This window comes from Desulfomicrobium apsheronum (assembly GCF_900114115.1).
GTDB lineage: Bacteria > Desulfobacterota > Desulfovibrionia > Desulfovibrionales > Desulfomicrobiaceae > Desulfomicrobium > Desulfomicrobium apsheronum.
On the sequence record NZ_FORX01000028.1, the window covers coordinates 1 to 42,202 of the forward strand.

Below are 42,202 nucleotides of genomic sequence, written 5' to 3' on the forward strand. Positions count from 1 at the left end.
AAAACCACGACATAGGGAACGCCGACCTGACGAGCGAGCAGGATGTGCTCACGAGTCTGGGGCATGGGACCGTCGGTGGCGGCGACAACGATGATCGCGCCGTCCATCTGGGCCGCGCCGGTGATCATGTTCTTGATGTAGTCGGCGTGACCGGGGCAATCCACGTGAGCGTAGTGACGCTTGGAGGTCTCGTACTCGACGTGCGCGGTGGCAATGGTGATACCGCGTTCCTTTTCTTCGGGAGCCTTGTCGATCTCATCGAACGCTACAAAGGATCCACCGCCCTTGAGGCTCGCGATCTTGGTGATCGCGGCGGTCAACGTGGTCTTGCCATGGTCGATATGACCAATCGTACCAATATTGACGTGCGGCTTCTTTCTTTCAAATTTTTGCTTGGCCATACATTACCCCCTAATAAAATTACGAATTACTATATATGTATAAGTGAGTGCTTCTTCAGAAGAGATGAGGAAAAATGGAGGCGCAAGACTGGTGAGACGAGGAAATGGAGCGGGAAACGGGACTCGAACCCGCAACCCTCAGCTTGGAAGGCTGATGCTCTAGCCATTGAGCTACTCCCGCATTTCATCTCAGTAGTCAGGCGACAGCATGATCTCTGTCTCCTACTGGTTTTCACGGCTTCTTCTTGGTGGAGGGGGGAGGATTTGAACCTCCGAAGGCGTACGCCGACAGATTTACAGTCTGTTCCCTTTGGCCACTCGGGAACCCCTCCATCACCTGGAGCTGGCGATGGGACTTGAACCCGCAACCTGCTGATTACAAGTCAGCTACTCTACCAGTTGAGCTACGCCAGCCCGTGAGAACGAAGTCATTATGAGCATTCAATCTCAAAGGCAAGCATTATTTTTCAGGAAATTAAAAAAAGCGTCTTTCGACGCTTTTGACTCAGGCCCAGGCAGGTACCCCTACAGGCACGAGCACCGGGTCAGGGCATTTGGGACGGCTCGCAATGTCTTCAAGAGCAACAAAATCCAGAAATTCTGACTGATTATCAAAAAGATAACGCATGAATTTGTTATTGAAGTCATGCCCGGAACAGGAGACCTCAAAATGGCCCCAAATGCGATGACTGCCCACAGCGATATCACCCATGAAATCCAAAATCTTGTGGCGCACCATTTCGTCTGCGAAACGCAATCCTTCGGGGTTGACCACTCCGTAGTCGTCAAAGACAACGGCATTTTCAAGTGAACCGCCAAGAGCCAGGCCGTTTTTCTGCAACCACTCAACATCTTTCATGAACCCGAATGTTCTGGCCCGGGCGATGCGGTGGGAGAAAGTAAGCGGAGTCGACTCAAAACTAAAATTCTGCGTGCCAATCTGCGGATGCGGAAAGTTGATTCGATAGTCAATCTTCAAGCCATTGAAAGGCTTGGCCACAACGCGCTTTCCGTCCTGCTCGAAAACAAGGGTACGCTTGATCTTGGCAACCTCACGGGGACGATCGAGAACCCGGATCCCTGCGGAATTGATCAGGTACACGTATACGGAAGCGCTCCCGTCGAGAATAGGGATTTCCTCTCCATTAACTTCGACAAGAACGTTGTCTATTTCCAAACCGACCAGGGCGGCAAGGAGATGTTCCACCGTGGAAACCTTGGCCCCAGCGGTACCCAGCGTTGTGGCCAGCCCAGTGCCTACGACCTTTCCAGGCTCCGGCACCACGACCTGTCGCCCGCTCTTGGTCGACAACGAAAAAATGACCCCTGTATCGGCAGGCGCAGGCTTGAGAATCATCTCAACCTTCTGGCCGCTATGCAAACCGACACCGGAGCATCGAACTTCTTTTCGTAGTGTAGTCTGTTTCATGACCAGCCATTATCAAACTTCATGCCATAAACCATGCAATCGCAATACATTGAGATTAATCACTTTAAAGTGAACTGCGCACATCACCCTCGGCGACAGTTCCTTTCAGACAACATGATAAGTGCTAAAAAACAACAACCGCCACTCGGTCCAGCCCAGCATAATCCTTCACGATACGCACATTCCTGGTGATGTCTGAAAACAACTCGATCATGGCGTGTCCATGGGAGTGGTCAATTTCGCAAAGGAGCAAGGATCCGGCCTTCATGGCGCCGCGAAGCGACAGAGCCAGGGCACGATAACAATCCAGACCGTCAGGACCGGAAAAGAGCGCGATTTCCGGTTCATGACAAAGTACTTCCCGGCTAAGTGATTCTCTTGTGGACAAGGGTACGTAGGGAAGATTTGCGAGCACAACATCGAAAGCACCGGTGCGCAGAGATTTGAGCAGATCTCCTTGCAAGAAGAGAATCCGGTCCGTAACATTGTGAAGCCGCGCATTCTTGCGTGCGACCTTTAGCGCATCAAAGGAAATGTCAACCGCCACAATTCGACAGTCGGGAAAAAGCTTGGCGCACGATACGGCCAAGGCTCCACTTCCAGTACCGACATCGAGGACCTTCAGGCATGCATCCTTGCCCAACGATTCGAGCAAATGATCGATAATCAGCTCCGTTTCGGGCCTGGGAATAAGCACCTCGGGGCCGACGTGAAACGCAAATCCATAAAATTCCCTTTCCCCGACAATGTACGCCACAGGCTCTCCGTCCATCCGCCGGCTGCCGAGTTCTTCCATCCGCAAGCGACATGGCTCGTCCACCGGGGCGCCACTCTCAAGAAGCATGTCGAGCCGGGAAATGCCAAGGACATGCGCAAGCAGAACCTGCGCGGACAGGCGGGGGGAATCAACACCGCTTTGCAGCAGCAATTTCTCCCAGTGCTCCAGTATTGATTTGCGGGACTGCATGGATAAAAAAAAAGCCGAGTCTCCTCAGCTTTCTTTCATGGCTTCTGCTTGGTAATGCTGAACCAGACCATCAATGATGTCATCGATGTGACCCTCCATGGCCTGATCAAGATTGTAAAGCGTGAGGTTGATGCGGTGGTCGGTCACACGCCCCTGCGGATAATTGTAGGTGCGAATGCGCTCGGAACGATCTCCCGAGCCCACCTGTGACTTGCGATTGTCGTCATAGGCCTTCTTCGTCTCATCCTGGGCAGCCTGAAGAAGACGGGAACGCAGCACTTTGAGTGCCTTGGCCTTGTTCTTGTGCTGCGACTTCTCATCCTGACAAATGACGACCAGACCCGTGGCGAGATGAGTGATGCGAATGGCCGAGTCGGTCGTGTTGACCGACTGCCCGCCCGGACCGGAAGAACGGAACACATCCACCCGGATATCGGTCGGTTCGATCTTCACATCTACTTCTTCAGCTTCCGGCAGAATCGCGACTGTGATGGCGGACGTGTGAATACGGCCCTGACTTTCGGTTGCCGGGACACGCTGGACCCGATGTGCACCCGACTCAAACTTGAGCTTGCTGTAAACATTGGTCCCGGAAACGGACGCAATAAGTTCCTTGAAGCCGCCAGTCCCTGTGTCACTGCTGCTCAAGACTTCCACACGCCAGGAATGCAATTCGGCATAGCGCGAATACATCCTGAAGATATCGGCCACAAACAAAGCCGCCTCTTCCCCGCCGGTACCGGCACGGATCTCAAGGATGATGTTTTTCTCATCCAGGGGATCCTTGGGGGTCAAAAGCTGCTTGAGCAACCGCTCCTGCTCCCCGATCCTGGCTTTCAGAATGACAATTTCCGCCTGGGCCATCTCGCAAAGCTCGGGATCCGGATCCTTGGCAAGCTCCTGATTTTCAGCCATCTCGCGAAGCAATGTCTTGTAAAGCTCGAACGCCTTGACGATCTCGTCAAGCTCAGCATGCTTTTTGGCGATTTTTCGATAGCGCTCCTGATCCTGAAAAATCTCAGGAGTACTCATTTCGCGCTCAAGTTCGCGGTACTTTGCCGCAAGACTTTCTAATTTATCGACCATGTGTATGCTGCGCTCGACTTCGGCTAAATTTCAACAATTATTTTGCCAGGCTGGCGTATTTCTTTCTGAACCTGTCGATACGACCGGCAGAATCGATAAAACGCTGCTCACCCGTGAAAAAGGGATGGCAATGCGAACAAATTTCAACATTGAGTTCCGCGCCAACAGTGGACTTGGTGGTGAACTCGTATCCGCAGGCACAACGTACCGCAGTTTCATAAACCTTGGGATGCAAATCTTTCTTCATGGGAAACCTCCAGTTTCAAAAGAGAGAGGACAACTAAACCACTCGGAGACGAATGGCAAGTCGAAATTCACGCGACCTGAATTTGGGAAAAAGGGAGTTAGGAAAGGCCCTTGGCCTGATTTATGGAAATATTGAAGGCCACGGAAAAAATATGGTGCATGAAATCCACGTATTCAACGGCAACATTTTCCGGAACCGAAATTCTGGCCGGCGCGAAATTCACGATGCCCCGGACGCCCGCTTCAATCAGGTAATTGGCGGCACGCTGGGCTCGTTCGGGAGGAGTGGTGATGATTCCTATTTCAATCTCGAGTTCGCTGACTTTTTCTTTAAGCCTGCGCGAACAGACGACCTCCAGACCGGCGACTTCCTCGCCAATCTTGAAGGGATCGCAATCAAAGGCTCCCACGAGAATAAACCCGCGACGCCTGAAAATGCCGTGTCTGAGCAATGCCCGCCCCAGATTGCCGACGCCGACCAGCGCGACATTCCATGTCCGGTCGATGCCAAGAGACTGTTTGATGGCGGTCAGCAAATCCTGAACATAATATCCAACGCCTCGCACGCCGAATTCACCAAAATAAGCCAAATCTTTTCGAATCTGCGAAGGATTTACGCCGCAAGCACGGGCCAGGCCGTCGGAAGATATGACGGAATCGCCCTCTTGAAGGAGCGTCTCCAAAACTTGTACGTAGACAGCCAATCGCTGAATCGTGGCGCGAGGTATGTGGGCGCTTTTCAAAATGACTCCAAGCAATAACTTTGTGAGCTATTTCATTAAAATAGCAAAAAAAGGGGGGGGAGGCCGGGCCTCCCCCCCTTTTTTCGATCAGAGTTAGCCAACGAAGGGGTTGGCGAACAGCAGGATCAGGTTAACAACCAAGGCGTAGATGGCCAGGGATTCGATCAGAGCAAGACCGATCAGCATGGTCACGGTGATTTTGCCGGAAGCTTCGGGGTTGCGGGCGGTGCCTTCGCAAGCAGCCTTGACGGCAAGACCCTGTGCGATGCCACAACCAGCAGCGGCAATGGCCATTCCCAAAGAAGCGGCCCAAGCGATGGTGGAGATGACTTCAGGAGCAGCGTCAGCGGCGAAAGCGGAAGAAGCGACAGCTACCAGAGCGACAGTGGCCAGTACGGACAGAAAACCTTTACGCATGATTCAAAAACCTCCTAAAACGTATAATGATTAGTGGTCGAAAAGACCATTTCCCCCAAATTAGTGCGCTTCTTCGAATGCGCCCTTCAGATAGAGCATGGAAAGCATGAAGAAGACCAAAGCCTGGATGACTTTCAACAACATGAACAGGAAGTAAATCGGAACGGTGGATACGACCGGAGCCAGCATGAACAGCAGGACCAGCACGATTTCCTCACCCTTGATGTTTCCGAAAAGTCGCAAAGAGAGCGAAAGCATGCGTGCGAAATGCCCGATTACCTCGATGGGAAAGATAAGCGGAGCAAGCCACGGCACAGGTCCGGTGAAGTGATGGATGTAGTGAAATCCATGCAGCTTGAATCCCCAGTACTGGTAGTACACAAACACGAACACGGCCATGGCCAGAGTGGTGTTGATGTTCGCCGTAGGAGCGTCCAGGCCGGGCACCAGACCTTCGTAGTTGCTGAACAGGATGAAAATAAACAGGGTCGCAAGTACCGGGAAGACCTTTCGACCGTCTTCGCCCATGTTGGCAACGACAAAGTTCTCTAATGATTCGATGAGCAGCTCAAAAAAGTTCTGCAACCCTTTAGGAACAAGGGAGAGTTTTTTCGTGGCCAATATGCCAAGAGCGATGAGCACACCCATGACCACCCACGCGTGGAGGACTTGGCCCGGTATCAAGCTGTGACCATGAGCGTCCACGAGACCAATGGCTTTTACTACTTCCTCTACTAAGAAAATTGGATGTAAATCCCCTGCCATTTTTACGCCTCCTTAGAAGTTTTCCCCAAAAATTGTGACATTCCCCAAAGCAAAATATTGATCAGCACAGTGGAAAAACCCATCAGCAGCCAGACACCCGAGGATCCCAGATGAGCGATCAGCACATAAAAAGCCAATGCCGTTATCATCAGGCGTCCGTAAAAGCTGAAAATCTGAACAACCACCGCACTTTTTTGCAAATAGACCAATTCCTGAATCAACTTGGCCAGCGCCAGAAAGTTGAGGGTTCCAAGCAGCACACCGGTTGCCAGGTCCAGGCCTTTCCAGCCAAAAGCCAACGCCGGCAGGGCTCCAAGCAGAAAATAAACCTGGCGCAACGCCATCTTGCGCACTTCCGGGACGTGAAACCCCCGGGCGTAGAGAACGCGCTCAATCTTTTTCTGCATTGTTGCGAGCATCGGCTTCCGCTTCTTTCTTCTGGATGCGCTGCATTTCCCGAAACATGTTCCTGTATCCGGCGATGATGCCGAACACCAAAAAAATCAGCGTCAACCAAGGTTTTGTTCCGAAATATTTGTCGAGATAGTAGCCCATGGCAAAGCCCACTACCACCCCGGATACCAGCTGAAGCCCCATCACCGAAGCAATACCCAGCGACTCGAAATGTTTGGAATTTTTCCTGTTAAAGAGCATATGTTCGTCTCGATGGGTTTTTGCTGTCCCAGATCGTTCGTGCAATAAATCACAAATCGAAGTCGGGGCTACCACACCCCCCAACTTCGCGTCAACCAAAGTTTTTCGCCTGATGAATTTTAAACCCCCTCCACCCATGCCCTGCGCGCACATCCATAATTACAAAGCCCAATCCCGTCGAAAGTGGTCGGCTTGCCAGCAGGACCTATTCGCACTATGCCCGGACACGAAATCAACAACCCCGGCATAAAAGCCGGCAGCACGAGAATCAATGAAAAACATCCCTGAACTCAAAGCCCGTCAACTCAAGATCGAGCCGGACCCACGCAAGATCCTGCGCAGCAACGATATCCGCGACAACACAAACGCCGTTTGCCTGTTCCAGCCCAGAGCCCGCAAGGCCCTGGAAATGGGGCTCTCCATTCCGGGCATGGAATACAATGTCTATGTCGCCGGAGAACCGGGACTTGGACGGACATATCTTGTCGAGAACTTTCTTCTCCCCCGGGCCAAGGAAGGAACGACGCCTCCAGACCTCGTCTATCTGAACAACTTCGACAATCCCGACAAGCCGCTCCTGGTCAGCCTGACGCCCGGTCAGGGCAAGGTTCTCAAAGAGAATCTGCAGCGCGTCGTCAAACGTCTTCGCCGCGACCTGCCGCGCCATTTCGAACAGGCCAGCTACCTTCGGCTCCAGAACAAACTCTTCACCAAGCTGGCCCTGGTGCGGGACGATCTGATGGACAGGATGGATGAAGCCGCCCAGAAAAAAGGATTCAGCCTGAACATCGACGACACCGGAGCGGTTTCACTAACGCCGCTGGTGGACGGCAAGGTCCTCAGTTCGGAAGAATTCGAACGTCTTGAGTCCTCCCAGAAGAAAGTCATCAAGGACCAGAGCAGCGCCGTGCTGAACACCATCGCGGACCTGTCACGGTTGGTCAATAAAAGCGAGCAGGAATTCCGGGCCAAGGAAGTGCAGTTGGCGCAAGAGCATGCCGCAAGCCTCGTGGACCGGCTGCTTATGCCCATCCACAAGAAATTCGCTGAAAACAAGGCGCTCAAGAAATATTTCGATTCCTTCAAGGAAGACATTCTTGAAAACCTTCCCCACTATCAGGGTCGGCAGGAGCGCGAACCCCGCACCGGGCCGGAACAGCAGGGGGAAGGCCTGTCGGACTCCTTTTTCCAGCGCTACGACGTCAACCTCTTTGTGGACAATTCCGAAGTCACCGGCGCGCCCGTGGTCAAGGAAATCAACCCCGGCTTTTTCAATCTTCTCGGCTGCGTGGAGCGTGAAACGGAATGGGGCACCTACTACACCGACTTCTCCCTGATCAAGGCCGGAGCGGTGCATCGCGCCAATGGCGGATTCCTCATCCTGCGCGTGGACGACCTCCTGAACCACCCCGCCGCCTGGGAAGGCCTGCTGCGCTGCCTACGCACCAAGCAATCGAGTCTGGACGACCCCACGGACCATTATGACATGCTGCGCACCCGCACCATCAGTCCGGACCCGATCCCGCTTGCCCTCAAGGTTCTGCTCATCGGTGACGACGAGACATACGAACTGCTCTACATGCATGACGAGCGGTTCCGGAAGATATTCAAGCTCAAGGCGCATATTCAGGACACCGTCGAGCGCACCCCCGAGTCCATCACCGGATATGCCCAGGCCCTGGATCGCGCCGGACGCGAATCCGGCCTTCGCGGATTCACGAAAGACGCCTTCGCGGAACTGGTGAACTACTCCACCCGCATGGCTGAAGACCGGGAGCGCCTGTCCCTGCATTTTTCGCATTTGCGCGAAATCATGATCGAATCCAATGCCCTGGCTAACACCCAGGACAAACGGGTCATCGACGCCGTCATCGTGAAGCAGGCCCTGGAGGAACGCGAATACAGGACCAACCTGTACCAGGAGGAGTTCCTGCGCGAATACGATCGCAAATCCATCAAGGTGCGCACCCAAGGGCAGGGAGTCGGCGTGGCCAACGGCCTGTCCGTGACGCAGGTCGGGGATTACGTCATGGGCCTGCCGCATCAGATATCCTGCACGGTGGGCGTGGGCCACGGCGGCATCATGGATCTGGAACGCGAAGCCGAGCTCGGCGGTCCGATCCACACCAAGGGCATGATGATCCTCAAAAGCTACTTCGTGAACCTGTTTGCCCGCAACAAGCCGCTCGTCCTGACCGGCAGCCTGTGCTTCGAGCAAAGCTACGCCCAGGTCGACGGGGACTCGGCGTCGGGCGCGGAACTTGCCGCCCTTCTCTCCGCCCTTTCAAACGTGCCGATCCGCCTCGATCTGGCCTTCACAGGGGCCATCTCCCAGTCGGGAGCGATCATGGCCGTGGGCGGGGTCACGCACAAGGTGGAAGGCTTTTTCGAGGTCTGCAGGCGACGCGGCCTCACCGGTCAGCAGGGTGTTTTGCTGCCCAGGGACAACATCGTGCATCTGGTGCTTCGGGACAATGTGCTGCAGGCCATAAAGGACCGGCAGTTTCATATCCACCCTGTGAGCACCATCGAGGAGGCCATGGAGTTTCTGACAGGCAAGAGAGCTGGAGAACGGCTGAAAGACGGTCGTTTTTCGCAAAACTCCATCTATGCGGCCGTAGACGAGAGGCTGACCGAACTTGCGGTCCTTGCGGAAAAGAAATGCACCATGCCCAGGCGAAAAGGCATAAAGAAAGCCGGATCCTGAAAAGGACCCGGCTTTCTGTGGCTTTCATTCCGGATTCTCGAGCAGACCCGGCTTTTTCTCACTGCGCCAGCAGCTCCGGATTTCTCTGCCCCATTGCCCCATAAAGCTCGGCCACGGACCGCTCATAATCCGATAAGGCCTCGTGCAGACTGGCTTCGCTGAGCGTCTGCTTGGATTGGGCATCAAGGACATCCGTGTTGGTACCTACCTGGGCCTCGTATCTGGCCACGGCCATGCGGTAGCTCTCCTTGGCGGCGATCAGGCCCTGTCTTGCGGCAGCTATGCGTTTTTCGGCGGCTTGAATCTGCAAAAAGCTCTTCTTGACCTCAAACGAGGCGTCGTTCTCAAGATTCTGATACTCCTGACCCAGCCGGCTCACATTTTTTTCCGCCTGCTTTTCCCCGTAATAGGTCTTTCCCCATTCAAAAAAGGTCCACTTCATCCCGACCTGAGCATTCCACTGGCTGGGCGTATGGTAGTCTCCGCCGTGCACCAGGGGATCCTCCCCTTGGCGGATGTAATTGAAGTCGGCGGCCACCTGCGGATAATACGGCACAGCCGCCAGCACCTTGTCCTTTTCGGCCAGCATGACGGATTGGCGGGCAATGCGCAGATCCGGACGATGCCGCCCCGCACGCTCCAGGCATTCTTCCAGGGTCAGCGGCATGGGGAAATACCGCAACTCCCCGACATACGCCACATCCGCCTCCACGCTCTTGCCGAGCAACGTGTTCAGCTGGGCGTTTAACGTCGCCTCGTTGTTTTTTGCGGTCAGCAGCACCTGTTCGGCCGTGGCCACGTCCACCTCGGCCTGCAGCATGTCAAGCTTGGGACGCAGGCCCACCTCGTAGAAAGCGGTATTAACCTTAAGCTGCGACCGCAACCGGACAAGAGAATCCTCGGCGGAACGTACATTCTCCCGCGCCTGCAGCAAGCGCAGAAAAGCGTCCTGGATGGCGACGATGAGCCGCAGCTCCACATTGTCGATCTGCGACGCGACCTGCTCCTTCTGCAAGATGGCCTTTTCGTGCGTCGTCAGCAGGTTGAATCCGGTAAACAGCGGCTGGTGCACATTGAAGGTGAGTTCCCAGTTATCCAGCGTGCCGACGTTGACCCCGAAGGACTGCGGCCGCTCGTCGAGGCGGGTATAGCCGTATGCCGTGCCCAGGGATGGCCCAAAAGCCGCCTTGGCCGATTTGACGGCATAGTCCGAGGCCATAAGCGCCTCGCGCGCTGCCAGAACCGAAGGATTCGACTTCAGCCCGATCTCAACGGCTTCCCGCATGGTCAAGGTCTCCACGCCCCAGGCGGGCAAGGAAAAGAAACAGAAGAAAAACATGCACAAACCGCATTTCAATATTTTCATAAAACACTCCGGAACCGGTTGTTTGAAAAGTTTTCCCGGCAATCAGGGGCACATACTCTCCCCTGCCTCAAAACGCCACCCCGCAGCATGTCGCCCCCGACTTGTGAAGAAAAGCACTTGAAGTCACGAAGGATCTCGCCTATGTTTTCGGACTAGATCATAATCAAGAGGAGGCATCCCATGTTTTCTGGACTCATTCTTGCCTTGGGCCTTTGCTGCGTCGGTCTGATCGTCTATTCCCTGAACAAGGAACACGGCCCCGACAAGCATCACCATTAATCTCCAATTCCGCCCTTAGCTCAGCTGGATAGAGTAGCGGACTTCGAATCCGGGGGTCACATGTTCAAATCATGTAGGGCGGGCCAATTTTATCAAGGGGTTATGTGGAACAATCCGTAGCCCCTCCTTTATTGGGTGGGACTTTGGGTGGGACTTTTATGGCACAGCTTTTGCCCAAAAGCCTCCATCGCAAACCTCTCGCTGCCATCCATGCTGTGCAGATAAACCTCTGTCGTACTTCTATTTTCATGGCCAAGAATTTTTTGAATGCTCACGATTGGAACATTGAGACTTTCTAAAATAGAAGCCCCTGAATGCCGCAAAGCATGATATCTAAAATACTTGACGTTTGCCCTTTTGCACAGCGTGGTCATGATGCGCTTACGGTCTTTATAAGGCCCGACAACATAATTTCTTTGATTTCTATCGAAGTATCTATGCCAAAATACCCAAGGTCTGTCAGGCACCTTCTCGTGGAATCGACGATTAAGAATCTGAAACAATTCTTCAGTCATCGGCACTTTCCTTGGAGTCAAATGCCCTCCCCTCTTTTTGCGGGTATATAACGCAACAAAACGCTCTTCTAAATTAACATCATCCCAAGTCAGCCGATTAATTTCACTCATCCGAGCCATGGTAAACCTGATTACATTGAGATAGTCTTGCGTTTCTGGATCAGCTAAGGAAATAATAGCTTCTATATCTTCAGGACGAGGGACATACTTCAATTTTTTTTCCACGGGTAGAAAGGGCAAACCGTCAGTCGGATTATCCTTCAGCCATTTCCATTTTTTTGCATGATTGAAGAGTGCCCGTAAAAAGCGTATCTCCTTGTTTCCTACATGAGATGATTTTTTTGCTCGCTTCAGAATGAATTTCTGCACCATCTCCGGAGTGATTTCGTCCGCAGCCTTCTTCCCCCATTCGGCAACCCACCGTTTGGCCATGTACCTCAGGTCAGAATAATGGCGCTCAGAGTTGTAGGCTTGGACATAATCGAGCCTTCTATTCACTAGCTCCAAGAAGCCCATGTCGATTTTTTCGGGCGGTGGGTTCTTGAGCAGGGTTTTCACCTCCTTCCGTTTGTCCGCCTCCGCTTCTCTTGCTGCGGACTTGGTTTTGAACTGGCTGGCGTGATACCGAACTCGATTCATGACAAAGTCGTACCGCCATACCTTTCTCTTCTCGTCGAAATAAACGCTCATAAAGGTCCTCCTCACATGGAAAAAAGAGAGACCCTCCGAGCTTCACGCCGCCCAATTCTTGCCAATGCTTGTAGACCCAGCTACAGCTTTTGTGCACGAATTTGGCGACCTCCTCGGGCGTCATAATACGCCTTTCGGCCTGGCTTTCAAAGTCTCTCTTCATCCCAAAAATCCGGTTAGTGTTCACAATGAGGAGAGGACTAAAATAATATTTGGGGCTGGGACGGTCGTAGCCTACCAGATTTTAGCGGGCCTGAATTTCAACAAGTTGCCTCTGGAGGATGGAGTGGTGGAGCGAAATCAAGGGGATTTTGGGAACATCTCTGTAGACGAGATTCGAGAGTTGCTAAGTGAATATCAAGATGTAGTTAATGAGTACGCAAAAAAGGTTGAATATTTTTCTCTTAAGAAAGTATTTTTCAAATATATTGAGTCTGATGATGGTGAATTTTTTGATTACCTAAGGAATTTAAAAGAGACAAAAAAAAAGAAACAACACATAATTTATACTGAAAGTAAAGCGCTTGAAATATCTCAAAGTTCAAAAAACAATGAATATGTTGTTTATGATGAAAATGACGAAAAATATCTAGAATTTATTGATGAACGTAATAGAAAGTTAGTTATGGATAGAGATGTACCTATATTAATAAATTACCGTTCATTGATTCATACGTTAGATTTTGAAGAGATTGATTCTGATGAAAAAGTAGAGAGCGTTCAGTATTTGACGCACAAATTGAAAGAATCAGGTGTGTTGAAAAATGATTTTGATTTAATGATTAGCATTAAGGTTGAGTGTGCTAGAGCATGTATTGATTTTATAAATACATCTCTTCATGATTCAGAATTTGACAGTGAAGCAGTTGATGCTTTTTTTAGACTTGGAAGAATTGTAGGCATACTTGAGATACTTTCAAATCTAAATAATGAAGATATGCTGGTTAAGCTGTTAAAAATTTTAGCTTCGAAGGCGCATGATGATAGATATGAAGCTAAAAGAAAAAATTATACAAAAGCCATAAATATGGCTATTGATTTATGGAAAAGTGGCGATAGAAGAGATTTTAAAAAAATGGCAAAACATGTTTGTTTTGAGATCAACGAAAATTATCAAAAAGACTATTCTCGAAAAAATAATGGAAAGCCATTGCCAAAAGATAAATTAATAACATATAAAAAAGTTTATGATGCTCTTAAACCAATAGAACACTGGTATAAGGAAAAGTAGCTCCCCTTCTTTGTAGAAGGGGAGCTTTTTTTAAGCAGCCTCTTGCTGCTGGTTTAAAATATTGATCAACTTTTTCAGGTGATCAGGTTTGCCTTTGCACTGCTGAAGTAAGTTCAGCTGTTCAATGACATGTTCTTTTGGGAGACTTTCGAGATCATCAGCGTCATAGCGATTGCAGACGTATTTGTTGTAATCGCCAAGACGGTCAATGAGGTCTAGGTCTTGAAGGAGTTTGTATAGACGGTCCAGGACAAATGATCCAGCTGCGTTTTTGAATGCGGGTGGTTTACTTTCTGCTTGGACTGTTTTTACGATAGACACATCTCCTTCGAGCCAGCGCTTCAAAGATTTCCCAGTTTCTTCGCTGGGCAAAATGTGCTGACCATCGAAGAGACCGGTTCGGTCTTTACTGGCTGTCCCGACATGACCATCGACAGATAGGTCCATGACCACGGTGAATTCGTACTCGACACCGTCGCGCTGGACAGGGGCAAGTCCGACCTTGGCAACTTTGGTCTTCCCGTTTTCGTTTGTGACTTCGTAGGCGGTTTTGGTCCGCATGGTCACAATGACGTGGCAGGTTGAGCCAAGGATGGCATCGACCAGTGCGTTATGCTGGGGAGTGACCTCACGCCAAGCCGCAAAGGTGTTGCGGACAGACTTCGAGACACGGTCATGCATGTCGAGCACGCCGCCTTCTCCTGTCCATGCATGGCTCAGGCTGTCGAGTATGATAATGTCATAGCCGGCCTGTTCCGCCGCCTTGATGGCGTTGATGTATTTTTCAGGTGAGAAGGGGGGATCGAGCTGAGCGGCATCGTAATTCAAGAGGTGAGAGTAGAGTTCTCCGGAACCTCTTTCGGTATCGATGAGCGCAACACGTCCTTCAAGGCCTTTGGCAATCATGAGGGCAGAGTATGTTTTCCCGCTACCACTAGGGCCGACTAGAGCCAGCCTTAGTTTCGCAGCTTTCCTCTGTGCTTTTTTGAACATAAGGTTTTCCTCCGTATCTATGTTGAAAAGTAACTTTTCTTTCATATGCCGCTAGACACATGCTTCGATGGATGAAGATTGGTTCTGATGTGTTAAGTCGATATTCTTCGTTAAGTTGAACAGGCATTATTTGTGCCCATTTTTCGTCTTCGCTTATTTTAAGTCCACACCAAGCACATCTCATATCATCTCCTAAAAATTGACAACGCGAGACTCATAAAGTCCGAGAAGTTCGTCTTCAAGCCTTGCGTTATCAAGTAGGTATAAATTCCACGATTCTTCGCCAAATGTTTCTAATGCGAGAGCTTCGTCCATATAGCACAGACTTTGCTGATCACACCATGAACAATGCATTCCTGGATTTCTCCAGAAACAGCCACGTTCGATGCTTGAAGCAACTTGGGAGCAGATGTTAAAAATTTCTACAAAGTGTGGAAGGGATCGTGTTGACTCGTCCCAATGAACTTTTGGTTCTTTGGTGCGGATCAAGTACACAAGAGCCACCGGGTAGTGGCTAAACTCCATCGAATCGAAAGGCTGGGTATAAAGATACGCATACAGACTCATCTCAAGAGCAACGCGAGACATTCCCTCTCTGGGGGTTTTCCCGACGGTCTTGAGATCCACGAGGCAAGGAGTTCCGTCTTCACCGATCAACAGTAGGTCAAGATAGCCCAGGAGAGAAATATCTTCGCGAGTTTCCCCCGTGAGTGGGTGGATTAACTGGCATTGATATTCCGTCTCCATGCGTAACGCAGGCAGTGGCCCAAGACCTTCTAGGAATTTCTTGGATTGGAACAGGCATAATTGCTGTGCCGAGATATATTCCTGCTCTGTTTCGTAACAACAGTTTTCAAATGGATTATCTTCCCAAAAGATTCGAGATGATTCTTCCGCAATGTCACTTATCTGGCGATAAACGAGACCTGACTCGACAATATGGTGTATAGCTGATCCTTCTATAAGTGTTTTGGATGCTTTCTTTGCTCTCATGCCTAGTTCATAATGTAGATAATATTTTCTAGGACATGAAAGGTATGTATTCAGCTTTGATTTGCTAAAACGAATACTCATGGACCCTCCAAATGGAAAAGGGAGACCTCTTTCGAAGCCTCCCTTTGGGTGGTTTGATTGCTGCACAATTAAGCGGCAACTTGGACTTCTCCCCGGATATTTCGCGGCGAGAAGTTGTCAGATAAAGGGATATTGTGATCCTCCATGCGAATGCGACGGCGGGGGAGCTCCTCAATTGAATCGTCCACGACCGCCTTCAAGCGAGCCATGTCTTCGGCGACACGCTGCCTGAGGGCATCGTTGTATTTGAGGGCGTAGGGACTGCGGATGTCGTTCACAATTTCTTTTGCGTTTTCGATCATCTCGCGGAGCTCGTCGTCGTTGAACAGGTTGCGCTCCTCGAAGGTGGCAAAGAATTCGGTCAGATTGTCGATCATGCTGCTGCGCAGGATCTTGGGCTTTCCGTCTTCGCCATTGCTGAGTCGGTCCACCATGTGGCCGATAATCTCCGCAAATTCTTCACGCAGAGCCAGCAAAGCCGTCTCCCGTGTTTCCTCCATGAGGTATTGGAATTTTTCCTTTTCTCGTTCGTAGATTTCCGGAGGCAGAACGCTTGCTTCGTTGGGAATGTCGAGAATGACATACCGCCATTCGAAGCGGAACTTGTCCCGGATGTTGACCGGGTAGTCCGTGTCGCGGAAGAGATGTCCAAGAATTGTCTTGGCATCTTCCCGTGCCTGTTCGTACTGCGAAGTGAATGCGCTGACACTTTCCCAATATTCTCGTTCAAATTCCTGAAGGTTTTCTTCGACGAAATGAATTGAATCTTTAGGCACAAGTGTCAGGGATGCCAGGGGAAACGGCAACGCATTCTTGCTCAGGAATTTCCTGGCTTTCTGCGTCACCGTCTTGATGGGACCGAGGTGCTCCGGGTCAACGAGGTGTTTCTTGCCTCGCAGCCAATCGGAATCGCCCAGTCTTTCCAGAGCCGTGGGTTCCAGGGCCTTGCTTCCGGTCCAGCATGATGTCTTGAGCTGCAACAGGCAGCTTTGTCTAAAAATGTTTTCCATGTTCAATCTCCTTGATTATCCGCAAAGCGGAATATGTCTTTTGATTGTTTCTTTGCCACGTTTGTAAAACGCGGGGCACAATTGCACTGAAATTTCCTTGCCAAGTAAATCCTTGATGAATTGAGAGTCTTCAAAGCATGAAGACCCTTCGTATCCTTTTGTCTCGATACGGATTTCTCCGTCATGCGAAACGTCAATGACAATCTGCTTGGGCACGATAAATCCTCCATGCACGCATGAAGCGTGTGGATAAAGTTTGAAATTTGTTGGAAAGATGGAGGCTTTGGAGTAGGGAAAGATGGATGTGCTAAGTTGTTAGAACGATGCGCACTCCGTTATTATTTTTAATTTCGGAGTAACGCATATTTTTTCTTCGTGCTTCAGACAAAACTCTTTCTATGGTGTAGGCTTGTTTGAGAAGTCCAGCTCCTGCTCCAATTCGTTGGGTCAATCCGCCAGTACTCCAGTCATCCCAGTATAATGAGAAGCTGTCGTCCTGTCGGACTACTCCAATTTCATAAGAAGCATCGGCTGCGCTTATTGCATGGTCACAAGGATGTGAACCGTTGTACCATTTGAAAGCTTTCTGCCCGTACATGAACTGAAGAGCGAGGCGATCACAAGCTTTTCGCAAAGCATCGAGATCGTTAATCTTGAGTTCGATTTTACTGATATGGCTCATGTGTCCTCCATTGTAGTTATGGAGTGTTCACATGCCACATCAGCTTCAATCCCTGGTGGCAAAGCGAGTTGTTCACTCTGCGCTGGATAATTCGTAGAGGCAGTTTCGTTGCAGTCGTCAGTCATTTCTCCTCCTGTTTTGTTAGTTTAAAATCGGGTTTGAAGGACTAGGAAGCTTGATCCGCTTCGCAGTCCTGACTTTTCGAGATTCTTCAGGCTCGCCGTCTGGTGTGTTGGCGAACCTAGCCCTTGTCCGAGCCCATTCACGCAAAGCGTTGATTTCTTCGCGCATGGTTCGAGACAAAGGCACGATGGCTGCATAGGCCTTGTCGAGGCCGTCGAACAAGGAATCCTTGGCAAGCTGTTCGATTTCAGCTCCTGTCCATCCGGACAGGTTGTCGGCAAATTCAAGCGGGATTTCTGATCCGTATCTTTTGTTCATGATGCGGATGATTTCCTGACGCTCTGGCTTGCTCGGCATGTCCACGAAAAATGTGGCATCGAACCGGCCTGCTCTTAAAAATTCCGGTGGTAGTTGTGAGATGTTGTTGGCCGTCGCCATGACCAGGACCGGAGACTCTGTCTCCTGCATCCAGGTCAAAAACGTGCCGAACATTCCGGCTGATGTGCCGGAATCGGTATTGGAACCGACTCCAGCGAAAGCCTTATCGACCTCGTCAACCCAAACCACCGATTGTCCGAAGGCATCGATGACCTTGAGGGCCTCCCGCATCCGTCGCTCGGATTCACCGACAAGAGAATTCTTGAGGGCTGAAATATCCAGACGAATGAGGGGCCATCCTAGTAATGAGGCTGTCGCCTTACTGGACAGGCTTTTCCCCGTCCCAGGAACACCAACCAGCAGGATAGCCTTGGGCTTGGGCAGTGAATCATTGTCAGGCGTAAATGCCTTCGTGCGATTCTTGATGAACATTTTGAGTTCATCCAACCCGCCAAGTTCCTTGATGCTGGTCGGTTCCCAGAATTCCAGTAGTCCCGACTTGCGAAGGATTTGCGCCTTCGCGTGCGAGACTACCTTCGTCGAGAAGAAGCCTTTTTGTACCGCCGATAATGCGTAGGCGGCCTCCGCCTCCAGTTCCGTGAGCCCTTTGGCGGCTCGAGCTGCTTTGCGGTTTGGTTTTATATGACAGTGTTTGGCAATGTCGCATTGCAGGTCGTAAAGCTCGCCATCGTTGGGCAATGGTAGATCCATCACGGTAAACAATTTCTCGATCTCTGGACGCAGGTTTAAAACCGGCGTCAGCATGATGAGACTTGAACCGATGGATTTCCATTTTGGAACGCCATTTTGGATGCCTTGAATTACTTCAGGGATTTCCATGAATAGATGAAGGTTGAGGGTCACTAGGACAGAATCGGGTAGTCTTTCGAGCCATCTGATCGCTTCTACAGGATCACGAATCTCTTCAATTGCTTTGAGGGTTGAAGTTTCGCGAATGCCTGTAAGGCAATCCCAGGTGAAAAATTTCCATCCGGGACACCGAATGATGTTTTCGGCGCGATGTGGTTCAGAAGTAACGACGCATAAGGCAGGATAGCCTGCCTTTAAGTAGTCGAGGATCATTGTACCTCCTAAAAAGTAGTTGGTCAGTATGATGATAGCGCTGTTATTCAGCGAATAATTGATATATCTCTATGTAAAAAATAAAAATATCATAGTGACCATTCGGGCGTAATCTAATATACATAGATATGGAACATCGAAAAAAGCTATCCTTGCCCGTTGTGTCCCTAAGCGCTGAGTATTTGGTCATAGGCCATCTGCTAAGGCGCAACATTCTGACTTACAAAGCCCCGCCCAACAATCAGGGGTATGATCTGCTGTGCACGCATCCAGATCCTGCACACGCTACGAAAACGCTCCGTGTCCAGGTCAAGAGCAGGTACCAAACAGATTGTGATCGGAGTTTTCCTGTCAGGCGAGATTCATTCAGGCATTTCGACTACCTGGTGGCAGTCTTCCTGAATGTGGGGTTGTTCTTCTGTCCATTGGACGAGGCCGACGATCCGAAGAACTACAAGGGCGACGTGGAGTTTGTCGTGTTGCCCAATCACGTGGCCCTGGACATGCTCCGTGCCGTTCAGTCTGGGTTCAGCAAAGTTCACTTGCCGAAGGCAGGCATGGAATGTTACCGAAATGATGAAGGATTTGAGTTGATCGCGAGAGATTTACGGGTTGATTACCCGTCAAGAATGACGACAAGAAAGAGCAGATGATGCAATGTCAATGCTAAATTACTTCTAAAACGTACTGAAGGAATAAACAGTGAAATTTGTTTGCGTACTAAACAGTATTCAGCCGTACAAAGATGATCTTGATATTATGCCAAGCGTCTTTAAGCATTCTTCGTGTTTTTTGAGTACGTTGGCGAAGGCTTATGGAAAGACGTTCTCAAAGAAAACGTATAAAACATATGTTGAGAATGTTAAAAAATTTAAGTTACGGTACAATGCTTATAATCCTGAGTTATGGATAGATTCTGGCGGTTATCATTTTGTTAAAGGAGAGTATTCAAAGGTCAATGTTGATACATTGATCGATGGCTATCATTTGTTTTTGAAGGAAGAGTTTGAATCCTACGATAAGATTTTTTCACTAGACCTTCCGTTAAAGGCAGATAAAAAAACGCAATATTCTATAAACAAAAAAAGTATTGAACATTCTTTGAATGTCATAAAAGAAAATGATGCCGTTAAAGATAAGATGTATTTTGTCGGTCAATTTCTAAGAAACGATCAATATGAAGTTTGGAATAAGTTATATAGAGAATTTGAACTTTACTCTGTCTTTAAAAATCGTGCTATTGGTGGGATGGTTTCCAGCAGAAGATATTTTCGCAATGTCCCAAGTCCATTCATAGGAATTGCGTATCGATATCTTTTTGATTTTTTAAAATATAAGCAGAAAGAAGATTTTGCCATTCATTTTTTGGGTATATATTTGACTCAAGATCGTTTTACAATTCTCTTATTAGAGAAGTTATTTTCTCGGTATTTAAAAGATGTTAATATTAATTTTTCATACGATACTATTTCGTTTTCGAGAAAAATTAAATTGTCCCACGCAGACTATAAAGTCTACTTTGATAGAGGGCGTGGAATGCGCCTGGATCCAAGTTTGTATGAATTTAACAGGCAAGATGATTTGAAGTTGATATATAAAGAAGAGCATGTTGAAAAAGCTAGTGATTTGCTATTCTTGCTGGGAGAAAAAAGAGAAAGCAAGCTAAAAAGAGACCTTGATCGTTTTATGTGTGATTTTAAGGGGGAGGAAAAAGAAGAGATAAAGCCAGGTAACCTTGAGATACTTGATCCTCTTGGTGTTTATATCAATAGAAATATCGACATGATTATGTCCGAGATGATAGATAGGCAGGATATTGTAAGTAAAATTGTTTCATTGGAAAAGATTGAGCATGCATTCGAGTTAATCGAAAATTTTGTATATTCAAGCTCTGGATGTCTTGAATATGGATCTACTTCACAAATTGAAGTTGAGAAAATCGCTACAGATAGTGTGTTTAGTTCATTTCATTTTTTAAAAATAATTTCGTACTCCATGTATGAAGTTTTAAAATTTCATTTATGGTTTACTAAAAATCAAGACGACGAGAAGAAGCTTGATAAAATGAATGCTGAATTTATTACGCAGTTTAATAAAAAATGAATTTAAGTTTTTGAAATTTGTAAATTGAGATGTCATGAAGATATGAAATTGCTATGATTAAATATTTTATTTATTTTACTATAATATTTCTAGCATCTTGTGTGCTGGTTTCGCAAAAGTTTTGGAATTCTGAACAAAAATATAATCGTGTTGATGTTCATTTTGACAAGCATAAAGAGCAAGAACTTCGGCGTCGATAAATTGTTTTGGATAGGCTACATTTTCCTCACTACACCGACTATAACTCCCCACACATTCAATTCTTGTTCCGGACCAATCACAATAGACTTAAATCGTGGATTTTCAGGGACAAGCATGCATTTTCCATTCTTCATATACAGCCGCTTCACAGTGAATTCCCCATCAACAACGGCCACGACGATCTTGTCATGAAGGGGTTCCTCCGACTTGTCGACGACCAGGATATCCCTGTCGTGGATGCCTGCGTTTATCATCGAATCCCCGCCGACCCGAACCAGAAATGTCGCAGCCTTGTTTTTGACGAGTAGCCTGTTTATGTCCAGTTCCGCTTCGATGTAGTCGTCTGCCGGTGACGGGAATCCTGCAGAGATCCGGTCTAAAAATAGGGGGATGGTCACAGATGGGGCGTCTTCCATTTCGAAGGGGATCTGGCCCAGTATGACGGCCTTGTCGAAAGTGGTGGAGCTATCTGGTTGGCTGTATGACATGAGGGCCTTTCTGTTAAGGGGTTCGGTGCCGGAATGTCCGGCGTCTGTCCTGACTACGAGGTGGCGACCTGGTTCGGCAATCTCAAATCGATCATTTTTTCTAGGATGTTCCCAACTGCCTGGGACGACGTTGGAAATAATTCTTCCTCATTAATGGACCTCAAGGATAGCTACCGGCTATGGCTGGAAAATTGTCATACGATTCAAAGAGCTTGACACGTCCATGAGTCTGGGGCTTACCAGAATAGCTGTATTCTGATGGAGGCTGGAGAAGTTGGTTCTCAATTCTGGGGGGAGCTCTTTTTTTGGATTTTCACCCAAGTGGCGGAGTCGTTTTTTTCTTGCCCGACGATAGGTGTCAATGTCTACGAGGGAATAACAACATTCTTCATGATTTAAGTAAAAAACATGGATCGCTTTGATGAAACATCCTTATATCCAACTAATACTTATTAGTATTAAATAATAATGAAGATTATTGACAATATCAATTCATTACTTGGAGATGATCTTAAAATATCTCTTCTCCAAAAATGTAAGCTGAAAGTGGCTGCATCGTGCTTTTCTATATATGCTTACGAAGCTTTGAAATCTGAACTCAAAGAAATTGATCATCTTGAATTTATTTTTACATCTCCAACATTCGTAAAAAATGAAGTCATAGATAAGTTTAAGAAAGAACGCCGAGAGTTTTATATCCCGAAGTCAGATCGTGAGCGAAGTCTTTATGGATCTGAATTTGAGATACAGCTTAGAAACAAGCTTACACAAAAAGCAATAGCACGTGAATGTGCAGATTGGATGATTCGCAAGGCGACATTTCGTTCAAATAAGACTAAAGCGCCAATGCAACAATTTGCTTGTATCCAACATGAATCTCAAGATGTGGCATATATGCCATTGCATGGATTCACAGCTGTGGATTTGGGATATCAGCAAGGAGACGCAGTTTCTAATATAGTTAATCGTGTAGATGAGAAAGTTTTTACCTCCACGTACCTTCAGCTTTTTGACCAAATCTGGAATGATCCTACCAAACTTGAGGATGTGACGAATGCAATCTGTGATCATATTGCATCTGTCTATCAGGAAAATTCTCCCGAACGTATTTATTTTCTGATGCTTTACAATATCTTCAACGATTTTCTCAATGATATTGATGAAGACGTGTTGCCCAACGACCGCACGGGTTATCAGGATACGCTCGTATGGAATAAGCTTTTCAACTTTCAACGCGACGCCGCCATAGGTATTATCAACAAGCTGGAAACCTTCAATGGCTGCATACTTGCTGACAGCGTCGGCCTTGGTAAAACTTTTACCGCCCTGGCCGTTGTGAAATATTACGAACTACGGAACCGTTCAGTGCTGGTTCTGTGTCCGAAAAAGCTCGCGGACAACTGGCTGAACTACAACCGCAACCTGACGACAAATATCTTCTCCGAAGATCGCTTCAATTACGACGTCCTTTGTCATACGGACCTTTCCAGGACCTCGGGCGAGTCATTTGGCATCCCCTTAAATCGCGTCAACTGGGGCAATTACGATCTGGTCGTCATCGATGAATCGCACAATTTCCGTAACAATGATGCCGTCAAGGACCGGGAAACCCGCTATCAGAAACTGATGAACCAGGTCGTCCGGCAAGGTGTTAAGACCAAGGTTCTGATGCTGTCCGCCACCCCCGTCAACAACCGTTTCAATGATCTGCGCAACCAACTCGCGCTGGCTTACGAAGGTGACTCTGAAAATCTCAGCAAGAAGCTGCGCACTGGCAGATCGGTGGAAGAAATCTTCCGGAATGCCCAAGCGACATTCAACCAGTGGTCAAAATTGGCACCGGAAGATCGAACGGCGAAAGCTATTCTGGACTCCCTTGATTTTGACTTTTTCGAACTGCTGGATAGCGTAACTATTGCCCGTTCACGAAAGCACATTCAGACCTTCTACGATACCAGTGATATTGGACAGTTTCCCGAGCGTCGCAAGCCGTTGTCATTTCACTCGCCACTGACTGGGCGCACAGACGTGATGAGTTTCAACGAAATCTTTGAACAACTTTCGCTGCTCAAACTCGCTGTGTACGCCCCGATTAGCTATATTCTACCCAGTAGGCTCAAAAAATATGAAGACCTGTATGACACGCTTGTGGACGGCGGTAGAAGACGGCTCAAGCAGGTAGACCGCGAACAAAGTCTACAATCATTAATGACGACCAACTTGCTCAAACGCCTTGAAAGTTCTGTTGAGGCATTTCGACTGACTCTGACAAGCCTGCAGGGCAATCACACTCGCACCTTGAACAAAATCGACTTGTTCAAGGCCGTAGGCGTTGCTGACAGCGTCTCTGACTGGACTGATAGCATGGTCAATCTAGAAGCCGAGGAAGACGATATCCCGCTTGGGGATTCGGAGATCGGCGGCAAGGTCAAAATCAACCTTGCCGACATGGACCTCCCATCTTGGGAGCACGACCTAAAGGTTGATCTGGAAGTTATTAATGCCTTGCTGACCTCTATGGCAAAGGTCACGCCCAAGGATGATTCCAAGCTGCAACATTTAAAAGGGCTAATTCTCAATAAAATTCAAAACCCTATCAATGACGGTAATAAAAAAGTCCTCATTTTCACAGCGTTCGCTGACACGGCCAGTTACCTCTATAATAATCTGGCAGCCACCATACTGGCGACACATGGCCTTCACACCGGAAAAGTCACCGGCAAAGACGCGCCAAAATCAACTCTCAAAAAGAATTATGATTTCCAATCATTGCTGACGCTTTTCTCTCCTCGCGCCAAGGAAAAAGCTCAAGTGCTCCCAAGGGAACCTGAGGAATTGGATCTTCTGATCGGCACCGACTGCATTTCCGAAGGGCAGAACCTCCAGGACTGCGATTACCTGATCAACTACGACATCCACTGGAACCCGGTTCGCATCATCCAACGATTCGGGCGCATTGACCGCATCGGTTCTATCAACAAGACCATCCAGTTGGTGAACTATTGGCCCGATATTTCTCTGGATGAGTACATCAACCTCAAGGAACGGGTCGAAAACAGGATGGTCATTGCCGACGTAACGGCCACCGGAGATGACAACGTCCTCACGGCAAAAAGCAGTGAGATTTCATATCGGAAAGAACAGCTCCGGCGTCTGCAGGAAGAAGTGATTGAACTGGAAGACCTGAAGACGGGCGTATCCATTACCGACCTGGGCCTGAATGACTTTCGTATGGACCTGCTTAATTATGTCAAAACCAATGGCGACCTCGCTAGCGTGCCGGGTGGTATGCATGCGGTTGTCCCAGCCAGGCCGACAATGGGTTTGCACCCAGGCATCATCTTCACACTGCGTAACCGCAACCATGCGATTAACATCAATCAACACAACCGGCTTCACCCTTACTATCTGATTTATATCGCCCAGGATGGTGAGATTTTATCCAACCATACTGAGGTCAAAAAGCTGCTCGACCTGGTTCGTTCCAGTTGCAAAGGTCAGGATGAACCCATCGCCCAAGTCTGCCGACTTTTCAATCAGCAAACGGACGAAGGTCGAAATATGAAGGCTTGTTCCGACCTACTGAGTACAGCAATCCGTTCGATGATCGATGTCAAGGAAGAGAAGGATCTGGACAGCTTGTTCTCTGGCGGCAAAACCACGGCCCTTGTGAACACCATTGCTGGGCTTGACGATTTTGAACTCGTCGCCTTCCTAGTTGTTCAAAAATAACCGCACTAAGTTTAAGCAAATAGGTTTGATTTGGGAGAAGATATGACAACATTTGACAGCACTAAGTCCTCATTAAGTGAACTATTGCGCGACATTATCGCCGGTAAAATTCAATTGCCGGACTTTCAGCGCGGTTGGGTGTGGGATGATGATCACATACGGGACTTACTTGTCAGTATTGCCAGATCATTTCCCATTGGTGCAGTTATGTTGCTTGAAGCGGGTGGTGAAGTACGATTTCAGACGAGGCCAGTTGAAGGATTGGAAAGAAAAATTCCCAAGAGTCAGTTGCCGGAAAAACTAATTCTAGATGGTCAGCAGCGCCTGACAACTCTCACACAAACATTGGCGCTCGATGAGCCTGTAGATACCCGTACAGCTAAAGGAAAAAAAATACAACGTCATTATTACTTTGATATTCGAAAAGCAGTGGAATCACCATATAGTTTAGAAGATGCAGTGATTGCCGTGGATGACAGTCGTCAACTGCGCTCAAATTTTGGTCGCGATGTAGATTTGGATCTTTCAACTCGGGAATTGGAGTGTAAGCAATTATACTTTCCTTGTAGTCAGATAATGAGTTCAGACGACTGGGAGGCTACACTGCACCAAGTAGCGCCAGAACAGTTTGGTGCCTATATGGCATTCCGCAAGCTTGTACTTACACCATTTCGAACTTACCAACTTCCTGTGATTTTACTGAAGAAGGAGACATCTAAAGAGGCTGTCTGTTTGGTGTTTGAAAAGGTGAATACCGGTGGCGTGGCTCTGTCAGTCTTTGAGCTGATTACTGCCAGCTATGCAGCTGAAGGGTACAATCTGCGGGATGATTGGTTTGGTTCAAATGTTCGAAACGTTGATTCTCGGCAGGCGCGAATTGAGAAGGATGACTTACTCAAAGGGACAGAATCCACCGAGTTTCTTCAAGCCATTAGCTTGCTCACAACACATGAATTGCGTCTTGCCGACATCCAAGCTGGCAAGACAGGCAAGCAGGTGCGCCCTGTAAGTGCAAAACGAGCCGATGTGCTCCAACTCCCTCTTTCTGCCTGGCACAAGTGGGCGAATTCCCTCGAATCGGGTTTTCGTCAAGTTGGCCGGTTTCTGCGAAAAGAATGTTTTTATAACAGAAGAGACCTGCCTTATAGCACGCAACTTATTCCCTTGGCGGCCGTGTTGACTCAACTTGGTGATCGATGGTTGGAACCGCGCATCTACGACAAGCTTTCACAGTGGTTCTGGTGCGGTGTATTGGGGGAGCTCTATGGTGGAGCTGTAGAAACTCGCATTGCCAACGATTATGAAGAATTATTGCGGTGGGTTGATGACGATGAAGTCATCCCACGAACAGTTCGAGATGCAAGCTTCAGACCTGAACGTTTTGACACTCTTCGCTCTCGTCTTAGTGCCGCCTATAAAGGTATAAATACTTTGGTTCTTCGCGAAGGATCAAAAGATTGGTTTTGGAAGGCCAGTATTCGGGAATTGGATGCAGACGAGATTGCGATGGATATTCATCACATATTTCCGCGTGCATGGTGCGAAAGGAAGGGAATCAGAAGCGATCGATACGACTCTATTCTCAATAAGACACCAATATCTTACAAAGCTAATCGAAAAATTGGCGGAGATGCGCCGTCAGTTTATATCCAGCGTATCCAACACGAAAAGCAGGTTAAATTGAACGAAGAACAAATGAATAAAATACTTGCCACACATGCATTAGAACCAGACCTTCTCAGGTCTGATGACTTTGATCGCTTCGTCGAAGATCGCTGTTCTCGTATGGTATCCCTGATCGAAAGGGCAATGGGAAAGCGAGTGAGTTTGGCTGAGGAAAAAGAAGAGTACGAAATGAGAGACGAGCATGTTTTTTCCTCATGAACCTGATTGATTCTCCGTTTTTGTTTGAATACCCGGAACACGCATATTTCGGACGCGTGCTGCCCAAGAATAAAATCTACGAGCACGGAAGCCCACGTAGCGCCGTCAAGCAGTTGTTTGTCAGCCAGGTGGAGCAGATCGTCTGGCAGTACAAGCTCGCCCCGGAAACCATTAACATGAGTGGCTTACCGTCTGTTCCGGAAATTCAAATTTTTAGTATCGCCTTGAAGGATGGAGCCCTGAAGACGGAAGTGCTGCAATGCATTGACCTAGCCATACCATTCCCGATCATTTTTGAGCTTCGGTTCGACGGGAAAGTAAAACCTGTCGCCGCCTTTAAGCGGCCGAGTGAAACGGATGCCTGCAAGTGGGTCATTAGCGAATATTTTGATTGCGACTGGGCAGCTACCGATACGCCACGCAAGCCCTTGCCGATGGTTTTTGATCTTGAGGCACTCTACGGTCATTTGCTGCTGCCACTAATGCCGTACCCGGCACGGTCTGGCGAAGACCTGCAAAAACGAGTGGAGCGGATGGAGCGCATTCGGCTCAAGCAGCGGGAGCTGGAGCGTTGTGAGGCCCGACTCCGGAAAGAAAAGCAGTTCAACCGTAAGGTCGGGATCAATGCCGAACTGCGCGAAGTGAAAGCCCAGCTGTCGGAATTGAAAAAATAATGTTGCCAACACAGGTCGTTACGATTATGTTCCTTTCATCTGAATACAGAACAACACCCCCCACGCATCCCGTCAGCTCTGCGCACCATGGGGGGTTACTTATTTTGTCCAAGGGCACCCATGAGGTTTGCTAAACCCCCGAAGACATTCGAAGAACAAGTGGGAATCCTCTGTTCACGCGGAATGGAGATTGATGATCCTGAACGAGTCAGGAGATATCTTTCTCATTTGAACTACTATCGTCTTGCCGCCTATTGGCTACCCTTCGAACAAGACCATCCTACCCACCGTTTTCAACCCGGTACTCGCTTCAACACCGTGCTTGAACATTACATCTTTGACCGGGAACTGCGTCTTCTGGTCATGGATGCCATTGAACGTCTTGAAGTGTCTTTGCGCACCCGCTGGGCCTATTATCTTTCCCACACGTATGGACCGCATGCACATCTTGAAAGCCGCATCTTCAAATTAGATGGGCGCTGGTCACACGAAGAAAACCTTCGAAAGCTGAAGGACGTGGTTGATTCCAGTGCTGAGGTCTTTATCCGGCATTTTGACCGATACGATGAAGAGTTGCCGCCAGTTTGGGTCGTTTGTGAGGTCATGACTCTAGGACAACTTTCCAAATGGTATGCGAATCTGCGTCATAGCAAGGATCGGAATGCCATTGCCGAGGCGTACGGTCTTGATGAAGTCAATCTGACCTCCTTTCTCCATCATCTGAGCATTGTCCGCAATCTTTGTGCCCACCATGCACGGCTCTGGAATCGGGAGTTTGCTTTTACCTGGAAGCTACCACGTCTTAAACCGGTTGGACTCCTGGTGAATTTTCATGCCCCAGATGGGAGAAGGCTCTATAACACGTTGGTTATGCTCGCATATCTGATGGATCGAATTAATCCACACAGCTGGAAAACACGGCTGGAAGAATTGTTTACAAAACATCCGGAAGTTGCGGAACGTCATATGGGCTTTCCTGAGAATTGGCAGGATAGGTCGCTGTGGCGTGGTCAGATACTATAATGGAATAGATGCTCTCAATAAGGAATACTGAAATGGAAAAGATGAAAATGCACTCCCCAAACCTGACCCGGGAGAACATAACCCGTATCCGCGAGATGTTTCCCGGCTGTGTGACAGAGGCCCAGGGCAAAGACGGCAAGATTAGGCTGGCTGTGGATTTCGACCAGTTGCGGCAGGAGTTGTCCGAGTCCATAGTGGATGGCCCTCAAGAACGTTACCATCTCAACTGGCCAGGAAAACGTGAGGCGTTGCTCACTGCCAACGCTCCCATAGCCAAGACTCTGCGCCCCTGCCGCGAAGAGAGTGTAGATTTCGATACCACAAAGAGCCTGTTTATTGAGGGGGATAATCTGGAGGCTTTAAAGTTACTCCAGGAGACCTATCTCGGACAAGTCAAAATGATCTATGTTGATCCCCCGTATAATCGGAAAAAGGGGAATAATCTCGTTTACCGAGACGATTTCGTTGGTAACACCTATGAGTATCTAACGCAAAGCAATCAAGCCGACGAACATGGTTATCGACTTGTTGCCAACACGGAAGCAAATGGTAGGTTTCACTCCGATTGGCTCGGGATGATGTATCAACGCCTTCGAGTTGCAAGGAATCTTCTGGCACCAGCGGGAGTCATCGCTATATCCATCGATGATGCGGAAACAGCAAACGTTCTCCATTTGTGTTATGAAGTCTTCGGTGAATCGAATTTCGTTGGTACACTTATTTGGAAAAACGCTACTGACAACAACCCTACCAACGTTGCTGTCGAACACGAAAGCATTCATGTTTTTGCAAGAAGCAAAAGCAACTTGGAAGGTGTCTGGAAGAGTTCTGTCTCCGATGTCAAAGAAGTTCTCGTGAGAATTGGCTCTGAATTGGCTGAAAAGTATTCGGACTTAACTGATCTGCAATCGGCTTATACAGAGTGGTATCGCGAGAATAAGACACAACTTGGACCGTTAGCAGACTACAAGTTTATCGATGGAAATGGCGTTTATGCAGGTAGTCGTAGTGTTCATAACCCTGGGAAAGAAGGGTATCGATACGACGTTATTCATCCTGACACCGGCAAAGCCTGCAAGCAGCCGCTTATGGGGTATCGGTTTCCAGAAGAGACAATGAAGCGCTTGCTATCGGAGAGACGAGTTCTATTTGGAGATGATGAGAACAAGCTTATTGAACTGAAGGTATACGCCTCAGAGTTTGAGGATAAGCTGTCCAGCGTCTTTGAACTTGATGGTAGGTCTGGCCCATACGATTTAAAAGCTCTCTTCCCAGAAGGGAAGAAAGTGTTTTCTAATCCAAAGCCCGTTCTTCTGATGGAGCGTCTAGTATCCTTTATGACTGGGCCACAGGACATCTGCCTTGATATGTTCGCTGGTTCCTCGACGCTTGCGCATGCAACGCTTGAACTCAACCGGCGCGAAGGTGGAAGCCGCAGGTTCATAAGTGTCCAATATCCTGAGAGAATTGGGCAGGATAGCAAGGATGCAAAAGAGGCTTACAACTTCTGCAAGCAGGCAGGACTCGAACCTTTGATTTCCGAGATTTCAAAGGAACGTACGCGGCGTGCCGGGGCAGCGTTACGCGAAAAGGAAGGCGTTCCAGATTGGAGCCGGGATGTTGGCTTCCGCGTCCTCAAAATCGATTCATCCAACATGGCAGACGTCTACTATACTCCGGACGCTGCAGATCAAAACAAGTTTCAATACTACGTGGACAATATCAAGCCGGACCGCACATCTGAAGATCTGCTCTTTCAGGTGTTATTAGACTGGGGTGTGGATCTTTCGCTGCCCATCCGAAAAGAGACCATCCAGGGCAAGGCCGTCTTTTTTGTCAATGAGCCGCCCTATGATCTTGTGGCCTGCTTCGATACCGGCGTGAATGAGGACCTCGTCAAAGAACTTGCCAAGTTTGAGCCGTTGCGGGTTGTGTTCCGTGACGCTGGCTTTGCCACTGACGCCGCCAAGATCAATGTGGAACAGATCTTCAAGCAGATGTCTCCTGGCACTGACGTGAAATCGATTTAGGGAGGACTTGGCATGAAACTCAAGTTTAAAGTCCAGCCCTATCAGACCAGCGCGGTTGAATCCGTGGTCGATTGCTTTGCTGGGCAGGTGAATACCGCAGGTCTTGCCTACCGAATTGACCCAGGTGTGAACAAAAAGCTGTTGGCACAGGGGGCGACTTTGCCGGGGATTAATCTTGATGTTGAGCAGACCGGCTTCAAAAATGCTGATATCCACCTGACCGATGCCCAACTGCTGACCAATATCCAGGACGTTCAGCGTCGTCAGAACCTACCCTTGTCTGAAAATCTGGTCTCAAGCGCCGGATGCAAGGTAAATCTTGATGTGGAGATGGAAACCGGGACCGGCAAGACATACTGCTACGTCAAAACATTCTTTGAAATGAATAAGCGATACGGCTGGACCAAGTTCATCGTGGTGGTACCCAGCATTGCCATCCGTGAAGGCGTGCTCAAATCACTGGAGATTACCGCCGAACATTTCACCGAAAGCTACGGCAAGAAGGCCCGATTCTTTGCCTACAATTCCAGGCAGCTGCACCATCTGGAAAGCTTTTCCTCCGATGCGGGCATCAACGTCATGGTAATCAATATCCAGGCGTTCAATGCCACGGGAAAGGACAACCGCCGCATCTATGACGAGCTGGACGATTTCCAGTCACGCCGTCCCATCGATGTGATCAGCAGCAACCGTCCCATTCTGATCCTCGATGAGCCACAGAAGATGGAAGGTTCGAAAACGCTGGAGGCATTGACCAAGTTCAAGCCGCTGATGATCCTACGCTATTCGGCCACCCATCGGACCACGCACAACAAGATCCACCGCCTCGACGCTCTGGACGCGTATAACCAGAAGTTGGTTAAGAAAATCGCAGTGCGTGGTATCGCCGTAAAGGGACTGGCTGGCACTACGGGCTATCTCTATCTGGAATCCATTGAGATATCTAAAAAAGCGCCAATTGCCCGAATCGAGATGGAGGTGCGCCAAGGATCCGGTATTAAGCGGATAGTCAAACGCTTGGAACGAGGAACAGACCTGTTCGTTGAGTCGAACGAACTGGATCAATACCGAGACTTTGTCATTGCCCAGATCGACGCCACCAAGGATACCGTGGAGTTTACCAATGGTCATGTTCTGAGTACTGGCGATGCAACCGGCGATGTTACGGAAATGGCCATCCGACGGATTCAAATCAGGGAGGCGATCAGAGCCCATCTTGAGAAAGAACGGATACTCTTTGCCCAGGGCATCAAGGTACTGTCCCTTTTCTTCATCGACGGGGTGGTAAAATACCGGGACTATAACCATCCTGATACAAAGGGAGAGTACGCCCGGATTTTTGAAGAGGAGTACGAACGGCTCAAAGGAGAATTTTCGAGTCAGCTTCCGTTGGATAGTGGTGAATACCAGAGATTTCTTAAAGGAATTCCCGTCGGACTCACTCATAACGGGTATTTCTCAATCGATAAAAAATCAAATCAAATGAAGGAACCTGAAGGGATCAAGTGGGTTAAAGATGAAGAGACCGGACAAAAAACACTTCGATCCGATGACGTGGATGCCTACGATTTGATCTTGAAGGACAAGGAACGACTACTCTCATTCGCTGAACCGGTCCGGTTCATTTTCTCCCATTCAGCTCTACGGGAAGGCTGGGATAACCCCAATGTTTTTGTCATGTGCATGCTTAAGCATAGCGACAATTCGATCTCGCGTCGTCAGGAAGTTGGCCGGGGGTTGCGGATCAGCGTCAACCAGCTCGGGGATCGTATGGACAACCCGGCTACGGTCCATGACGTGAACGTCCTGACCGTTGTTGCCAGCGAGAGTTACAAGGACTTTGTCGGAAATCTTCAGCGTGAGATCAGCGAGTCCCTCTCTGCACGCCCACGCAAGGCGGATGAAGCCTACTTCACCGGGAAGGTCGTCACCACCGAAACTGGGACCGTGGAGATTACCCCGGTCATGGCTAAGCAGATCTACAAATACCTGTTGAAAAATGACTATACCGATGATGCGGACCAGGTTGCAACAGTCTACCATGAGGCGAAAGCAGCCGGAACGTTGGCTGCCCTTCCGCCCGAGCTTGCCCCTCACGCAGAGCAGATATTCGGATTGATCGACAGTGTCTTCAGCGACTCCCAGCTGCCCGTTCCTGAAAATGCCAACAAGGCGAAAATCAATCCAATCAATGACGCCAACTTCCAGAAGAAAGAATTTCAGGCGTTATGGAGTCGGATCAACCAGAAAGCGGTCTACCGCGTTGAATTTGATTCCACGGAACTGATTGCCAACAGCATTGCGGCTCTCAATAAGGATCTCCGTATCACTCCTCTCCAGTATACAATTCACACTGGAATCCAGAAAGACGGTATTACCGATGATCAGTTGAAGCATGGCGACGGCTTTGATCTCACGGATACGGATGTTGAAACACATAATGCCTCTGTGCACTCCATAGTCACATACGACCTGCTGGGCAAGCTTGCCGAAAATACACAGCTGACCAGAAAGACCATTGCCGCTATCTTGAGCGGGATCAATGCCGGATCATTCACACAATTTAAGGAAAACCCGGAACATTTCATTGCCGAGGCGTCTCGCCTGATCAATGAGCAAAAGGCCGCCACAGTTGTGGAACGGCTCAGTTACGACGCCGTTGAGGACTCCCACGACATAGGTATTTTTACCGCGAGCCAGACCAAGCACGACTTCACCCATGCGGGTAACAAACTTGAAAAACACATCTACGACTACGTAGTTACGGATTCCAGAGTGGAACGGAATTTCGTGAAGGAATTGGATACGAGTGATGATGTTATCGTCTACGCAAAGCTCCCCAAAGGATTCTTTATTCCAACCCCTGTAGGCAACTACAATCCAGACTGGGCCATTTCCTTCAAGGAAGGCAAGGTGAAGCATATTTACTTTGTGGCTGAAACTAAAGGCTCACTCTCCAGCTTGGATTTGCGCGGGATTGAAAATAACAAGATCGAATGTGCAAGAAAGTTTTTCGAAATGCTCAATAAAAAGCATGAAGAAAAAAATTTAAAATACGACGTGGTCACGAGCTTTGGGAAACTGATGGAGATTGTTGGAAAGGGTCAAAGACTCTAATAACTGATTTACTGTAGAGGAATATTTGAAAGGTAATTAGTGTTGGCAAAAAGGGGCTGGCAGTTTATCCGTAGCTACCAGTCCCTATTGTTAAAGTGAATTAATTTACGATAGGCTTTGTGTATCAAATATTAAATTTTAATTTAATAATATGACTCGTTGAATTATCTCCAAAGATACAGGTCATTCCTTTCTTTTTAGGCCATGAATACGCTTTATAATTGTGATTTTTTAAATAGTGCCAGTTGTTAATGATATATTGATGAGTATAATCGTTTGCTTCAATCATAGGTTTGATAATCCTGTGAAAACAATTACTGCAAGCATATTTATAGCGCTCAAACATGCTGACTGAGCAATATCTTCCGCAGCATAAACAGTTATAATTATGCAAAGGTTCGCCAGGAAGATGAAGAAGGTGTTGATATTTATCCCAATGAGCGTGTAAAATCCAAGGATCAATGCGGGGCGACATCCGCATATATCGATTTCTCCAGCAAGATGGACATAGAAACCTTTTGTGATCGATTTTATGATGCTCAAATCTAATGTGACAATACTTACACTCTAACCAAAATGTTCTCATATACAGATACTCCTTGTTTGTTTTTTGCCCAGTAAGCAGGACAATTTTCAAACGATTTATATCTATATACTTTTTATTATTTATCATGAGCATGAAATAGATGAATCAGAAGCAGAAAATGTGACATAGGTGTATGGCAATGATTAAAAAAGTCTCAGTCATGTTGCCGTTCAACTTTACCTGAAACTAAAAATATAGATATTATTAATTCAAACTCTAGGCGAAGAAACAATGTATTATAACAAAATCAAAAATTTCAAAAATTATAATAATTATATAAATAAAAAATTTGATTACTCTTCACTAATCTCCTCCATCAATCTCTCAATTGATTTCACAAAATTATTTTTTAGGTATGATTCAATCTCTAGTCATGACTTTTTAAAGTTAGCAAACAACATCTTCGACAGCGTTCATGTTATACACAAGAACTATCGTCACTTTAAAGCTTACAAGTTAATCGACAACGTTAATCACTTCTTCAGATTTAGTTTTATTTTTAAGGATAATTACTTCCTTGGTATTTCACTTCGAATTGGTCATCCGGACAAAAGTGTTGTTGACTTCATCGAGAATAATATTCCTTATACATATGCGATGAGTGCAGTTGAATACAGCGTCGACTTTCGAGGAAGTGATCCTTATGAGCTTTTCCGACTTATACGTACAACTGCTCACATAAGGTGGCCTGGAAAGAATACTCCTTCAAGTTATGCGACAACGTATTACTTATCTAACTCTAGAACATCATTAACTTCTGGATGTTATGCTTATATCAAGTTTAATACTCCAGAGAAGCCATTCGTTAGGCTGGAGTTAAGAGCCAGGAATCATTTCTATAAGAGAAAGAATATTAAAAAAATTAGAACAGCATTAAGCTTAAGGCCAAACGAAGTATTTAAAAATCTTTCGTTTTCTTATGTTGATTTAAAAGCATTGCTTGTTAAGTCGAAGTCATCATTGAATTTTGAAACAGAAAATGAAGAGAATAATATCATTCTAAATAAGTTTTTCGGGATGATAATGAATCAGTCAATATTTAATGATCTAGAATCTGATTCAGGTATTGTAGGTCTGACAGGAGTGAAGCAGAAGGTGTCATCAATAACAAAAAACTCAAGTACGATTTATAAGAAACATGAGTTTAACCAAATATTTTTTGAATCCATAAAAAATAGAAGTTTTATATAATTGTCCTTTCCTGTGGAGAGGATTGCGATGAACCAGTGGTTTGTCTTGGGGGGGTACGAACGGCGCAGTTGATGCGTCTTGGGTGGATTCTGGGGAGTGATTGAACGGCGTCGGTGACGTCGTTTATGATTTACTACTAAAGATTATCAATATTTTTATATATTAGGGACCAATCACCGCAATTGTCGTTACTGGTGATATTCTTTCGGTATTTCAAACGATATGACCGGAGATGTAAGGCTTTCAAGATCGTCAATGGGGATCGACAACAATCGTTTAACTTCTCTTTCTGCGGCCTTGCTCATCAATTCTGAGCGGATTCTGGCACGGAGATTGTTACCGGTCAGTTGATTGAATTCGTGCAATACGTTTTGCCAGGACAGGCCAAAGTCCAAAGCTGCTACACATCGCTGAACGTTAAAGAGCTTCATCTCAACAGGAGAGGAACTCGGCCACGCACAGCGAGTACCGTTTGTGGACGTTTTCCTGCCTGCGAAGGTGTGTTCGCCGCATTCCTTGCAAAACGCGTCAAATATCTCCATATACACGACTTCTGCCGTCTCCTTTTGCTCGATAAAGAAGGCTATCTGCCCTATCTACAAGCGCATCAACATTTTCCGCTTCTTGAGCCATGACAACTCCTGCGCTCATGCTTGTTTGTACATTACCTTTTGAAGTCAATATTGGCTTTAATTTTAGATGCTCTAGAATTCTATTTAAAATTAAAACAGCGTCTTCAATAGATGTTTGCGGCATGATAAGAAGAAATTCTTCTCCTCCATAGCGACAAGCTATGTCGTAATTTCGAATGTTATTAAGAATGATTGTAGAAAAATTTTTGAGTATTTCATCTCCAACGTTATGACCATACATGTCGTTGATTTTTTTAAAATAATCCAAATCAATCAGGGCGATACTTAGAGGTGTTTTTTTCCTAGACATCCTATTTAATTCTTTCGTTAAAGCTTGAATCCCCGTCATACGATTGGCCAAACCAGTCAAAAAATCTGTGGATGCCATGAGGGCCAAAGCTTCTTGAGCGTTATGCAGATCACGAATAAAGAAACGAGAAATGTACCATATTGAAGCCATAATCAAAGCAATGACGCCCAAACCTGAAATTACCATGAAAATCTTCGCTTTATTAATTTCAGTCATGAAGTCGCTAGCTTGCAAAGTAACAGATATACCACCTCTTATATCTCCAACCTTATACCCTTGTTGGGCGTGACATATCATGCAAGATTCATCGACAACTAAATGAGAAATATATCGGAAATAGTCCTTGTCATCTCGCTTTTCAAATGTGCTAGATTCACTAACACCTTTTTCAAATTGCATTAACGCGTATTTTTCAAATTCATCAGGTTTATTATGTGGATTAATTGGGTTAAGACTGGTCATTTTATATCGTACTTTATCTGTTCTAAATGGAGATTCTGAAAGCTCTTTGGTGACTAAAGAAGGATTTTTGAGAACAAACTCTTTATTGTCACAAATAATTTTTGATTTTATACCATCTATTTTTTCAAGATAAGGGTTATTTCCTGTTGTTTTATCCAGAGGTACATAGACACCTCCATGCTGTGCAATCCACTTCCGAACTATAACGATTTCTGAAAAAAAAGTTTTTGCTTCATTATACAAATTTATTTTATACGCTTTAGATATATTATACTGAAATGCAAAAAAAATACTAGAAATGACTAGAGATATAATAATTGAAATTATCCCTAAATACTTTCTAACACTGTTTTTTGCAGTTTCAATGCGATCAATATGACCAACTAAACTAGGCTTATACTGAAGCATATCGCCTCTATAGATATAGTATTTTTAAAATTACAAGATGCTTATGACAAAACATTCAGACGCTTTTTGAAGTTTTAGTCCTGCTCAACGACAGAGAACTCGGAAAACGACAGAGATCGTGTGAAAGGTTGGTCAGGATTCTTAGAACCCTGTGAATCCGGCCAGACATTTTGAACGGCCATGAGTCAAGCAGACCTAAAATTTGATAACCCTCGAAGTTTACCGTATTTTGCTACTCATAGCTTTTTTGCTACCTGGCCCAGCGTCTTCTTGAGTTCTGCTATCTGTACAGGCTTGGCGATGTAGTCGTTCATGCCAGCTTCAAGGAATCTCTCACGGTCCCCAGTCATGGCGTATGCTGTCATGGCGATGATAAAAATGTCTTTCTTCTTTCCTAGTACTGAGGACTGGCGGATTTTTTTGGTCGCCTCCACTCCATTCATCACCGGCATCTGTACGTCCATCAGGATCACGTCGAAGTCCTGAGCAGTGAGAAGCTCCAAGGCCTGCTGCCCGTTTTCGGCTAGAGCCACATTATGTCCAATCTTTTCGAGCAGCTTTGTCAGGGCATATGAGTTTGACGGCTCGTCTTCTACAAGCAGTATTCGCAACACCTGCTCGGCTGGATCCGGTTGTACTGAAATTTGACCAAGATGAAAATCTCTGCCTTCGGGTAATTTGAAGGGCAAGAGTATGTTCACGTTGGTTCCTGATCCTAGATTACTTTCCACTGAAATTTTTCCATTCAACAGATCCACGAGGCGCTTGACGATGGCCAGACCCAAGCCAGCGCCCTGGAAGTCGCGGGTGAAGGAATTATTTACTTGGGCAAAGGGCATGAATAATCCATCCAGCTTGTCATCTGGGATGCCGATTCCGGTATCGGACACCGAAAAGAGTACCCGGATGACACCATCCCTATCTGTGCTGACGGGAGTTACTTCCAGAGAGACATGCCCCTTCACTGTAAACTTGAAGGCATTGCCCACCAGGTTGAAAAGAATCTGCCGGACTCGTGCATCGTCACCAATAAGTCTCGGTGGGATTTTCGGATCAATGACACACTGCAGAGGAACACCCTTCTCACTGACGGTGACATGGAATAACTCGGATACGGAGTCCACCAGTTCGTGGAGCACGAATTCCGTCTCGCAAATTGTCATCTTTCCGGCTTCGACCCTGGAAAGGTCCAAGATATCTGATAGCAATCTGGTCAAGCGGTTGGCTGACTTGATGGCTAGGAGGACGAATTGCTTCTGTTCTTCATCCAGAGAGGTGATCTCCAGGAGCTGCATCATGCCTAAGATACCGTTAAGCGGAGTGCGGATTTCATGGCTCATATTGGCTAGGAATTCTGATTTAGCCTTGTTGGCAGCTTCAGCCCTCTCTTTAGCTTCAAGCAGGGATGATTCCATGCGTTTGAGATCTGTTATGTCAGTTGCCAAGGTGGCCACTCCAAGACATGATTTTGCGTCGCGGTCGTACACCGGGAATTTTTTAGTCAAAAAAGTTCGCTCGGTTCCATCTTTCATAAACGAGGATTCTACCACGGTTGCCACCTGTCCGGCAGGTAACTCCAGGGCTGTCCGATCATTGTTCATGTATGCGGCAATCTGCTCTTCGGTGGCAATATCCTTGAAAAGATCATTGTCAGTTTTGCCAATTACATCAGCAAGGCTCTTCCTGCCCGTCAGATTAAGATATGCTTGGTTCACCGCAAGATAGCGCAATTCTGGGTCCTTAAAGACCGCGATGCTGTCAACGTTTTCGATGAGTTGAGACATCCGTTGCAACTCTTGCTCAGCCTGTTTGCGGGCCGTAATGTCGCGAACGGCAGAAAAGGCATACTCTTGGTCTCCAATCTGGATGGGAACGGTGATGATTTCTACAGGGATTTCTGTTCCGTCTTTGTGTAAGTCTATGCCTTCGAAGTGTGAGCGCTTCAACTCTGAAAGAATGGCCGTTCCCGGAATTTTCCGAACTGACGGAGCCTGAATGTCAACTACTGATAGTTGCAGAAGTTCATCCTTCTCATAGCCCAGAAGGCGGCATGCAGCTAAGTTCGCATCTAAAAGCTTGTCGTCCATGCGCCAGATGAAGAGCGGATCGGGCGATTTCTCGAAAAGGACGCGGAAGCGTTCTTCGCTGTTCTTCAGGGCCTGCTCAACGTGCTTGCGTCCAGTTATGTCTTGGTTGACGCCGATGGTTTTGATGCGTTTTCCGGACTTGTCTTTGATCATCATGTATCGGACGATGATATTTCGAATATCTCCGTTTCTAGTGACCATGCGGTGCTCAAGCTGAGCGAAACAGTCATCGTATTCGCCGGCCAACACCTTGCCTATCCCTGTTGCGACGAGCTCTGTCTCTTCCGGATGAATGAAATTTTGCGCGTATTCTTCAGCCTTCATGAAAAGACCGCCTTCCTGCTCGGCTGTCGTCCCGTAAAGCGAATAGAACTGCTCGTTGAAAGCGAATGTCATGGTATCAAGGTTTAACTCCCAGCTTCCCATGTTGGCCATGTCCAAGGCCAAAACAAGATTGGAGCGACTTTCCTCCAAGGCAAAACTTGAGCGGATCAGATCTTCTTCAGCCTGCTTTCGTGCGGTGATATCTCTTGCGATTCCAAGTACGCCCAGGACGTTGCCCATTTCATCGTACATGGGTGTTTTAACAGTCTCAAAAAAGAATTTTTGCCCCGTATCTGCAATAATAAAAGACTCATCATAGACAACAGGTCTCCCAGTTTGCAGTGCTCTACGATCATGGTCCAAAAAATTATCCGCTTGTTCGGTATCGACAAAATCATGGTCACGCCGTCCTATAATTTCCCGTTCCTTGGCGCCAAAGAATTTTTCAAACATGGGATTGCAGCTTAAATAGGCGCCGTGTTCATCTTTGAGCCAGACGAGGTCAGGGATATTGTTTTTCAGAGCCCGCAAGATAGATTCAGACTTCTGCAATGCGTCTCTGTCCATCCCTGAACGCTTCCAAAGACGAAACAAGACTAGGATGAAGACTGTCTGCAAGCCTCCAATCACCACAATGCCAAGTAGCCAGCCCCAGTATTGCTCCCACATTGATACTTGACGGTTGAGAATGATGCTCCCTTGGGGAAGGGCGGATTCCTTGATCCCGAAACGCTGCATCATGTTGTAGTCGAACATGTACGCATTGGGGCTGTCCATGACCACCGGAATCTGGTCCGCTTTCTGGCCCTCAAGGATGCGGACTGCCACATGGCCTGCCGCGCGGCCTTGGTCCTGGCCGGAGGCGACGTAGCCACCCAGGGCCCCATCACCTAGGTCGAAAGACCAAGGCGTGAAGACTGGTACCGAGGTATGGGCGGAAATGATCCGCATGCTGTCTTGGATCGAAAGATAGCCTCCTTCGGGCTTGAGGAGGTTTATCAGGCGCAGGACTAGGCTGTTTTTGGGCAGGCTACTCAGGATGTCTGGAGCATCCTTGTCAGTCATATTTAGCAATTCGCCGAATTGTACCCGTCCTCGCATCCGCGCGGCCGCTGCACGGAACTGCTCCAGGTTGATGCGACCGTTTGCCTCGGTATCGCTCACTACAGCCATGATCCGGGTTGTGTGGGGAAAGAGCTTCAATGCCAGTTCAAGAGTGGTGTCCAAGCTTAGAGTCTCGTTAATCCCCGTGATATTGGATTGCCCCTGGATACGGCTTGGGCTGAAATTATTGATGCCGCAGAAAACCACTGGAGTATTGGAGAATAACTTCTCCCGAACGGAGAGTAGAAAGTTTAGCGCGGGATCATCCGCGACCAGAACCAGATCCTGAGGCTTGGCCTCGTACTTAGCGAAAATGTATTCTGCGGTCAGCCGGGCGTGATCCGGGTCGAAGTACCGGCGCATGTCTAAGTTTTCGATGGATAGGTAGACCGACTCAAGGGGAGCAAGAGCTTCGCGGACGCCCAAGACAACGCTGTCGTTCCAGTGATCACCTTGGTGGTAGGAGGTGAGCAGGAGCACCTTCTTGGGGGTTGGGGCGGATGCTGCTGCATGTGTTGAAAAAAACATGGCGAATAGGGCAAAGACTAGAACCTTGGATCTATGGGTCGTCATTTGCACACCTGCGAAGAAGTTTTAAATCATTCAAAATCGTTAAAGGAATATGATGCCGATTTCAAGCATGCACTTGCGGGGTGATCATTCCCTAACAGCCCGTTGATTTATTCATGATCAACACAGCTCGACGGTAATCTGAGTTCCGACGAATTCTTCGCCAGTCTCGCTCTTCATCTCAACCAAAATCATCGAAACGACCATCCGTCCCCAAACAATAATAACAATTTGCGCTGAATTGAGGTAAAAATACCCCTTCGGGGTCCCGAAACCTATCAACTGGCGCATCAGCAGGCCGAGATTGAACCCGGCCACGCACAAGAGGTATCGTTTGTGGACGTTTTCCTGTCCCCGAAGGTGTGTTCGCCGCATTCCGCCACGATCGAGCACATGCTGGAAACTTCGTTCGACCAACTCCGTTCTTTGCTTTGCCA

32 protein-coding genes, 4 tRNA genes and 1 pseudogene are annotated in these 42,202 nt (G+C 47.6%); 11 read left to right on the forward strand and 26 right to left on the reverse strand.

Features of this window, described 5'->3' with window-relative positions; genetic code table 11:
• The 13 genes from BMZ40_RS18155 to BMZ40_RS18215 form a co-directional block, all read right to left on the reverse strand.
• Nucleotides 1–401, reverse strand: a 401-nt coding sequence (locus BMZ40_RS18155) for a GTP-binding protein (protein WP_143075694.1), incomplete at its 3' end; no start/stop codon positions are given.
• 105 nt (nucleotides 402–506) lie between these two features.
• Nucleotides 507–582: transfer RNA gene (locus BMZ40_RS18160), tRNA-Gly, on the reverse strand.
• A 65-nt stretch (nucleotides 583–647) separates the two neighbouring features.
• Nucleotides 648–733, reverse strand: a tRNA-Tyr gene (locus BMZ40_RS18165).
• Nucleotides 734–739: 6 nt separating this feature from the next.
• A tRNA-Thr gene (locus tag BMZ40_RS18170) sits at nucleotides 740–815 on the reverse strand.
• Nucleotides 816–906: 91 nt separating this feature from the next.
• Entirely contained in the window at nucleotides 907–1,830 is a 924-nt protein-coding gene (gene lpxC, locus BMZ40_RS18175) for a UDP-3-O-acyl-N-acetylglucosamine deacetylase (RefSeq protein WP_092379326.1), read from the reverse strand.
• 124 nt (nucleotides 1,831–1,954) lie between these two features.
• The gene (gene prmC / locus BMZ40_RS18180) at nucleotides 1,955–2,797 is read right to left on the reverse strand and encodes a peptide chain release factor N(5)-glutamine methyltransferase (RefSeq protein WP_092379329.1); all 843 of its coding nucleotides are present in this window, start codon (nucleotides 2,795–2,797) and stop codon (nucleotides 1,955–1,957) included.
• 24 nt (nucleotides 2,798–2,821) lie between these two features.
• A complete protein-coding gene (gene prfA / locus BMZ40_RS18185) occupies nucleotides 2,822–3,883 on the reverse strand; it encodes a peptide chain release factor 1 (RefSeq protein ID WP_092379332.1) in 1,062 nt (353 codons plus the stop codon).
• A gap of 37 nt (nucleotides 3,884–3,920) precedes the next feature.
• Complete coding sequence (rpmE, locus tag BMZ40_RS18190) at nucleotides 3,921–4,130, reverse strand: 50S ribosomal protein L31 (protein WP_092190591.1); 210 nt, start codon at nucleotides 4,128–4,130, stop codon at nucleotides 3,921–3,923.
• A gap of 97 nt (nucleotides 4,131–4,227) precedes the next feature.
• The gene (locus BMZ40_RS18195; protein ID WP_092190589.1) at nucleotides 4,228–4,872 is read right to left on the reverse strand and encodes a redox-sensing transcriptional repressor Rex; all 645 of its coding nucleotides are present in this window, start codon (nucleotides 4,870–4,872) and stop codon (nucleotides 4,228–4,230) included.
• Between the two features lie 93 nt (nucleotides 4,873–4,965).
• Nucleotides 4,966–5,289 (reverse strand): ATP synthase F0 subunit C, encoded by a 324-nt coding sequence (atpE, locus tag BMZ40_RS18200; protein WP_092190587.1) that lies wholly within the window; start codon nucleotides 5,287–5,289, stop codon nucleotides 4,966–4,968.
• Nucleotides 5,290–5,349: 60 nt separating this feature from the next.
• Nucleotides 5,350–6,054, reverse strand: coding sequence for a F0F1 ATP synthase subunit A (gene atpB / locus BMZ40_RS18205; protein ID WP_015774960.1), 705 nt, complete (start codon nucleotides 6,052–6,054; stop codon nucleotides 5,350–5,352).
• A gap of 2 nt (nucleotides 6,055–6,056) precedes the next feature.
• Complete coding sequence (locus tag BMZ40_RS18210) at nucleotides 6,057–6,461, reverse strand: hypothetical protein (protein WP_092190585.1); 405 nt, start codon at nucleotides 6,459–6,461, stop codon at nucleotides 6,057–6,059.
• The gene (locus BMZ40_RS18215; protein ID WP_245751147.1) at nucleotides 6,445–6,807 is read right to left on the reverse strand and encodes an AtpZ/AtpI family protein; all 363 of its coding nucleotides are present in this window, start codon (nucleotides 6,805–6,807) and stop codon (nucleotides 6,445–6,447) included. The genes BMZ40_RS18210 and BMZ40_RS18215 overlap by 17 nt, the downstream gene beginning before the upstream one ends.
• 172 nt (nucleotides 6,808–6,979) lie before the next feature.
• Between BMZ40_RS18215 and BMZ40_RS18220 the strand changes: the two genes are divergently transcribed.
• Nucleotides 6,980–9,415, forward strand: a complete 2,436-nt coding sequence (locus BMZ40_RS18220; RefSeq protein WP_092379337.1) for a Lon protease family protein — start codon at nucleotides 6,980–6,982, stop codon at nucleotides 9,413–9,415.
• 58 nt (nucleotides 9,416–9,473) lie between these two features.
• Here the strand turns inward: BMZ40_RS18220 and BMZ40_RS18225 are convergent, their stop codons facing one another.
• The gene (locus BMZ40_RS18225; RefSeq protein ID WP_092379340.1) at nucleotides 9,474–10,781 is read right to left on the reverse strand and encodes a TolC family protein; all 1,308 of its coding nucleotides are present in this window, start codon (nucleotides 10,779–10,781) and stop codon (nucleotides 9,474–9,476) included.
• Nucleotides 10,782–11,069: 288 nt separating this feature from the next.
• On the opposite strand from BMZ40_RS18225, the gene BMZ40_RS18230 reads away from it, so the two are divergent.
• Nucleotides 11,070–11,146 (forward strand) — tRNA-Arg (locus BMZ40_RS18230).
• Nucleotides 11,147–11,188: 42 nt separating this feature from the next.
• Here BMZ40_RS18230 and BMZ40_RS18235 read toward each other — a convergent pair.
• Nucleotides 11,189–12,265, reverse strand: a complete 1,077-nt coding sequence (locus BMZ40_RS18235) for a tyrosine-type recombinase/integrase (protein ID WP_092379343.1) — start codon at nucleotides 12,263–12,265, stop codon at nucleotides 11,189–11,191.
• A gap of 58 nt (nucleotides 12,266–12,323) precedes the next feature.
• On the opposite strand from BMZ40_RS18235, the gene BMZ40_RS18240 reads away from it, so the two are divergent.
• Nucleotides 12,324–13,496, forward strand: a complete 1,173-nt coding sequence (locus tag BMZ40_RS18240) for a hypothetical protein (protein ID WP_177193267.1) — start codon at nucleotides 12,324–12,326, stop codon at nucleotides 13,494–13,496.
• A gap of 30 nt (nucleotides 13,497–13,526) precedes the next feature.
• On the opposite strand, the gene BMZ40_RS18245 is transcribed toward BMZ40_RS18240, so the two are convergent.
• The 6 genes from BMZ40_RS18245 to BMZ40_RS18270 all read right to left on the reverse strand — a co-directional run bounded on the left by BMZ40_RS18245 (nucleotide 13,527) and on the right by BMZ40_RS18270 (nucleotide 18,839).
• Nucleotides 13,527–14,489: an ATP-binding protein gene (locus BMZ40_RS18245; protein WP_092379349.1), complete on the reverse strand. Its 963-nt coding sequence runs from the start codon at nucleotides 14,487–14,489 to the stop codon at nucleotides 13,527–13,529.
• A gap of 192 nt (nucleotides 14,490–14,681) precedes the next feature.
• Complete coding sequence (locus BMZ40_RS18250; RefSeq protein WP_092379352.1) at nucleotides 14,682–15,563, reverse strand: PD-(D/E)XK nuclease family protein; 882 nt, start codon at nucleotides 15,561–15,563, stop codon at nucleotides 14,682–14,684.
• A 68-nt stretch (nucleotides 15,564–15,631) separates the two neighbouring features.
• On the reverse strand, nucleotides 15,632–16,573 hold the full coding sequence (locus BMZ40_RS18255) for a DUF3150 domain-containing protein (RefSeq protein ID WP_092379355.1): 942 nt from the start codon (nucleotides 16,571–16,573) through the stop codon (nucleotides 15,632–15,634).
• Between the two features lie 15 nt (nucleotides 16,574–16,588).
• Nucleotides 16,589–16,789, reverse strand: coding sequence for a DUF2997 domain-containing protein (locus BMZ40_RS18260; RefSeq protein ID WP_092379358.1), 201 nt, complete (start codon nucleotides 16,787–16,789; stop codon nucleotides 16,589–16,591).
• Nucleotides 16,790–16,880: 91 nt separating this feature from the next.
• Entirely contained in the window at nucleotides 16,881–17,255 is a 375-nt protein-coding gene (locus tag BMZ40_RS18265) for a DUF1257 domain-containing protein (protein WP_092379361.1), read from the reverse strand.
• 141 nt (nucleotides 17,256–17,396) lie between these two features.
• Entirely contained in the window at nucleotides 17,397–18,839 is a 1,443-nt protein-coding gene (locus tag BMZ40_RS18270; RefSeq protein ID WP_092379363.1) for an AAA family ATPase, read from the reverse strand.
• A 702-nt stretch (nucleotides 18,840–19,541) separates the two neighbouring features.
• On the opposite strand from BMZ40_RS18270, the gene BMZ40_RS18280 reads away from it, so the two are divergent.
• Nucleotides 19,542–20,942: a hypothetical protein gene (locus tag BMZ40_RS18280; RefSeq protein WP_092379365.1), complete on the forward strand. Its 1,401-nt coding sequence runs from the start codon at nucleotides 19,542–19,544 to the stop codon at nucleotides 20,940–20,942.
• Between the two features lie 215 nt (nucleotides 20,943–21,157).
• On the opposite strand, the gene BMZ40_RS18285 is transcribed toward BMZ40_RS18280, so the two are convergent.
• Nucleotides 21,158–21,631: a LexA family protein gene (locus BMZ40_RS18285; RefSeq protein WP_245751148.1), complete on the reverse strand. Its 474-nt coding sequence runs from the start codon at nucleotides 21,629–21,631 to the stop codon at nucleotides 21,158–21,160.
• A 468-nt stretch (nucleotides 21,632–22,099) separates the two neighbouring features.
• On the opposite strand from BMZ40_RS18285, the gene BMZ40_RS18290 reads away from it, so the two are divergent.
• From BMZ40_RS18290 to BMZ40_RS19730, 7 genes are all read left to right on the forward strand, one after another.
• Entirely contained in the window at nucleotides 22,100–25,363 is a 3,264-nt protein-coding gene (locus tag BMZ40_RS18290; RefSeq protein ID WP_092379367.1) for a helicase-related protein, read from the forward strand.
• Nucleotides 25,364–25,405: 42 nt separating this feature from the next.
• Nucleotides 25,406–27,247 (forward strand): DUF262 domain-containing protein, encoded by a 1,842-nt coding sequence (locus BMZ40_RS18295; protein WP_092379369.1) that lies wholly within the window; start codon nucleotides 25,406–25,408, stop codon nucleotides 27,245–27,247.
• The gene (locus BMZ40_RS18300) at nucleotides 27,244–27,921 is read left to right on the forward strand and encodes a DUF4391 domain-containing protein (protein ID WP_092379371.1); all 678 of its coding nucleotides are present in this window, start codon (nucleotides 27,244–27,246) and stop codon (nucleotides 27,919–27,921) included. The genes BMZ40_RS18295 and BMZ40_RS18300 overlap by 4 nt, the downstream gene beginning before the upstream one ends.
• Before the next feature lie 183 nt (nucleotides 27,922–28,104).
• Nucleotides 28,105–28,944 (forward strand): Abi family protein, encoded by an 840-nt coding sequence (locus tag BMZ40_RS18305; protein ID WP_342707918.1) that lies wholly within the window; start codon nucleotides 28,105–28,107, stop codon nucleotides 28,942–28,944.
• 32 nt (nucleotides 28,945–28,976) lie between these two features.
• The gene (locus BMZ40_RS18310; RefSeq protein ID WP_092379377.1) at nucleotides 28,977–30,974 is read left to right on the forward strand and encodes a site-specific DNA-methyltransferase; all 1,998 of its coding nucleotides are present in this window, start codon (nucleotides 28,977–28,979) and stop codon (nucleotides 30,972–30,974) included.
• A gap of 12 nt (nucleotides 30,975–30,986) precedes the next feature.
• Entirely contained in the window at nucleotides 30,987–34,091 is a 3,105-nt protein-coding gene (locus tag BMZ40_RS18315; RefSeq protein ID WP_092379380.1) for a type III restriction-modification system endonuclease, read from the forward strand.
• 817 nt (nucleotides 34,092–34,908) lie between these two features.
• Nucleotides 34,909–35,868, forward strand: coding sequence for a hypothetical protein (locus BMZ40_RS19730; RefSeq protein WP_092379383.1), 960 nt, complete (start codon nucleotides 34,909–34,911; stop codon nucleotides 35,866–35,868).
• A gap of 188 nt (nucleotides 35,869–36,056) precedes the next feature.
• Here the strand turns inward: BMZ40_RS19730 and BMZ40_RS19735 are convergent, their stop codons facing one another.
• The 4 genes and pseudogenes from BMZ40_RS19735 to BMZ40_RS18340 form a co-directional block, all read right to left on the reverse strand.
• Nucleotides 36,057–36,410, reverse strand: a complete 354-nt coding sequence (locus tag BMZ40_RS19735; RefSeq protein ID WP_092379386.1) for a hypothetical protein — start codon at nucleotides 36,408–36,410, stop codon at nucleotides 36,057–36,059.
• Entirely contained in the window at nucleotides 36,397–37,680 is a 1,284-nt protein-coding gene (locus tag BMZ40_RS18330) for a diguanylate cyclase (protein WP_092379389.1), read from the reverse strand. Before BMZ40_RS18330 ends, BMZ40_RS19735 begins: the two co-directional genes overlap by 14 nt.
• 236 nt (nucleotides 37,681–37,916) lie before the next feature.
• Complete coding sequence (locus BMZ40_RS18335; RefSeq protein ID WP_092379391.1) at nucleotides 37,917–41,768, reverse strand: ABC transporter substrate binding protein; 3,852 nt, start codon at nucleotides 41,766–41,768, stop codon at nucleotides 37,917–37,919.
• Between the two features lie 117 nt (nucleotides 41,769–41,885).
• Nucleotides 41,886–42,202, reverse strand: a pseudogene (locus BMZ40_RS18340) (hypothetical protein); the annotation flags it as partial.

What these genes read in the sequence shown, in the direction of transcription:
- BMZ40_RS18290 (WP_092379367.1), top strand. Translation starts at nt 22,100, where the DNA reads ATGAAGATTATTGACAATATCAATTCATTACTTGGAGATGATCTTAAA.
- BMZ40_RS18335 (WP_092379391.1), bottom strand. Translation starts at nt 41,768, where the DNA reads ATGACGACCCATAGATCCAAGGTTCTAGTCTTTGCCCTATTCGCCATG.
- BMZ40_RS19730 (WP_092379383.1), top strand. Translation starts at nt 34,909, where the DNA reads ATGTATTATAACAAAATCAAAAATTTCAAAAATTATAATAATTATATA.
- BMZ40_RS18245 (WP_092379349.1), bottom strand. Translation starts at nt 14,489, where the DNA reads ATGTTCAAAAAAGCACAGAGGAAAGCTGCGAAACTAAGGCTGGCTCTA.
- BMZ40_RS18305 (WP_342707918.1), top strand. Translation starts at nt 28,105, where the DNA reads ATGGAGATTGATGATCCTGAACGAGTCAGGAGATATCTTTCTCATTTG.
- BMZ40_RS18210 (WP_092190585.1), bottom strand. Translation starts at nt 6,461, where the DNA reads ATGCAGAAAAAGATTGAGCGCGTTCTCTACGCCCGGGGGTTTCACGTC.
- BMZ40_RS18255 (WP_092379355.1), bottom strand. Translation starts at nt 16,573, where the DNA reads ATGGAAAACATTTTTAGACAAAGCTGCCTGTTGCAGCTCAAGACATCA.
- BMZ40_RS18315 (WP_092379380.1), top strand. Translation starts at nt 30,987, where the DNA reads ATGAAACTCAAGTTTAAAGTCCAGCCCTATCAGACCAGCGCGGTTGAA.
- BMZ40_RS18265 (WP_092379361.1), bottom strand. Translation starts at nt 17,255, where the DNA reads ATGAGCCATATCAGTAAAATCGAACTCAAGATTAACGATCTCGATGCT.
- rpmE (WP_092190591.1), bottom strand. Translation starts at nt 4,130, where the DNA reads ATGAAGAAAGATTTGCATCCCAAGGTTTATGAAACTGCGGTACGTTGT.
- BMZ40_RS18220 (WP_092379337.1), top strand. Translation starts at nt 6,980, where the DNA reads ATGAAAAACATCCCTGAACTCAAAGCCCGTCAACTCAAGATCGAGCCG.
- lpxC (WP_092379326.1), bottom strand. Translation starts at nt 1,830, where the DNA reads ATGAAACAGACTACACTACGAAAAGAAGTTCGATGCTCCGGTGTCGGT.
- atpE (WP_092190587.1), bottom strand. Translation starts at nt 5,289, where the DNA reads ATGCGTAAAGGTTTTCTGTCCGTACTGGCCACTGTCGCTCTGGTAGCT.
- BMZ40_RS18250 (WP_092379352.1), bottom strand. Translation starts at nt 15,563, where the DNA reads ATGAGTATTCGTTTTAGCAAATCAAAGCTGAATACATACCTTTCATGT.
- prfA (WP_092379332.1), bottom strand. Translation starts at nt 3,883, where the DNA reads ATGGTCGATAAATTAGAAAGTCTTGCGGCAAAGTACCGCGAACTTGAG.
- atpB (WP_015774960.1), bottom strand. Translation starts at nt 6,054, where the DNA reads ATGGCAGGGGATTTACATCCAATTTTCTTAGTAGAGGAAGTAGTAAAA.
- BMZ40_RS18295 (WP_092379369.1), top strand. Translation starts at nt 25,406, where the DNA reads ATGACAACATTTGACAGCACTAAGTCCTCATTAAGTGAACTATTGCGC.
- BMZ40_RS18330 (WP_092379389.1), bottom strand. Translation starts at nt 37,680, where the DNA reads ATGCTTCAGTATAAGCCTAGTTTAGTTGGTCATATTGATCGCATTGAA.
- BMZ40_RS18310 (WP_092379377.1), top strand. Translation starts at nt 28,977, where the DNA reads ATGGAAAAGATGAAAATGCACTCCCCAAACCTGACCCGGGAGAACATA.
- BMZ40_RS18235 (WP_092379343.1), bottom strand. Translation starts at nt 12,265, where the DNA reads ATGAGCGTTTATTTCGACGAGAAGAGAAAGGTATGGCGGTACGACTTT.
- BMZ40_RS18270 (WP_092379363.1), bottom strand. Translation starts at nt 18,839, where the DNA reads ATGATCCTCGACTACTTAAAGGCAGGCTATCCTGCCTTATGCGTCGTT.
- BMZ40_RS18225 (WP_092379340.1), bottom strand. Translation starts at nt 10,781, where the DNA reads ATGAAAATATTGAAATGCGGTTTGTGCATGTTTTTCTTCTGTTTCTTT.
- BMZ40_RS18300 (WP_092379371.1), top strand. Translation starts at nt 27,244, where the DNA reads ATGAACCTGATTGATTCTCCGTTTTTGTTTGAATACCCGGAACACGCA.
- BMZ40_RS19735 (WP_092379386.1), bottom strand. Translation starts at nt 36,410, where the DNA reads ATGGAGATATTTGACGCGTTTTGCAAGGAATGCGGCGAACACACCTTC.
- BMZ40_RS18285 (WP_245751148.1), bottom strand. Translation starts at nt 21,631, where the DNA reads ATGTCATACAGCCAACCAGATAGCTCCACCACTTTCGACAAGGCCGTC.
- prmC (WP_092379329.1), bottom strand. Translation starts at nt 2,797, where the DNA reads ATGCAGTCCCGCAAATCAATACTGGAGCACTGGGAGAAATTGCTGCTG.